Origin of the sequence: Frigoribacterium sp. NBH87 (assembly GCF_014217665.1) — a bacterium.
In the GTDB taxonomy this organism is placed as follows: Bacteria; Actinomycetota; Actinomycetes; order Actinomycetales; family Microbacteriaceae; genus Frigoribacterium; species Frigoribacterium endophyticum.
Genome location: NZ_CP043650.1, coordinates 2,156,985 through 2,214,655 on the forward strand (window position 1 = coordinate 2,156,985; position 57,671 = coordinate 2,214,655).

At 73.3% G+C, this 57,671-nt stretch carries 50 protein-coding genes (1 of these 50 only partly in view); 32 read left to right on the forward strand and 18 right to left on the reverse strand.

Annotated elements, in window-relative coordinates; all coding sequences use genetic code 11:
* The 3 genes in view from F1C15_RS10075 to purB are tightly spaced (at most 50 nt apart) and all read left to right on the forward strand, a layout consistent with a single transcriptional unit that may run on beyond the window.
* A protein-coding gene (locus F1C15_RS10075; RefSeq protein ID WP_056058658.1) for a phage holin family protein crosses the window boundary here: on the forward strand, positions 1-50 show its 3' end. It extends 358 nt beyond the left edge of the window; only the last 50 of its 408 coding nucleotides appear in the window; its start codon lies off the left edge, out of view; the stop codon is at positions 48-50.
* Between the two features lie 50 nt (positions 51-100).
* The gene (locus F1C15_RS10080; RefSeq protein ID WP_185234261.1) at positions 101-553 is read left to right on the forward strand and encodes a low molecular weight protein-tyrosine-phosphatase; all 453 of its coding nucleotides are present in this window, start codon (positions 101-103) and stop codon (positions 551-553) included.
* Positions 550-1,932, forward strand: a complete 1,383-nt coding sequence (purB, locus tag F1C15_RS10085) for an adenylosuccinate lyase (RefSeq protein ID WP_185230956.1) — start codon at positions 550-552, stop codon at positions 1,930-1,932. Before F1C15_RS10080 ends, purB begins: the two co-directional genes overlap by 4 nt.
* A 58-nt stretch (positions 1,933-1,990) precedes the next feature.
* On the opposite strand, the gene F1C15_RS10090 is transcribed toward purB, so the two are convergent.
* From F1C15_RS10090 to F1C15_RS10100, 3 genes are read right to left on the reverse strand one after another with little or no spacing between them, the layout of a single operon-like run.
* Positions 1,991-2,236 (reverse strand): hypothetical protein, encoded by a 246-nt coding sequence (locus tag F1C15_RS10090; RefSeq protein ID WP_056058669.1) that lies wholly within the window; start codon positions 2,234-2,236, stop codon positions 1,991-1,993.
* Positions 2,233-2,991 (reverse strand): DUF308 domain-containing protein, encoded by a 759-nt coding sequence (locus tag F1C15_RS10095; RefSeq protein WP_255465163.1) that lies wholly within the window; start codon positions 2,989-2,991, stop codon positions 2,233-2,235. Before F1C15_RS10095 ends, F1C15_RS10090 begins: the two co-directional genes overlap by 4 nt.
* A 55-nt stretch (positions 2,992-3,046) precedes the next feature.
* Positions 3,047-3,775 (reverse strand): hypothetical protein, encoded by a 729-nt coding sequence (locus F1C15_RS10100; RefSeq protein WP_185230958.1) that lies wholly within the window; start codon positions 3,773-3,775, stop codon positions 3,047-3,049.
* Positions 3,776-3,991: 216 nt separating this feature from the next.
* On the opposite strand from F1C15_RS10100, the gene F1C15_RS10105 reads away from it, so the two are divergent.
* A complete protein-coding gene (locus tag F1C15_RS10105; protein WP_056058675.1) occupies positions 3,992-5,086 on the forward strand; it encodes an acyl-CoA desaturase in 1,095 nt (364 codons plus the stop codon).
* 108 nt (positions 5,087-5,194) lie between these two features.
* On the opposite strand, the gene idi is transcribed toward F1C15_RS10105, so the two are convergent.
* Positions 5,195-5,707, reverse strand: a complete 513-nt coding sequence (idi, locus tag F1C15_RS10110) for an isopentenyl-diphosphate Delta-isomerase (RefSeq protein WP_255465166.1) — start codon at positions 5,705-5,707, stop codon at positions 5,195-5,197.
* An 85-nt stretch (positions 5,708-5,792) separates the two neighbouring features.
* Between idi and F1C15_RS10115 the strand changes: the two genes are divergently transcribed.
* The 12 genes from F1C15_RS10115 (at position 5,793) to F1C15_RS10170 (ending at position 15,935) form a co-directional block, all read left to right on the forward strand.
* Positions 5,793-6,863 carry a polyprenyl synthetase family protein gene (locus F1C15_RS10115; protein WP_235491308.1) on the forward strand — a complete coding sequence of 357 codons (1,071 nt, stop codon included), beginning with the start codon at positions 5,793-5,795 and terminating at the stop codon, positions 6,861-6,863.
* Entirely contained in the window at positions 6,860-7,774 is a 915-nt protein-coding gene (locus tag F1C15_RS10120) for a phytoene/squalene synthase family protein (RefSeq protein ID WP_185230962.1), read from the forward strand. Before F1C15_RS10115 ends, F1C15_RS10120 begins: the two co-directional genes overlap by 4 nt.
* Positions 7,771-9,483: a phytoene desaturase family protein gene (gene crtI, locus F1C15_RS10125; protein ID WP_255465168.1), complete on the forward strand. Its 1,713-nt coding sequence runs from the start codon at positions 7,771-7,773 to the stop codon at positions 9,481-9,483. The genes F1C15_RS10120 and crtI overlap by 4 nt, the downstream gene beginning before the upstream one ends.
* Positions 9,483-9,824, forward strand: coding sequence for a lycopene cyclase domain-containing protein (locus tag F1C15_RS10130; RefSeq protein ID WP_167261538.1), 342 nt, complete (start codon positions 9,483-9,485; stop codon positions 9,822-9,824). The genes crtI and F1C15_RS10130 overlap by 1 nt, the downstream gene beginning before the upstream one ends.
* Positions 9,821-10,240: a lycopene cyclase domain-containing protein gene (locus F1C15_RS10135; protein ID WP_185230963.1), complete on the forward strand. Its 420-nt coding sequence runs from the start codon at positions 9,821-9,823 to the stop codon at positions 10,238-10,240. The genes F1C15_RS10130 and F1C15_RS10135 overlap by 4 nt, the downstream gene beginning before the upstream one ends.
* Positions 10,237-11,148, forward strand: coding sequence for a prenyltransferase (locus F1C15_RS10140; RefSeq protein WP_185230965.1), 912 nt, complete (start codon positions 10,237-10,239; stop codon positions 11,146-11,148). The genes F1C15_RS10135 and F1C15_RS10140 overlap by 4 nt, the downstream gene beginning before the upstream one ends.
* 156 nt (positions 11,149-11,304) lie before the next feature.
* Positions 11,305-12,720 (forward strand): glycosyltransferase 87 family protein, encoded by a 1,416-nt coding sequence (locus F1C15_RS10145; protein ID WP_185230967.1) that lies wholly within the window; start codon positions 11,305-11,307, stop codon positions 12,718-12,720.
* A gap of 96 nt (positions 12,721-12,816) precedes the next feature.
* Positions 12,817-13,221 (forward strand): hypothetical protein, encoded by a 405-nt coding sequence (locus tag F1C15_RS10150; RefSeq protein ID WP_056058699.1) that lies wholly within the window; start codon positions 12,817-12,819, stop codon positions 13,219-13,221.
* Positions 13,214-13,624: a phage holin family protein gene (locus F1C15_RS10155; protein WP_185230969.1), complete on the forward strand. Its 411-nt coding sequence runs from the start codon at positions 13,214-13,216 to the stop codon at positions 13,622-13,624. The genes F1C15_RS10150 and F1C15_RS10155 overlap by 8 nt, the downstream gene beginning before the upstream one ends.
* Positions 13,621-13,929, forward strand: coding sequence for a DUF3618 domain-containing protein (locus F1C15_RS10160; protein ID WP_185230971.1), 309 nt, complete (start codon positions 13,621-13,623; stop codon positions 13,927-13,929). Before F1C15_RS10155 ends, F1C15_RS10160 begins: the two co-directional genes overlap by 4 nt.
* A 159-nt stretch (positions 13,930-14,088) precedes the next feature.
* The gene (locus F1C15_RS10165) at positions 14,089-15,264 is read left to right on the forward strand and encodes a YihY/virulence factor BrkB family protein (protein WP_219731540.1); all 1,176 of its coding nucleotides are present in this window, start codon (positions 14,089-14,091) and stop codon (positions 15,262-15,264) included.
* 191 nt (positions 15,265-15,455) lie between these two features.
* On the forward strand, positions 15,456-15,935 hold the full coding sequence (locus F1C15_RS10170; protein ID WP_185230973.1) for a DedA family protein: 480 nt from the start codon (positions 15,456-15,458) through the stop codon (positions 15,933-15,935).
* A gap of 52 nt (positions 15,936-15,987) precedes the next feature.
* On the opposite strand, the gene F1C15_RS10175 is transcribed toward F1C15_RS10170, so the two are convergent.
* Both F1C15_RS10175 and acs read right to left on the reverse strand, forming a co-directional pair.
* A complete protein-coding gene (locus F1C15_RS10175; RefSeq protein WP_167261551.1) occupies positions 15,988-16,785 on the reverse strand; it encodes an isocitrate lyase/phosphoenolpyruvate mutase family protein in 798 nt (265 codons plus the stop codon).
* A gap of 165 nt (positions 16,786-16,950) precedes the next feature.
* Positions 16,951-19,008, reverse strand: a complete 2,058-nt coding sequence (gene acs / locus F1C15_RS10180; RefSeq protein WP_185230975.1) for an acetate--CoA ligase — start codon at positions 19,006-19,008, stop codon at positions 16,951-16,953.
* A 406-nt stretch (positions 19,009-19,414) separates the two neighbouring features.
* On the opposite strand from acs, the gene F1C15_RS10185 reads away from it, so the two are divergent.
* Positions 19,415-20,182, forward strand: coding sequence for a transglycosylase family protein (locus F1C15_RS10185; protein WP_185230977.1), 768 nt, complete (start codon positions 19,415-19,417; stop codon positions 20,180-20,182).
* Between the two features lie 196 nt (positions 20,183-20,378).
* Positions 20,379-21,506, forward strand: coding sequence for a LacI family DNA-binding transcriptional regulator (locus F1C15_RS10190; protein ID WP_185230979.1), 1,128 nt, complete (start codon positions 20,379-20,381; stop codon positions 21,504-21,506).
* Between the two features lie 421 nt (positions 21,507-21,927).
* Here F1C15_RS10190 and F1C15_RS10195 read toward each other — a convergent pair whose 3' ends face one another.
* Entirely contained in the window at positions 21,928-23,286 is a 1,359-nt protein-coding gene (locus tag F1C15_RS10195; RefSeq protein WP_185230981.1) for a globin domain-containing protein, read from the reverse strand.
* 347 nt (positions 23,287-23,633) lie between these two features.
* Here F1C15_RS10195 and F1C15_RS10200 point away from each other — a divergent pair, with 347 nt between their 5' ends.
* The 7 genes from F1C15_RS10200 (at position 23,634) to F1C15_RS10230 (ending at position 32,658) form a co-directional block, all read left to right on the forward strand.
* Entirely contained in the window at positions 23,634-25,301 is a 1,668-nt protein-coding gene (locus F1C15_RS10200; RefSeq protein WP_185234267.1) for an ABC transporter substrate-binding protein, read from the forward strand.
* The gene (locus F1C15_RS10205) at positions 25,298-26,278 is read left to right on the forward strand and encodes an ABC transporter permease (protein WP_056058720.1); all 981 of its coding nucleotides are present in this window, start codon (positions 25,298-25,300) and stop codon (positions 26,276-26,278) included. Before F1C15_RS10200 ends, F1C15_RS10205 begins: the two co-directional genes overlap by 4 nt.
* Positions 26,275-27,231 (forward strand): ABC transporter permease, encoded by a 957-nt coding sequence (locus F1C15_RS10210; protein ID WP_056058724.1) that lies wholly within the window; start codon positions 26,275-26,277, stop codon positions 27,229-27,231. The genes F1C15_RS10205 and F1C15_RS10210 overlap by 4 nt, the downstream gene beginning before the upstream one ends.
* A complete protein-coding gene (locus tag F1C15_RS10215) occupies positions 27,228-29,024 on the forward strand; it encodes an ABC transporter ATP-binding protein (protein ID WP_185230983.1) in 1,797 nt (598 codons plus the stop codon). Before F1C15_RS10210 ends, F1C15_RS10215 begins: the two co-directional genes overlap by 4 nt.
* A 135-nt stretch (positions 29,025-29,159) precedes the next feature.
* Positions 29,160-30,350 (forward strand): glycoside hydrolase family 1 protein, encoded by a 1,191-nt coding sequence (locus tag F1C15_RS10220; protein ID WP_185230985.1) that lies wholly within the window; start codon positions 29,160-29,162, stop codon positions 30,348-30,350.
* 236 nt (positions 30,351-30,586) lie between these two features.
* A complete protein-coding gene (locus F1C15_RS10225) occupies positions 30,587-31,570 on the forward strand; it encodes a thioredoxin domain-containing protein (protein WP_185230987.1) in 984 nt (327 codons plus the stop codon).
* On the forward strand, positions 31,567-32,658 hold the full coding sequence (locus tag F1C15_RS10230) for an LCP family protein (RefSeq protein WP_185230989.1): 1,092 nt from the start codon (positions 31,567-31,569) through the stop codon (positions 32,656-32,658). Before F1C15_RS10225 ends, F1C15_RS10230 begins: the two co-directional genes overlap by 4 nt.
* A 108-nt stretch (positions 32,659-32,766) precedes the next feature.
* On the opposite strand, the gene F1C15_RS10235 is transcribed toward F1C15_RS10230, so the two are convergent.
* Both F1C15_RS10235 and F1C15_RS10240 read right to left on the reverse strand, forming a co-directional pair.
* A complete protein-coding gene (locus F1C15_RS10235) occupies positions 32,767-35,502 on the reverse strand; it encodes a hypothetical protein (RefSeq protein WP_185230991.1) in 2,736 nt (911 codons plus the stop codon).
* 93 nt (positions 35,503-35,595) lie between these two features.
* On the reverse strand, positions 35,596-36,984 hold the full coding sequence (locus F1C15_RS10240) for an MFS transporter (protein ID WP_185230993.1): 1,389 nt from the start codon (positions 36,982-36,984) through the stop codon (positions 35,596-35,598).
* Between the two features lie 215 nt (positions 36,985-37,199).
* On the opposite strand from F1C15_RS10240, the gene dnaK reads away from it, so the two are divergent.
* From dnaK to F1C15_RS10265, 5 genes are all read left to right on the forward strand, one after another.
* The gene (dnaK, locus tag F1C15_RS10245) at positions 37,200-39,077 is read left to right on the forward strand and encodes a molecular chaperone DnaK (protein WP_185230995.1); all 1,878 of its coding nucleotides are present in this window, start codon (positions 37,200-37,202) and stop codon (positions 39,075-39,077) included.
* A gap of 8 nt (positions 39,078-39,085) precedes the next feature.
* Entirely contained in the window at positions 39,086-39,766 is a 681-nt protein-coding gene (locus F1C15_RS10250) for a nucleotide exchange factor GrpE (protein ID WP_243861930.1), read from the forward strand.
* A 141-nt stretch (positions 39,767-39,907) separates the two neighbouring features.
* Positions 39,908-40,915, forward strand: coding sequence for a DnaJ C-terminal domain-containing protein (locus tag F1C15_RS10255; protein WP_185230997.1), 1,008 nt, complete (start codon positions 39,908-39,910; stop codon positions 40,913-40,915).
* A 97-nt stretch (positions 40,916-41,012) separates the two neighbouring features.
* Positions 41,013-41,450 carry a heat shock protein transcriptional repressor HspR gene (locus F1C15_RS10260; protein WP_056056026.1) on the forward strand — a complete coding sequence of 146 codons (438 nt, stop codon included), beginning with the start codon at positions 41,013-41,015 and terminating at the stop codon, positions 41,448-41,450.
* A 294-nt stretch (positions 41,451-41,744) separates the two neighbouring features.
* Entirely contained in the window at positions 41,745-42,881 is a 1,137-nt protein-coding gene (locus tag F1C15_RS10265) for a methyltransferase (RefSeq protein ID WP_185230999.1), read from the forward strand.
* 187 nt (positions 42,882-43,068) lie between these two features.
* Here F1C15_RS10265 and F1C15_RS10270 read toward each other — a convergent pair whose 3' ends face one another.
* The 3 genes from F1C15_RS10270 to F1C15_RS10280 form a co-directional block, all read right to left on the reverse strand.
* The gene (locus F1C15_RS10270) at positions 43,069-43,557 is read right to left on the reverse strand and encodes a pilus assembly protein CpaE (RefSeq protein WP_185231001.1); all 489 of its coding nucleotides are present in this window, start codon (positions 43,555-43,557) and stop codon (positions 43,069-43,071) included.
* A 98-nt stretch (positions 43,558-43,655) separates the two neighbouring features.
* The gene (locus F1C15_RS10275) at positions 43,656-45,131 is read right to left on the reverse strand and encodes a hypothetical protein (protein ID WP_185231003.1); all 1,476 of its coding nucleotides are present in this window, start codon (positions 45,129-45,131) and stop codon (positions 43,656-43,658) included.
* 253 nt (positions 45,132-45,384) lie between these two features.
* Positions 45,385-47,373: a hypothetical protein gene (locus F1C15_RS10280; protein WP_185231005.1), complete on the reverse strand. Its 1,989-nt coding sequence runs from the start codon at positions 47,371-47,373 to the stop codon at positions 45,385-45,387.
* Positions 47,374-47,419: 46 nt separating this feature from the next.
* Here F1C15_RS10280 and F1C15_RS10285 point away from each other — a divergent pair, with 46 nt between their 5' ends.
* Positions 47,420-47,566 (forward strand): hypothetical protein, encoded by a 147-nt coding sequence (locus F1C15_RS10285; protein ID WP_185231007.1) that lies wholly within the window; start codon positions 47,420-47,422, stop codon positions 47,564-47,566.
* Between the two features lie 767 nt (positions 47,567-48,333).
* Here the strand turns inward: F1C15_RS10285 and F1C15_RS10290 are convergent.
* Positions 48,334-49,878, reverse strand: a complete 1,545-nt coding sequence (locus F1C15_RS10290; protein ID WP_185231009.1) for a hypothetical protein — start codon at positions 49,876-49,878, stop codon at positions 48,334-48,336.
* Positions 49,879-50,094: 216 nt separating this feature from the next.
* Between F1C15_RS10290 and F1C15_RS10295 the strand changes: the two genes are divergently transcribed.
* Positions 50,095-52,284, forward strand: a complete 2,190-nt coding sequence (locus tag F1C15_RS10295; protein WP_185231011.1) for an ATP-dependent Clp protease ATP-binding subunit — start codon at positions 50,095-50,097, stop codon at positions 52,282-52,284.
* 124 nt (positions 52,285-52,408) lie between these two features.
* On the opposite strand, the gene F1C15_RS10300 is transcribed toward F1C15_RS10295, so the two are convergent.
* From F1C15_RS10300 to F1C15_RS10320, 5 genes are all read right to left on the reverse strand, one after another.
* Positions 52,409-53,035: a phosphoribosylanthranilate isomerase gene (locus F1C15_RS10300; RefSeq protein WP_185231012.1), complete on the reverse strand. Its 627-nt coding sequence runs from the start codon at positions 53,033-53,035 to the stop codon at positions 52,409-52,411.
* 81 nt (positions 53,036-53,116) lie between these two features.
* Entirely contained in the window at positions 53,117-55,021 is a 1,905-nt protein-coding gene (locus F1C15_RS10305; protein WP_185231014.1) for a hypothetical protein, read from the reverse strand.
* Positions 55,022-55,129: 108 nt separating this feature from the next.
* Complete coding sequence (locus tag F1C15_RS16295) at positions 55,130-55,573, reverse strand: DUF3060 domain-containing protein (RefSeq protein WP_056056040.1); 444 nt, start codon at positions 55,571-55,573, stop codon at positions 55,130-55,132.
* 106 nt (positions 55,574-55,679) lie between these two features.
* Positions 55,680-56,981, reverse strand: a complete 1,302-nt coding sequence (locus tag F1C15_RS10315) for an ABC transporter permease (protein ID WP_185231016.1) — start codon at positions 56,979-56,981, stop codon at positions 55,680-55,682.
* Positions 56,978-57,670, reverse strand: a complete 693-nt coding sequence (locus F1C15_RS10320; RefSeq protein WP_219731541.1) for an ABC transporter ATP-binding protein — start codon at positions 57,668-57,670, stop codon at positions 56,978-56,980. Before F1C15_RS10320 ends, F1C15_RS10315 begins: the two co-directional genes overlap by 4 nt.
* Between the last annotated feature and the right edge of the window lies 1 nt (position 57,671).

A 57,671-nucleotide genomic window follows, 5' to 3' on the forward strand; every position in this document is an offset into this window, starting at 1 on the left:
TCGGCATCGTCGTGCGGCCCGTCGTCGAGCCGCGCGACCGCCGGCGGTGAACCGCTTCCGCGTCTGCTTCGTCTGCACCGGGAACATCTGCCGGTCGCCCATGGCGGAGATCGTGCTGCGCGAGGTCGCGCGCCGGGCTGGGCTGGGCGACGCCCTCGAGGTGACCTCGGCCGGCACGGGCGACTGGCACGTCGGGGAGGGGGCCGACCCGCGCACCGTGGGTGCCCTCGCGGCCCGCGGCTACGATGGTCAGCGGCACCGGGCGAGGCAGTTCGAGACCGCCGACTTCGCGCGCTACGACCTCGTGGTCGCGTTGGATCGCGGTCACGAGCGGGTGCTGCGGTCGTGGGCGACGAACGAGGCCGACCGGTCGAAGGTGCAGCTGCTGCTGTCGTTCGACCGGGCGAGCGGAGGCGAGCCCGTCGGCACCGACGTGCCCGACCCCTACTACTCCGACCCCGCGATGTTCGACAGCGTGCTCGCGACGGTCGAGCGTGCCTGCACCGCCCTCTTCCGCCAGATCGAACCCGCACTCCGCAAGGGACCCTCATGACGTTGCCCCCTCAGCCCCTCAGCCCCCTCGACGGCCGGTACCGCGCCTCCGTCGGCCTGCTCGGCGACCACCTCAGCGAGGCCGGCCTCAACCGGGCGCGGGTGCACGTCGAGGTCGAGTGGCTGATCGCCCAGACCGACCGCCGCGCGTTCGGGTCGTCTCCGCTCGACGAGGGGCAGAAGGCCGCGCTGCGCGCCGTCGTCACCGACTTCGGGCAGGAGGCCATCGACGAGCTCGCGGGCCTCGAGGCCACCACCCGTCACGACGTCAAGGCCGTCGAGTACTGGGTGCGCGCCCGTCTCGCCGACCTCGGCCTCGAGGGCATCGCCGAGCTGACGCACTTCGCGTGCACCAGCGAGGACATCAACAACCTCTCGTACGCCCTCACCGTGAAGCAGGCGGTGACCGAGGTCTGGCTCCCCGCGTTCGACGCCGTGCAGGAGGCGCTCGCCGGCTGGGCGACGGAGGCCCGCGACGTGCCCATGCTGGCCCACACCCACGGCCAGCCCGCGACCCCGACGACCGTCGGCAAGGAGTTCGCGGTCTTCGTGCACCGCCTCCGGCGCCTCCGCGCGCAGATCGAGGGCACCGAGTACCTCGGCAAGTTCAGCGGCGCCACCGGCACCTTCTCCGCCCACGTCGTGGCCGACCCGTCGGCCGACTGGCCCGAGGTCTCGCGCGAGTTCGTCGAGGAGCGCCTCGGCCTCACCTGGAACCCGCTCACCACCCAGATCGAGTCGCACGACTGGCAGGCCGAGCTCTACTCGCGGGTCGCGCACGTCAACCGCGTGCTGCACAACCTCGCGACCGACGTGTGGACCTACATCTCGATGGGGTACTTCACGCAGATCCCGATCGCGGGCTCGACCGGCTCGTCGACGATGCCGCACAAGATCAACCCGATCCGCTTCGAGAACGCCGAGGCCAACCTCGAGCTCTCCTGCGCCCTGCTCGACTCGCTGGCCGCGACCCTCGTCACCTCACGCCAGCAGCGCGACCTCACCGACTCGTCGACGCAGCGCAACATCGGCGTGGCCTTCGGGCACTCGATGCTCGCGCTCGACAACCTGCGCCGCGGGCTCGGGGAGATCGCCGTCGGCACCGCCGCGCTCGAGGCCGACCTCGAGGGCAACTGGGAGGTGCTCGGCGAGGCGATCCAGACGGTCGTCCGCGCCGAGGTCGTCGCCGGCCGCTCGTCGATCGCCGACCCCTACGCGATGCTCAAGGAGCTCACCCGCGGCCGCCGGGTCGGCCAGGCCGAGCTCGTGGCCTTCGTCGAGGGGCTCGACATCGGCGCCGAGGCGAAGGCGCGCCTCGTGGCGCTCACCCCCGCTGGCTACACCGGCATCGCGTCGCAGCTCGTCGACCGCCTGGCCTAGCCGCCGGGCCGCGGCCCCCGAGCTCGGGGGCCGCGGCCCGGCGCCGCGCTGTGCGGGCTCAGTGGCCGCGCGACCCGCCGCTCTCGTCGATCTCGTGCTGCTCGTCGTCGTTCGGCTTGGCCGCGAGGGCGAGCATCGCGATGACGACGAGCGCGACGATGAAGCCGATGCAGAGGAAGATCAGCGCGAGGTCGAGCTCGCGGGTCGTCATGAGCACGACGACCCCGACGAACACCGCGAAGACGGCGCTGAGGCCGAGGAACTCGGCGGGGCGGACGCGGTCGCGCCAGCTGGGCTGTGTCATGGGTGCTGTACTCCGTCTGCACTGGTCTGGGGGGCGGCGTCGGTCGCCGCGTCGGCGCCCGTCTGCCACTTGAGCGAGAGGCCAGCGATGACGAGGTAGACCCCGACCACCGCTCCCCACGCGCCGAGCAGGCCCACGAGCACGGTCGACGACGTGAGCACGCCCTCGATCTGCTCCACGCCGCCGAGCTGCTCGGCGTAGTCGGGCGGAACGACGAGGAAGGCGAGGGCCAGCAGGAGCGTCATCGCGCCGACGGTGGTCCAGTCGCGGGCCAGGGGGGTGCGTCGACGGCGACGCAGCCCGGTGACGAGCTCGAGCGCGCCCGTGACGAGCGCGAAGGTGGTGACGAGGGCGACGAGCACCGGCAGGCCGCCGCCCGAGAACGCGAGGGCCAGGGCGCCCACGACGAGGCCGACGAGGCCCTGCACGAGGCCGAGGGTGCGGCTCGACGGGTCGTCGAGCCGGCGGAGCGACCCGAGGGCGAGCACGAGGCCGCCGACGACGCCCGCGACGCCGAGGGCGAGCAGGCCCACGCGCGGCGAGTGGTCGGGCGAGAACGTGATGGCGACGCCGAGGGCGATCGCCGGGACGGCCCGCAGGATCGGCACGGGCCAGTAGCGGGGCGCCGAGACGGCGAGGTCGACGCGGCCGACGGGCCGGTCACGGCCGCGCGCACCGGCCTCGTGGACGGTGGTCGCGGGGTCGCTCGGCCGGGGCTCGGTCGGCCCGGGGGAGGGCGCGGCAGCAGCAGGCACGGAAGACCTTCTTCGACGGGGGCGGGCCCGGCGACGCCGAGCAGACGGCCCGAGTTTACCGCCCCTCGCTGACAGCCCACCTCCGGGCGGCGCCCACGGCCGGAGCCGGGGCGGAGCGGACGCGGCCCGCCAGGTGGTCGGCCAGGCCTCCGACCCGGCCGGGCCGCCGCACCTGGAGCATCCCGGTCGAGACGAGGCTCAGCGAGACGAGCCGCCCGGCGAGCAGGCGCAGGCAGTCGTCGGCGCCGTCCGGCCCCGGTTCGTCGATCGCGACGCCCTGCGGCAGGGCGCTGAGGCGCACGGCGGCGACGGAGGCGGCCCGCCAGCCCCGGGACGGGTCGCGACGCAGGTCGCTGAGGAGCTCCAGCACGAGGGGCACGTCGGAGCGCCCGCGGACGAGGAGGCGGTGGTGGAGCTGCGGCGACCCCGCGCCTCCCGCAGTCCCCCGCCGGGCCTCGACGAGGGTGACGAGACCGTGCCGCACCGGCCCGTCGTGCTCGGCGGAGAGCCCGTCGACGCGGGCGCCGGGCGGCACGGCCACGGGGTGCGCGCCGGGGAGGCGCGGCGCCCACCCGTCGAGGCCCCACCCGCCGAGCCCCCGCACCTCGAGCGTCGTGGCCCCGTCGCACGGCCCGCCGCAGGGCGCCGCGACGAGCTCCCGGATGCCCGCCCCGACCCCCGCCGCGCCCGCCTCGTCGAGCCCGGGCAGGGCCAGGGGCGCGGGCGGGCAGCCGTGCACGAGGCCGACGAGCGGGGCGGGGGAGTCAGGGAGCGAGGCCGTCATCCGTCCATGGTGACATGCCGGATGTCAGTATCACCAGGGGCGAGGGCCCCGGGAGGCGAGGATCACCTGGGCGGTCGTGGCCAGGACCACCCGGAGGGGACAGGAGGACACGCGGCGATCTCCCTACCGATGCCCAGCCCCGGCCCCTACGGTCGTCACATCCGAGGGCGCATGCTCACCACCACTGGCTGGGAAGTCCACCATCGCGGGAGCTGCATGACCTCCATCGCCCCCTCGGCTCCGGCCGGGTTCCGTCCGACCGTGCCCGGATCGGCCAGCAAGCCGACCAGCACCTACTCGACGCTCCTGGCGTCGGTGCGCGAAGCAGGGCTGCTCCGCCGTCGGACCGGGTTCTACGTCACCGTCTTCGTCGTGCTCGTCGTCTGCCTGCTCGGCGCGGCGACCGGCTTCGTCCTGCTCGGCTCGAGCTGGTTCCAGCTGCTCATCGCGGCCGCGCTCGGCGTCATCCTCACCCAGTTCGCCTTCCTCACGCACGAGGCCGCGCACCGCCAGGTGTTCGACTCGGGCACGCGCAACGACAAGGTGGGCCGCGTGCTCGCCGCCGGCGTCGTCGGCATGAGCTACGCGTGGTGGATGTCGAAGCACACGCGCCACCACGCCAACCCGAACACCAAGGGCAAGGACCCGGACATCGCGTTCGACACGGTCTCCTTCCTGGAGGAGGACGCGGCGAAACAGACCGGCCTCATGCGCCAGCTGACGCGTCGCCAGGGCTGGTTCTTCTTCCCCCTGCTGCTCGGCGAGGGCGTCAACCTCCACGTGCACTCGATCAAGGTGCTCCTCACGAAGGAGAAGGTCGAGGGCCGCGCCCTCGAGGTGTCGCTGATCGCCGGGCGCATGATCGCCTACTTCGCCGTCGTCTTCGCGTTCCTGCCCGTCGGCATGGCGTTCGCCTTCATCGGCGTGCAGATGGCCGTCTTCGGCCTCTACATGGGCTCGTCGTTCGCCCCGAACCACAAGGGCATGCCGATCATCCCCGAGGGCGCGAAGGTCGACTTCCTCAGCAAGCAGGTGCTCACCTCGCGCAACATCACCGGTCGCTTCTCGACCGCGTTCATGGGCGGCCTGAACTTCCAGATCGAGCACCACCTCTTCCCGAGCATGGCCCGCCCGCACCTGCGCGCCGCGAGCCTGCTCGTCAAGGAGCACTGCGCGAAGCACGACATCCCCTACGCCGAGACCACGGCGATCAAGTCGTACGGGATCGTCATCCGCTACCTCAACCGCGTCGGCCTCGCCGCCCGCGACCCCTTCGACTGCCCCGCCGCGGCGACGCTCCGCCCGCGCTGAGCCAGCCCGCACACGACGACGGCGCCGTCACCTCGCAGGAGGTGGCGGCGCCGTCGTCGTGCTGCCCGGGGCAGGCCCCGGCAGGGCAGGAGGCGCAGGTCGGCCCGGTCAGGCCGCCGTCGCCGGCCAGGCGGCCAGCTGCCACCCCAGCCACGGGCTGAAGGCGAAGGGAGCCGCCTCGACGGCCCCGCGGAGCGCCTCGGGGTCGAGCCAGGCCCACTCGGCGACCTCGTCGGGCGAGGGGTCGGGCACGCCGACCGCGCGGGCGGTGAACACCGGGCAGATCTCGTTCTCGACGATGCCGGAGGCGTCGGTCGCGACGTACCGGAACTCCGGCAGGATCACGCTGACGTCGGCCACCTCGATGCCGAGCTCCTGCGACGCGCGGCGGTAGACGGCCTCCTCCGGGGTCTCGCCCGGCGCGGGGTGGCCGCAGAACGAGTTGGTCCAGACGCCGGGCCAGGTCTTCTTCGACAGGGCCCGGCGGGTGACGAGCACGCGGCCCCGCTCATCGACGACGTGGCAGCTGAAGGCGAGGTGCAGCGGCGTCGTCGTCGTGTGCACGGTGGCCTTCGGCGTGCTGCCGACGGGCTCGCCGGCCTCGTCGAGGAGGACCACCATCTCCTGATCAGACCCTGCAGGAGGGCTGTCGAGAGGCTGAGCATGAGCGCGTTCGCCGAGTTCCATGGGAGGTAGTCTGCCCTCTGTGGACGCTCAACAGCTGCGCGGCGGCGCGCGCGCCCGACACGAGCGTGTCGAGGTCGTCCTCGACGACTTCTTCCGGCTGGCCGAGCGCCGGGCCGCGCTCGTGGGCCGTCGCTACGTCGAGCTCTGGTCGGTGCTCGAGCGCAACACGGTCGGCGGCAAGCGCTTCCGGCCCCGCATGGTCTTCACCGCCTACGACGCCCTCGGCGGCACCGACGACGAGGCCGTCGCCGGCGTCGCGGCCTCCTTCGAGCTGCTGCACACGGCCCTGATCGTCCACGACGACGTCATCGACCGCGACTTCTCGCGCCGCGGCATCCCCAACGTCTCCGGCAGCTACCGCGACACCGCCACGACGGCGGGCATCCCCACCCCCGCCGCCGAGCACCGCGGCATGTCGGCCGCCGTCATCGCGGGCGACCTCGCGCTCGCCGGGGCCAGCCGGCTGCTGCTCGACGTCCGGTGCGAGGGCGGCGTGCGGGCGCGCCTCCTCGACATCCTCGACGAGGCGATCTTCGTCAGCGCGGGCGGCGAGATGGTCGACGTCGAGCTGTCGCTCTCGCCCGAGGTGCCGACGGTCGCCGAGATCCTCGACATGGAGCGCGCCAAGACCGCGGTCTACTCCTTCGAGGCCCCGCTGCAGGCCGGCGCCGTGCTCGCCGGCGCCCCCGACGCCGTCGTCGACGCGGTCGGCGAGTTCGGCCGCGAGGTCGGCGTCGCCTACCAGGTGGTCGACGACCTGCTCGGCGTCTTCGGCCTCGAGGCCGACACCGGCAAGACGACCCTCGGCGACCTCCGCGAGGGCAAGCGCACCGTCATCGTCGCCCACGCGGCCACGACCGACGAGTGGTTCGCCATCCGCCCGTTCATCGGCAAGGCCGACCTCACCGAGGCCGAGGCGGAGCACGTGCGCTCCCGGCTCGAGGCGTGCGGCGCCCGCGCGTTCGCCGAGTCCCTCGTCGAGCAGCACGCCCGCCGCGCGCTCGCCGTGCTCGACGGCCCGGCCGTGGGCGACGCGCTCCGCGAGGCACTGACCCCCGTCGTCGCGACCGTCCTGGAGCGCGTGCGGTGACCGGCCTCTCGCTCTACGACGCGGTCGCCGACCAGACCGCGGCCGGCGTGATCCGCCGGTACTCGACCTCCTTCGGGCTGGCCTCGCGCCTCCTCGGGTCCGACGTGCGGCAGCACGTCGAGAACGTCTACGCGCTCGTCCGCGTGGCCGACGAGATCGTCGACGGCCCCGCCGCCGAGGCCGGGCTGGACGTCGAGGCCGCGGGCCGGTGCCTCGACGACTACGAGGCCACGACCGAGCGGGCGCTCGCGGAGGGCTTCAGCTCCGACCTCGTCGTGCACGCCTTCGCGCGCACCGCCCGGGCCACGGGCTTCGGCACCGAGCTCACGCGGCCCTTCTTCGCCTCGATGCGGGCCGACCTCAGCGCCCGCGAGCACGACGACGAGTCGTTCCGTCGGTACATCTACGGCTCGGCCGAGGTCGTCGGCCTGATGTGCCTCCGCGCCTTCCTCGTCGGGCACGGCTACCCCGCCAGCACGCGCGCCGCCCTCGACGAGGGCGCCTGCCGTCTCGGTGCCGCCTTCCAGAAGGTCAACTTCCTCCGCGACCTCGCGGCGGACTTCGAGCACCTGGGCCGCAGCTACTTCCCCGGCGTCGACGTCGACACCTTCGACGAGGCGACCAAGCGGCGGCTCGTCGACGACATCGACGACGACCTGCGGGTCGCCGGCGAGATCATCCCCGTGCTGCCCGCGTCGTCGCGGCGCGCGGTGGCGCTGGCCCACGGCCTGTTCGCCGAGCTGAACCGACGGCTCGAGGCGACCCCCGCCTCCTCGCTGATCCGGGCGCGCGTCCGCGTGCCGAACCCGGTGAAGCTGCGCATCGCGGCCGGCGCCGCGGTCGGCCGCGTCGTGGCCGTGCCGCCCGCCCGCACCCCGAGCACCACCCCGACCGACGGAGCCCCTTCGTGAGCACACCCTGGCTGAAGTCCACCACCGGCGCGACGACGGTCGAGCGGCACGGCCGCCGGGTGGTCGTGATCGGCGGCGGCATCAGCGGCCTCGCCTCGGCGGCGCTGCTCGCCCGCGAGGGCCACGACGTCACGGTGCTCGAGAAGAACGACGCCGTCGGCGGCCGCGCGGGCAGCTGGGCGAGCGACGGCTTCCGCTTCGACCTCGGCCCGAGCTGGTACCTCATGCCCGAGGTCTTCGACCACTTCTTCAGGCTGATGGGCACGAGCGCCGACGAGCAGCTCGACCTCGTCGCGCTCGACCCCGGCTACCGCGTCTTCTTCGAGCCGGGCGCCGAGCCCGGCGACGACGACCCGGCCCCGATCGACGTGCCGCTCGGCCTCGAGCGCAACGTCGCGCTGTTCGAGAGCGTCGAGCCCGGCAGCGGCGAGCGGATGCGCCGCTACCTCCGCTCGGCCCGCGACACGTACGAGATGGCGAAGCAGCGGTTCCTCTACACGAGCTTCGAGAGCGTGTCGCCGCTGCTCCGCGGCGACGTCGTCGTGCGGCTGCCGAAGCTCGCGCGGCTCCTCCTGCAGGACCTGGACACCTTCGCGTCGAAGACGGTCAGCGAGCCGCGCCTCAAGCAGATCCTCGACTACCCCGCGGTCTTCCTCGGCTCGTCGCCGTTCCGCACGCCGAGCATGTACCACCTGATGAGCACCCTCGACCTCGACGACGGCGTGCTGTACCCGCAGGGCGGGCTGACGACGGTCATCGAGCGCATCGCCGCGGTCGCCCGCGACGCCGGCGTCACCATCGTCACCGGCGCCTCCGTCACGCGCATCACGACCGCCGTGGAGGCCGACCCCGCACCTCGCCGCGGTCGCCCGCGGGTGCCGACGGCGCGGGCCACGGGCGTCGAGTACACCGACGCGGGAGGCGCGGAGCACGCCCTCGAGGCCGACACCGTCGTCAGCGCGGCCGACCTGCACCACACCGAGACGCGCCTCCTGCCCCGCTCGCTGCGCACCTACGACGAGAAGTACTGGCACGGCCGCGACCCCGGCCCGAGCGCCCTGCTCGTCTACCTCGGCGTCGAGGGCGAGCTGCCCGAGCTCGAGCACCACTCGCTGTTCTTCGCCCGCGACTGGCACGAGAACTTCGAGCGGATCTTCGGCGACGACAAGCGGATCCCCGAGCCGCCGTCGCTCTACGTCTGCAAGCCGAGCACGATCGACCCGTCGACGGCGCCCGAGGGCCAGACCAACCTCTTCGTGCTCGTGCCGCTGCCCGCCGACCCCGCGCTCGGCCGCGGCGACGTCGACGGCGACGGCGACCCGATGGTCGAGCGCCTCGCCGACCAGGTGATCGACCAGATCAGCCGCTGGGCGGGCGTGCCCGACCTCGCGTCGCGCGTCGTGCTGCGGCGCACCCGCGGGCCGCGCGACTTCGTCGACGACGTCAACGCCTGGCAGGGCAGCATGCTCGGCCCGGCGCACACGCTCGACCAGAGCGCGATGTTCCGCGCCGGCAACACCTCCGAGCACGTGCGGAACCTGTTCTACGTCGGCGGCTCGTCGCGCCCCGGCATCGGCCTGCCGATGTGCCTGATCAGCGCCGAGGTGCTGCTCAAGAACATGCGCGGCGACACGAGCACCGAGCCGCTGCCCGAGCCCGCCGCCGAGGCCGGGGCCCCCGCCGCGCCGGCCACCGCCGGAACGGCCTGATGGGCGCCGCCTACCTCGTCGCGCTGCTGATCTCGCTCGCCGGCATGGCGGCGCTCGACCGCCGCTTCACGCTGTTCTTCTGGCGCGACGGCTGGCGCGCGGCGGTGACGCTGCTCGTCGGCGTCGCCTTCTTCCTGGTCTGGGACGTCGTCGGCATCGACCTCGGCATCTTCTTCCGCGGCGAGACGTCGTTCATGACGGGCGTGCAGCTGGCGCCCGAGCTGCCGCTCGAGGAGGTCTTCTTCCTCGTGCTGCTCTGCTGGCTGACGATGAACCTGCACTCCGGGGCGCGCCTCGCGCTCGGGGTGCTCGCCGCCCGCCGCGAGGGGGCGCGCGCGTGACGTACTGGGCGGTGAACGCCGTCTTCCTCGGGCTCGTGGCCGTGACCGCGGCCGCGGCGCTGCTGCTGCACCGGCTCCGGGCACGGGGGCGCGCCTCCTCGGGGGCCCGCGACCGCGCCGAGGTCGTCCGCGCCGCCGGGCTCACGACCGTCGTGCTGCTCGTGATGACCGCCGTCTTCGACAACGTCATGATCGGCGTCGGCCTGGTCGGCTACGACGAGTCCCGCATCAGCGGCGCGAAGCTCGGCGTCGCCCCGCTCGAGGACTTCGCCTACTCCGTCGCGGCGCTCGTGCTGCTGCCGAGCGTCTGGACGCTGCTCGGCGGTCGCCGCCCGGCCCGCGAGCCGTCGCTCGAGCGACCGGCCCGACGGGCGCGGCCGGCCCGGCCCGCGGGTCGACCGGGGGAGCCACGGTGATCGCCACCCTGCGCGCCCTGGCCTGGTCGTCACGCCCCCTCAGCTGGATCAACACCGCGTTCCCGTTCGCCGCGGCCTACCTGCTGAGCGCCGCGAGCAGCAGCACGCCCGACGGCGGCACGAGCTACGACGTCACCGCGGTGCCGTGGCTCGTCGCGATCGTCGGCACCCTCTACTTCCTCGTGCCGTACAACCTCGCGATGTACGGCATCAACGACGTCTTCGACTACGAGAGCGACCTGCGCAACCCCCGCAAGGGCGGCGTCGAGGGGGCGCTGCTCGACCCCAGCATGCACCGGCCCACGCTGGTCGCCGCGGTCGTCACGAACGTGCCCTTCCTCGTCTTCCTGGTCGCCGTCGGCAGCCCCCTGAGCTGGCTCGTGCTGGCGGTCAGCGTCTTCGCCGTCGTCGCCTACTCGGCCCCGCGCCTGCGCTTCAAGGAGCGCCCGGTCGTCGACTCGGTCACCTCGAGCACGCACTTCGTGAGCCCCGCCGTCTACGGCCTCGTGCTCGCCGGGGCCGACGTCACGCCCGCGCTGTGGGCCCTGCTCGGCGCGTTCTTCCTCTGGGGCACGGCCAGCCACGCCTTCGGGGCCGTGCAGGACGTCATCGCCGACCGCGAGGGCGGCATCGCGTCGATCGCGACGGTCTTCGGCGCCCGGACCACGGTGCGGCTCTCGGTCGTCGCGTACCTGCTCGCGGCGCTGCTGATGACCTTCACCGACACCCCGGGGCCTTTCGCCGCGCTCCTCCCGGTCGCCTACGCGATCAGCTGCGCGCCGTGGTGGAACGTCGCCGACGCCGACGCGGAGGGGGTCAACCGGGGGTGGAAGCGGTTCCTGACGCTGAACTTCGTGTCGGGGTTCGTGGTGACCATGCTGCTGATCTGGTGGGTCGCGCTCGGCTGACCCGCGACTCCCCGGGGCCTCGGCCGACCGGCGGCGTCGCCGACCCGCGGGGCCGGACGGCCGATCGGCGGAGGGCCGCTCCGTCGCGCGGATGAGATCGGCCCGATGTGGCCCCGAGTTCACCCGGGCGAAAGGTCCTGGCCGTATCTTCGGCCCGTGAGCACGCAGACCTCCCGCACCCCCGAGCGCCCGCGGCCCGCTCGCGCCCTCCGCGACCTGGCCGGCCGGCTGGCGTCCCGGCGGCGGTGGGTGCGTCAGCACCCGCACGGGCTGTGGTGGACGTTCGCGGCCCTGCACGCCGCGCTCTTCCTGGCCCTGACGCCCCTCATGCTCTCCGGCGGCGTGAGCGGCGACCTACCGCTGTACCGCACCTGGGCCACCGACGCCCTGAGCTCGGGGTCGTGGCCGGTGCTCGACTTCACCTGGGTCTACCCGGCGGGGGCCCTGCTGCCCATCGTGCTGCCGAACGTGCTCGGCGAGTCGATGTACCAGTTCGTCTGGCTGGTGATGCTGACGCTGCTGAACGGCGTCTCGCTCTGGGTGCTGACCGACCGGGGCCGCCGTACCGTCGAGACCCCGGCCGCCTGGTGGTGGCTGCTCGTGCTCTTCCTGCTCAGCCCGGTGGCCTTCCTCCGCCTCGAGGGGTTCAGCGCGCCCATGGTGCTCACGGCCCTGGTGCTGCTGGCCCGGCGCCCCCGCGTCGCGGGCCTGCTGCTCGCCGGCGCCACCTGGATCAAGGTCTGGCCGGCGGCCGTGATCGCGGCGGTCATGGTCGCCTCGCGGCGCCGCTCGACGGTCGTGCGCTCCGCCCTCCTGGTGACGGCGGGCGTCGCCGCGGCCGTCGCCCTCGGCGGCGGCCTGAGCCGGATCGACACGTTCATCAGCACCCAGTCGAGCCGCGGCCTCCAGCTCGAGGCGCCGCTCTCGACCCCGTGGGTGTGGATGGCCATGCTCCGCGTGCCGGGGGCGTCCGTCTACCAGAACGTCGCCCTCGCGACCCGGGAGGTCATGGGGCCGGGCGACACCTGGGCGATCAACGGCAGCACTGAGCTCATGCTCGGGGTGGTGCTGGCGCTGCTCGCCCTGCTCGCCGTCGCCGCGTTCGGGTTGCCGGGGGCCCGCCGCTCGACCTCGGGCGACGAGGTCCAGCTCGTGCTGCTCGGCGCCCTGACCCTGACGACGACCTTCGTCGTGTTCAACAAGGTCGGCTCGCCGCAGTACATGCTCTGGATCGCCCCGGTGGTGGCCGTCGGCCTCGCGCAGCGCCCCGACCTGTTCCGTGTGCCGGCCCGCCTGACCGCGTGGGCGGCCGGCCTCACGACCCTCGTCTTCCCGGTGATGTACCGCGAGCTGATCGACCTGCAGCCCGCCGCCGTGCTGGCGCTCGCGGCGCGCAACGCCATCGTCGTCGCGCTGTTCGGCTGGTGCGTCGTCCGGCTGATGGAGGCGGCGCTCGCCGCGGCGGGGCTGCCGGGCTGGACCCTCCGGCGCGCCCTCGGCCTGCTCGCGCCCGACCGGGGCGTCGCCGCGGGCGTCGCGACCGAGGCCCGGGTGCTCGACCACGAGCGGTAGGAGTCGCGGATCTGGTCGGCCCGGGCGCGAACGTGCCAGCGTGGTCCCCAGACATCTCGACACCCGCCGTGAGCGGGTCTGACCCAAGGAGCACTCATGAAGGGCAAGATCCTCTTCGTCGCCGGAGCGGCAGTCGGCTACGTCCTCGGCGCCCGCGCGGGCCGTGGCGCGTACGTCAAGATCAAGTCGCAGGCCGAGAGCCTGTGGGAGAACCCGAACGTGCAGAAGACCGTCCAGCAGGCGGAGGGCTTCGTCAAGGAGAACGCTCCCGTGGTCGGCAAGAAGATCCAGGAGGTCGCGGGCGACGCGGCCGCCAAGGCCAAGTCGGTCGCCTCGAAGTCGGGCGACTCCGACGTCGCGGACAAGGTCGGCGCGCTCGCCGACAAGGCCGAGTCCAAGGCCTCGGACGCCGCCGACGCGGTCAAGGACGCCGGTCGTGGCGCCAAGGGCAAGGGCGAGCCCGGCTCGGGCCCGCTCCCGGGCGTGAACGCCGGTGAGTGACCTCAAGGCACCTGACCAGAGCACCAAGCGGTCGCTCGGGTCGCTCCTCGGCAGCTTGCCCGATCTCATCTCGCGGTTGATCCGCGGCGAGATCGCGCTCGCCAAGAAGGAGCTCGCCACCAAGCTCAAGGAGGCCGGCGTCGGCGCGGGCCTGCTGGTCGGGGCCGCGCTGTTCGGCTTCTTCCTGCTGGCCGTGCTCATCACCGCGGGCATCCTCGGCCTCGCGACGGTCGTCGCCCCGTGGCTCGCCGCGTTGATCGTGGCCGGCGTGCTGCTGGTCGTCACGGCCGTCCTCGCCCTGCTCGGCGTCAAGGCGCTGAAGAAGGGCGTTCCGCCCGTGCCGGAGAAGACCGTCGAGAACGTCAAGGCGGACGTCGCCGCGCTGAAGGGCACCGGCTCGTGAGCCGGGACGACTCCGGCGACCGCCATGACGACCGCGCCGGTGACGGCGACGGTGCGGGCTCCGACGAGTCCGCCCCGAGCATCCCCGAGCTCGAGCTCGACGTGGCGCGCACCCGCGAGGAGTTCGCCCGCACCCTCGACGCGATCGAGGACAAGCTGAGCGTGCCGGCGCACGCCCGCCGCCTCCGCGACAGCGTCTCCCGACGCTGGCACGACGACCCCCGGCCCGTGGTGGCCGCGGGCGTCGCCGGGGTCGTCGGACTCGCCTCGGTCGTGGCCGGCGTCGTGCGGATCGCTCGACGCTAGGGCCCCGGGTGCGGGAGTCGCGGCGCTGACCGGCGCCGCGACTCCCGCATCTCCCTCTCCTTCCCCCACCCCACCTCCAGCCCCCCGCCTGACGGCTGCCCCGTCGCGCTGGTGGGCACCCCTCACCCCAGGGCGTCCCCCAGAACGAAGGACAACACCATGGCGCAGAGCAGCACCGAGCGCGAGCAGCAGGCTCCCGACCCCGACGACGCGCGCAAGCCCGACAGCCCGGACGACCTGCACAAGCCCTCCTGGGGCTACGTGCTCAAGAAGACCCTCCGCGAGTTCACCTCCGACCAGTGCACCGACCTGGCGGCGGCCCTCACCTACTACGCCGTGCTCGCCCTCTTCCCGGCGCTGCTCGCGATCGTGTCGGTGCTCGGCCTCTTCGGCCAGGCTGAGCAGACCACGGACACCGTTCTCCAGCTGCTCACCCAGCTCGGCGGCGGCTCGGTCGCCGAGACGCTGCGCGACCCGATCCGCGAGGTGACCATGTCGCCCGCGGCGGGGATCACCTTCGTCGTCGGCGTGCTCGGTGCCCTCTGGTCGGCGTCCGGCTACGTCGGGGCCTTCGGCCGTGCCATGAACCGGGTGTACGAGATCGACGAGGGCCGACCGATCTGGAAGCTGCGCCCCACGAACCTCGCGATCACGGCCGTCACGGTCGTGCTCGTCGTCGTCGCGGGCCTCATCCTCGTGCTGAGCGGCGACGTGGCCCAGGCCGTGGGCGACGTGATCGGCCTCGGCTCGACGGCGGTCTTCGTCTGGGGCATCGTCAAGTGGCCGGTGCTGCTCGTCATCATCGTGGTGGTCGTCGCGGTGCTCTTCTACTTCTCGCCCAACGTGAAGCAGCCGAAGTTCCGCTGGATCAGCATGGGCTCGCTGCTCGCCATCGCCATCTGGATGATCGCCAGCGTCGGCTTCGGCTTCTACGTGAGCAACTTCTCGAACTACAACAAGACGTACGGCTCGCTCGGTGCCGTCATCGTCTTCCTGCTCTGGCTCTGGATCACGAACAACGCCCTGCTGTTCGGCGCCGAGTTCGACGCCGAGATCGAGCGCGGCCGTGAGCTCCAGGCCGGCATGGAGGCGGAGAAGGACATCCTGCTGCCGCCGCGCGACACGAAGCAGAGCGACAAGAAGAGGGCCCAGGAGGCGCAGGACGAGCTCGACGGGATGCGCCTGCGGCAGGCCGCGGCCGCGTCGATCGCCGAGCAGGAGGCGCGGGAGCGTCGCGAGGGCCGCGAGCGCCCCGCGGACGACGACCGGCCCGACGCCGACGCCGACGACCTGCCCGACGGCAAGGAGCGCCGCGAGCGGCGCGACCGGAGCTGAGGCGTCGGCACCGGCGTGACCGGTGCCCGATCTCTCGTGACCGAGGGCCTCTGCGCGACAGCTGTCGCGCAGGGGCCCTCGGTCGTCGTCCGTCCCGGGCGCCTCCCGGGCGGGTCGACTTAGCATCGACGTGACCTGGACCGACCAGGCGCGAACTGACCTGACCTGACCGCGTCACCCGAGGGGGCACCGTGCTCGAGCGCCTGGCCGGCCTGCCGTTCGGCGGGCTCGTGGCGGCGCTGTTCGCGATCGTCGTCTGCCGGGCCCAGGCGACCTACTGGTTGGCGCGGGGCGCGCGACGGGGAGCCGCCTCGACGAGGTGGGGCCGCTGGGTCGACGGGCCGGGCGTCGCGCGGGCGTCGCGGGTGCTGGCTCGGTGGGGGCCTCCCGCGGTCACGCTGAGCTTCCTGACCGTGGGGCTGCAGACCGTGATGAACGCGGCCGCGGGGGCGTCGAGGATGCGGTGGCCCGTGTACCTCGTCGCGATGCTGCCCGGGTGCGCGGCGTGGGCGCTGATCTACGCCACCGTCGGGTTCGCGGTGCTCTGGGCGGTCGTCGGCTCGGTGGCGGGGTCGCCGGCCGGTGTGGTCGTGCTGGTGCTGCTCGGGGGCGTGGCAGCGGTCGCGGTCGCGGTGCTCGCGGTGCGACGGCGTCGGGCCCGGGAGGGCTGATCCACTCCGGAGTGGATCAGCCCTCCCGGGCGTCACCCGGTCTGGGCGCGGCTCAGAACGAGAAGCCGAGCTCCGCCGGGTACTCCTCGCGGGCGGTGAGGCGGGTCGCTGCGTCGCGGAGGTGCGACAGCGTCAGGCCCATCGACATCGGCCCGAAGCTCACGCGCGAGACGCCGAGCTCGGCGAGGCGGGCGAGCGGCACCGACGTCGGCCCCGAGATCACGCTGATCTTCCCGTGGATCTCGTCGAGGGCGCGCTTCACGAGGTCTTCCGTGCCGAGGCCGAGCACGAAGGCGCAGTCGGCTCCCGCGTCGAGGTAGGCGTTGGCGCGCGTGACCGCGTCGTCGAAGCTGTCCGGGTCGCCGGCCAGGGCGTCGACCCGGGCGTTGACGACGATCGGCACGCCCGCGCGGTCACCGGCGCGGCGGGCCGCGGCGACCTTCGAGACCTGGGTGTCGATGTCGTAGAGCGGGGCCTTGGCCTGGCCGATGCTGTCTTCGAGGTTGAGGCCGGCGGCGCCCTCCTCGATGAGGCGGAACACGTTGTCGAAGGTGCCGGAGGCGTCGGTCGCGTAGGCCTTCTCGAAGTCGACCGAGACGGGCAGGTCGACCGAGCGGACGATGATGCGGGCGGCGGCGAGCATCTCGTCGACGTCGAGCCCCTCGCCGTCCTCGACGCCGTGCGCCTCGGAGATCGAGTGGGAGGCGGTGGCCAGGGCCTTCACGCCCGGTGCGCCGGCCACGACGCGGGCGGTGATGCTGTCCCAGACGTTCGTGACGATCAGCGGGTCGCCCGGCACGTGCAGCGAGCGGAGGAGGTCGGCCTTCTCGGCCGTGGTGGAGATGGACATGCCCCCCAGCCAAGCAGCCCCGGCTGGGCGGCACCAGCCCCCGGCCGGGCGGTCTCGCCGCCCGGCCGCGCCCACGAACCACGTCGTCGCACGCGAACCACGCCGCGGCCTGGTTCGCGTGCGACTTCGTGGTTCGCGACGACGACGGCGGCCGCGGCCGGGCGGTCAGGAGGCGCGCAGCACCTCCGCGCGGACGGCCGCGACGCGGTCGGGCACCGTCGAGTCCTGCAGGCTCGTCGTGTCGCCGAGCGGCCGGCCGTCGACGATGTCGCCGAGCAGCCGGCGCATGATCTTGCCGGAGCGGGTCTTGGGCAGGTCCGGCACGACGACGACGGTCGCGGGCTTCGCGATCGGGCCGATCTGCTCTGCGACGTGGGCCCGCAGCGCGGCGGAGAGCGACCCCGAGAGCGGGGCCCAGACCTGCGGTTCGTCGGCGGAGCCGGCGTCGCGCACCGCGCCTCCCTCGGGCCGTGCCGCGGGCACGACGAACGCGGCGATCGCCTGGCCGGTGCGCTCGTCGGCGACCCCGACGACGGCGGCCTCCGCGACGAGGGGGTGGGCGACGAGCGACGATTCGACCTCGATCGTCGACAGCCGGTGGCCCGACACGTTGATGACGTCGTCGACGCGGCCGAGCACCCAGATGTCGCCGTCGGCGTCGTACTTGGCCCCGTCGCCGCTCGCGAACCAGCCCTGCTCGCGGAACTGCGTCCAGTAGCTGTCGCGGTACCGCTCGGGGTCGCCCCAGACCGTGCGGGCCAGCGACGGCGGCGCCTGCTGCACGACGAGGTAGCCGCCCGAGCCGTTCGGCACGCGCTGCCCGTGCTCGTCGACGACCGCGGTCGCGACGCCCGGCAGCGCCCGCAGCGACGACCCCGGCTTGAGCGTGTCGACGCCCGGCAGCGGGGCCATCACGGCCGCGCCGGTCTCGGACTGCCACCACGTGTCGACGATCGGGCACTCGCCCCGGCCGAGCTGCTCGTGGAACCAGACCCACGCCTCCGGGTTGATGGCCTCGCCGACGGTGCCGAGGAGGCGCAGGGTGCTGAGGTCCCACGTGTCGGGCAGGCCGTCGGGGAACCACGACGACAGCGTCCGCACGAGCGTCGGGGCCGTGTAGTAGGTGGTCACGCCGTAGCGCTCGATGATCTCGAGGTGCCGGCCGGGGTGCGGGGTGTCGGGGGTGCCCTCGTAGATCACCTGCGTGAGCCCGTTCGACAGCGGGCCGTAGATCTCGTAGGTGTGCGCGGTGACCCAGGCGAGGTCGGCCGTGCACCAGTGCACGTCGTCGGGCTTCGCGTCGAAGACGGCCCAGTGGGTCCAGCTCGCGGCGGTGAGGTAGCCGCCGCTCGTGTGCACGAGGCCCTTCGGCTTCCCCGTCGTGCCGCTCGTGTACATGATGAAGAGCGGGGTCTCGGCGTCGAACGCCTCCGGCTCGTCGGTGTCGGGCTGCGCGTCGACGAGGTCGTGCCACCACAGGTCGCGGCCCTCCGTCCACGGCACGTCGGGGGTCTGGTCGCCCGTGCGCCGCACGACGAGCACGTGCTCGACCTGGTTCTCGCCGCTCACCGCGTGGTCGGCGGCGGCCTTGACCGGCACCGCGCCTCCCCGACGGAACTGCCCGTCGGTGGTCACGAGCAGCTTCGCCCCCGTGTCCTCGACGCGGAACTTCAGCGCCTCGCCCGAGAACCCGCCGAAGACGAGCGAGTGGATCGCCCCGATCCGGGCGATCGCGAGCGTGACGACGATCGTCTCGGCGATCACGGGGAGGTAGACGACGACGCGGTCGCCCTTCCCGACGCCGAGGCTGCGGAGCCCGTTCGCGGCCTTCACGACCTCGCGCTGCAGCTGCGTGTAGGTGACGTCGCGGCGGTCGCCGGGCTCGCCCTCGACGTGCAGGGCGACCTTCTCCCCGCGGCCGGCCGCGACGTGCCGGTCGACGCAGTTGACGGCGACGTTGAGGCGGCCGCCGGCGAACCAGGTCGCCTCGGGCACGGTGAGGCTCCCGTCGGGCAGCTCCTCGACCGGGCGCCAGGTGTGGGCGGTGTGCCAGGGGGTCTCCCAGTCGAGGCGGTGCGCCTGCTCCTCCCAGAAGGCGACCTGGTCGGCCGCGGCGCGCGCGTGCTCGGCGCTCGTGACGTTCGCCGTCGCCGCGAGGGCCGCCGGGGCGGGGAAGGTGCGTCGCTCGTCGAGCAGGTTCGAGATCGTGTCGCCGGTGGCCATGCGACGAGCGTACGGAGGCGCGGTGACCGCCACCGGGGAGCCCGTCACGTCGCGTAACGGGCCGGGCCGGCACCGTCGTCGGGGCGGACGCCCAGCGACCTCGGAGGGTCGCGGGGCGATCCCCGGGGAGGCGCGGATCGGCCTGTGGAGAACCGCCCGCGCCCCCGGGGCAGACCGCCCCGTCGGAGTTGGACCCCGTCGCGGGCGTGGCTACCGTGGGCGACCGTCCCGCTCAGGGGCACGTGGTGCGTCGGCCCGATCGGGGCGGCGCAGGCCACACGGCGCCGCTCGTCACCCCCGCTGCCCTGCGAGCGGACGCCGCCGACGGACCTGATCTGACCAGAGGCGGGCAGCGGCGGCCGTGTTCGCGCGGCCGTGCCGGGGTGACCTCGACCGGAGCAACGACATGACACGCACGACCCGCAGCACCCGCGCCTCCCGCACCACCTCGACCTCGCCCGGCGACCCCGCCGCCGTGGCGGGCCCCGCCGCCCGCGCGCCGCGTCGCGTCGGCCGGGCCCGCGCCCTGCTCGGCGGGGCGGCCCTCGTCGCCCTGACCGGGGGCGGCGTCGGCCTCGCCGCCGCGCCCGCCAGCGCCGCCGACGTCTCCACCTGGGACGCGATCGCCGCCTGCGAGAGCGGGGGCGACTGGTCGATCGACACCGGCAACGGCTACTCGGGCGGGCTGCAGTTCAGCCCGAGCACCTGGTCCGCCTACGGCGGCTCGGGCAGCGCCGCCTCCGCCAGCAAGGGCGAGCAGATCGCCGTCGCCGAGCGTGTGCTCGCCTCCCAGGGCTGGGGCGCCTGGCCCTCCTGCTCGGCGAAGCTCGGGCTGAGCGGCACGAGCGGCGCCGCCCCGCACGCCGCGTCGCCCGCCCCCGCACCCGCACCGAGGGCCGCGGCGGCTGCGCCGTCGTCGGGCTCGGCGTCGGGCAGCGGCTCGTCGCGCGCCGCCGCCCCCGCGGCGCCCGCGGCGCCGCCCGCCCCGACGATCGCGGCCGTGCCGACGAGCGGCGAGACCTACACGGTGGCGGCGGGCCAGAGCCTCGACTCCATCGCGACCGAGCGGGCGATCCCCGGCGGCTGGGTGACCCTCGCCGGAGCCAACCTCGACACGGTGCCCGACCCCGACCGCATCGAGGTGGGGCAGGTGCTGCAGCTCCCCGCCGTCTGACGCCGCGCCTCCCGCCCGGGCCCGACGAGACGACTCGTCCCGGGGCCGGGCGGCGGGACAGGCCCCGGGAGGCGTCGCCTCGCCGAGCGAGCGAGCGAGCGAGCGAGCGAGCAGGACGGGCGGAGGCGCGGGCCCGGCCCGGGAGCCGACCCCCGACCTAGGATGGTCCGGTGCCCGCCACCGTCGGAAGGACTCCGTGACCAAGGCCCCGACCGTCTACGACGTGGCCGCCCACGCGGGCGTGTCGATCGCGACGGTCTCGCGGGTGCTGCGGCGGCCGGACGACGTCCGCCCCGAGACCCGCACCCGCGTGCTGGAGTCCGTCCGCAGCCTCGGCTACGTGCCGAGCGGCGCCGCCCGCGGCCTCGCCGGGCGCCGGCACGGCGTGCTGGGCCTCTTCCTGCCCGGGCACGACGGCATCGACGAGCCCGAGCCCGACTGGGCTCGCGTGGTCGACCCCGGCCGGATCCCGCTCGTCGACGACTCGGCGGGCCGGGGCGCCCTCCGCGTCGACGCCCCGACGTCGTCCACCCCCAGCCCGGCGACCCTCTACTTCGACGAGGTGCTGCGCGGGGCCGAGGTCGAGTCGTGGCGCCGCGGCTTCGCCCTCATGGTCGCGGCCGGCCGCGGCTCGAGCCGCGAGGTGATGCTGAACGACATCGCCGGCCGGGTCGACGGCCTCGCCGTCCTGGCACAGACCGTGCCCGACGACCTCCTAGCGCACGTCTCGCGGCGGATCCCCGTGGTCGTGCTCGCCGACTCCCGCCCGGGCGACCAGCTCGACCACGTCAGCGTCGACAACGTCGCGGGCATGCGGGCGCTCACCGCGTTCGTGCTCGAGGGGCACCGGGTGCGCGACGTCGCCTACGTCACCGGGCCCACCGACTCGCCCGACGAGGCCGACCGCCACCGCGGCTTCGACGAGGCCGTCGCGGCCGCGCCGGAGCCCGTGGCCGTCCGGGTCGAGCGGGGCGACTTCTCGCGCGACGGGGGGCGACGGGCGGGGGAGTCGCTGCTCGCGTCGGGCGCACCGCTCCCGCGCGCGGTCGTCTGCGCCAACGACCAGACCGCGCTCGGCCTTCTCGACGTGCTCGCTGAGCACGGGGTGGCGGTGCCCGGGCAGGTGCTCGTCACCGGCTTCGACGGCATCGAGGCCGGGCGCTTCTCGACGCCGCGGCTGACGACGGTGCGCCAGCCGATGGGCGACCTCGGCCGTGTGGCGGTGCGGAGCATCGTGACCCGGCTGACCGACCCCGGCGCACCTCCGCAGCGCGTCACGCTGCCCGTCGAGGTGCTGCTCCGCGAGAGCTGCCCCGCCGTCTGAGCGCCCCGCGCCGCTGCTGCGTCGCGCTGCGCTGCGCCGCGCCGCTGCCGCGCCGCGCCGCGCCGCGCCGCGCCGCTGCCGCGCCGCGCCGCGCCGCTGCTGCGCCGCGCCGCGCCGCTGCTGCGTCGCGCTGCGCTGCGCCGCGCCGCTGCCGCGCCGCGCCGCGCCGCGCCGCGCCGCTGCCGCGCCGCGCCGCGCCGCTGCTGCGCCGCGCCGCGCCGCTGCCGCGCGCCGCTGCCGCGCGCCGCGGCAGCGCCGCCCCCGCACCCCGCGCTGCCCCGCCTCGCGCAGGCTGCACCCTGAACCACCGACTGATCAATGAACCACGTCGTGACGTGGTTCATTGATCAGTCGGTGGTTCGGTGGGACGGTCGGGGCGGAGAACGCCGCCGCCGAGCCGCGCCGCTGCAGCGCCGCCCCGCTACCGCCCCTGCGCCCCGCGCTGCCCGGTGTCGACGCCGGTCACGCTCCCGTCGTCGGGCCCGAAGACGAAGTGGTGCACCCGCGACGCCGGCACCCCGTGCGCGATGAGGGCGTTCCGGGCGATCGCCATGAACGGCACCGGCCCGCAGAGGAACACGCGGTGCTGAGGGGTCAGGTCGACGGTGTCGAGGTCGATCGGGTCGAGGTAGACGCCCGGCCCGTCGAGCGACGCCTCGGCGAGCGCCGTGACGGCGCTCAGGCTGCCCTGGGTGTAGCTCACGCGGAGGCGACCGGCCGGCATGGCCGCGACCAGCGCCTCCAGCTCGGCGCGGTGCGCGTGCCGCTCGGGCGTGCGCTCGAAGTGCAGCACCGTCACCTGCCGCCGGGGGTCGGTGCGCACGAGGTGGTCGAGCATGCCGAGCACGGGGGTGCAGCCGATGCCGGCCGAGACGAAGACCAGGGGGGAGTCGTCGAGCTCGTCGATCGTCAGCGACCCGATCGGCGGCGAGACCGAGACGACGTCGCCGACCGCGACGTGCCGGAGCAGGTGGTTCGAGACCTCGCCGGGCGGCAGGCCGAGCTCGGGCACCCCGCCGAGCACGCGCGCGCTGACCCGCCACTGCTCGTCGGAGCCGCCGCGCAGGCTGTACTGCCGGATCTGCCGTGCCCCGTCGGGCAGCGTCACCTGGATCGACGCGAACTGACCGGCGCGGTAGGTCGGCAGCGCCTCGCTGTCGGCCGAGACGAGGGTGAGGGCGACGACGTCCTCCGCCTCGACGTGACGCTCGGTCACGAGGGCCTCGCGCCAGTCCTCCCCGGGCTCGAGGTCGGCGGCGCGGTAGGTGCGCTCGACCGCGGCGACGAGCTCGTCGCGGGTCTGCCGCCAGAGCGCGAGCCAGGCGTCGACCACGACGCCCGTCCAGTCGTCGCCGAGGGCGGCCGCGAAGGCGTCGCGGAGGTGGCGCTCGAAGACGTCGTGCTCGTCGCGGGTGACGCCGATGGCCGCGTGCCGCTGGGCGAGACGCGACAGGGTCTCGCGGGCGGCGACCCGCACGGCCCAGGGGCTCGGCGCCGGCGAGGCCCACGGCGCGACGGGCACGGCCGGGCCGGTCGCCGAGCCCGCCGGCCCGCTGCCCACCTGCGTCCCCACCACGTCGCGGGCGACGGTGACGATCGTCAGGGCGAGCTCGCGCTGCTGCCGCCCCTGGGCCTGGTCGCCGCGGTTGAACTGGTCGCGGAGCAGGTCGGGCCGGTCGGCGAAGAGCCGGGCGTAGAAGTCGTGGGCGATCGCGGCGGCGCGCGCCTCGACGAGCGGCAGCGTGGAGCGCAGGGCGGTCAGGTGCGACGACGTGATCACGGGGGCTCCCACGGGCGATCGGCACGCCCGGTGCCCCGGCGGCCAGGAGGCGACGACCCCGGGAGGCGCGGTGCGCGTCATCCGCGCACCCACCGATCATGGCGTGGCCGGCCGGCCGCGCGCCTCCCCCTCTCTCGACCTCGAACCACCTCGTCCCGTCCCGCCTCCCGCCCCTCCCGCACCGCCGAGTGGTCGCGAACTGCTGCCCCGCCCGCCCGGGAGCAGCAGATCGCGACCACTCGGCACCGCGGGTCCGGTCCGCGACCGACCGGTCCCGTTGCGTCCGGCAGATGTATGCGCTTACACTGGCGGAGCTCACCTCGACGACGAATGAGAGACCCGTGGCGATGAAGCTCACGTCAAGACCCCGCACGCTCGTGCGCACCGCGGTCGCCGCCCTCGCGGCCACCGCGCTGCTGGCCGGCTGCAGCATCCAGATCCGCAGCCAGCCCGACCCGACGATCGGCGCCGACACGATGCTGATCAACGCCGACAAGGGCAACCCGCAGTTCGAGCGGAACTTCAACCCGTTCCTCACGAACAAGCGCACCGCCTCCACCTGGATCTACGAGCCGCTGCTCGAGATCAACCCGCTCGACGGCGAGATCACGCCGTGGCTCGCGAGCGAGACCACGCTGCCCGACGCCCGCACGGTCGACATGACGATCCGCAGCGGCGTCGAGTGGTCCGACGGCACGCCGATGACGCCGGCCGACGTGGTCTACACGTTCGACCTGATCAAGGCGGCCCCGTCGCTCGACATCAAGGGCGCCTGGCAGCACATCGAGTCGATCGAGACCGAGGGCGACCACGTCGTCTTCCACCTGCAGACCGACGACGTGCCCGCGATGGAGATCATCGGCCAGACGACGATCGTGCCCGAGCACCTCTGGTCGCAGGTCGACGACCCCGCGACGTTCCGCAACCCCGACCCGGTCGGCACCGGCCCCTTCACGCTCGGCAACTACTCGCCCCAGCAGTACTCGATGGACAAGAACGAGACCTACTGGCAGGCGGAGAAGATCGAGATCGGCCACCTCATCCTGCCCGCGACGAACAACCAGCTCGACACCGTCACGCGGGGCTACGACTGGTCGTACTCGTTCATCAGCGACGTCGAGGGCACCTGGGGCGCCGCCAGCCCCGACAACACCTTCTGGTTCCCGCCGGGCGGCGTGATCGGACTCGTGCCGAACCTCACCAAGGCTCCGTTCGACGACGTGAACGTGCGTCGCGGCATCGCCCTGGCGCTCGACCGGGCCCGCATCGCCGAGACCGCCACCGAGGGCTACCTCGAGCCGGCCGGCCAGACCGGGCTCATCCTGCCGAACCAACAGGACGACCTCGACCCGAGCATCCCCAACGGCGGCGTGATCGAGCAGGACCGCGACGCGGCCCTCGCGGCCTTCGCCGCCTCCGGCTACGCGCTGCAGGGCGACCAGCTGGTCGGCCCCGACGGGCAGCAGCTGCGCATCACGATCACCACCGCCAACGGCTACACCGACTGGCTCAGGGCCGTGCAGGAGGTGCGGCGCCAGCTGGGGCTGATCGGCATCGACGTGCAGGTGCAGGCTCCCCAGCCCGCCGGCTACCAGTCGGCCATCGCCAACGGCGAGTTCGACATGGCGATGGGCGGCATGGGCAACGGCAACGTGTACCAGGCGTTCAACAACCTGCTGAACAGCGACTTCGCGACGCCGGTCGGCGAGACCACGGCCAACAACTTCGAGCGGTTCAGCGACCCCGCGGTCGACGAGCTGCTCGCCGAGTGGCGCGCCTCGACCGACCCCGCCGACCAGCAGCGGCTCAGCCACCAGCTGCAGGCCGTCGTCTACGACCAGATGCCCGTGATCGGCCTGTACTACGGCGGTCTCTGGGGCCTCTTCAACGACGCCAAGTTCACCGGCTGGCCGAGTGCCGACGACCCGTACATGGCCCCCCAGAACTACGACCAGGCACCGCTGCTGATCTTCACGAAGCTGAAGCGCGTCGACCAGGAAGGCAGCGACCAGTGAGGTACGTCGCCCAGAAGCTCGGACTCTTCGTGCTCACGCTGTGGGCCGCGGTCACGCTCAACTTCATCCTGCCGAGGCTCATGCCCGGCAGCCCCACCGACGCCGCGATCGCGAAGCTCTCGCAGAACGGCCCCGTCTCCGACGCTACCCGCGCCGCCATCGAGGCCCAGCTCGGCGTCCCGACCGGCAACGTCCTGCAGCAGTACGTCGCGTACCTCGGGCAGGTCGTGCGTCTCGACTTCGGCACGAGCTACACGTTCTTCCCCGAGACGGTCGGCCACCTCGTCGGCCAGGCGCTGCCGTTCACGCTGATCCTCGTCGGGGTCTGCACGGTCATCGCCTTCGTGCTCGGCACCCTGATCGGTGTCGCGGCGGCGTGGAAGCGCGGCACCTGGCTCGACTCGCTGCCCACCCTGTCGGGCAGCTTCATGAGCACCTTCCCGTACTTCTGGACGGCCCTGCTGCTGCTCTTCTTCCTCGGCTACGTGCTGCACTGGTTCCCGACCACGGGCGCCTACGGCGCGACGACGACGCCCGGGTTCACGCCGGCCTTCGTCGGCGACGCGCTGCTGCACGCCGTGCTGCCGGCGATCACGATCCTGCTGACGAGCCTCGGCGGCTGGATCCTCGGCATGCGCAACGCGATGATCTCGACGCTCGGCGACGACTACGTCACCTTCGCCGAGGCGAACGGCCTCAAGGGCCGCACCGTGGCCGTGCGCTACGCCGCCCGCAACGCGATCCTGCCCAACCTGACCGGCTTCGGCCTCGCCCTCGGCGGCGTCGTCGGCGGGTCGATCCTGGTCGAGCAGGTCTTCGGCTACCCCGGCATCGGCTACCTGCTGTTCAACGCCGTCATCGGCCAGGACTACCCGCTGATGCAGGCCCTCTTCCTGATGATCACGGTCAGCGTGCTCGTCGCCAACTTCCTCGTCGACATCTTGTACGGCGTGCTCGACCCAAGGACCCGCCGATGACCTCCACCGTGTCCGTCCACCTGCCCGAGGGCGCGCCTCCCACCGGCCCCGCCGAGCAGAAGGCGCCCAGTCGCTGGCTCACCGTCGGCCGCATGGCCGCGACCATCTGGTCGAACCCCAAGGCGAAGATCGGCGTCGTCATCTTCGGCGTGTTCGTGCTCGTCGCGGTCTTCGCCCCGCTGCTCGCCCCCTACGGCGGCAGCGAGAACGGCTTCGAGCGCAACGCCGACGCCAGCTGGGCCCACTGGATGGGCACCACGGCGGCCGGCGAGGACGTCCTCAGCCAGCTGATCCACGGCGCCCGCATCAGCGTGTTCGTCGGCGTCGTCGCCGGGGTGCTGTCGACGCTGGTCGCCGTCGCGATCGGGCTGAGCTGGGGCTACATGAAGGGCTTCGGCGGCGACGTCGTCGGGTTCATCGTGAACCTCTTCCTCGTGATCCCGGGCCTGCCCCTCATGATCGTCATCGCGGCCTACCTGCAGAACGGCGGCATCGCGGTGATCCTCGCGGTGATCGTCATCACCGGCTGGGCCTGGGGCGCGCGCGTGCTGCGCAGCCAGACGCAGTCGCTGCGCTCGCGCGACTTCGTCACCGCGGCGCGGTTCTCGGGCGAGAGCTCGGGGCGCATCGTGTTCCGCGAGATCCTGCCCAACATGACGTCGCTGATCACGGGCTCGTTCTTCGGCGCCGCGACCAGCGCGATCCTCGCCGAGGCCGGCCTGGAGTTCCTGGGGCTCGGCGACTCGTCGATCGTCAGCTGGGGAACGATCCTCTACTGGGCGCAGAACTCGAACGCCCTGCTCACCGGGCAGTGGATCCTGCTGTTCGCCCCGGGCCTCTGCATCGCCCTGCTGGCGATGAGCCTGACCCTGATCAACTTCGGCGTCGACGCCGTCGGCAACCCCCGGCTCCGCGAAGGCGCGAAGCAGGAGAAGAAGGAGGCGCGCGCATGACCGTCAGGGACCTCGCCAACCAGCCCACCGCCTCCGGACCGTCCTCGGGCTCGTCCGCCTCGGGCGACGTGCTCCTCGACGTCCGCGACCTCAGCGTCGTCTACGAGAGCGCCGGCGCCGAGCCGGTGCAGGCGGTCGACCACGTGTCGTTCCAGCTGCGCCGCGGCGAGTTCGTCGGCCTGGTCGGCGAGTCGGGCTCGGGCAAGTCGACGCTCGGCTACGCGCTGACGCGGCTGCAGAAGCCCCCGGCCCGCACGAACGGCGGCAGCATCTGGTTCGACGGCGCCGACGTGCGCGACCTCGGCACCGAGGCCCTGCGGCGGCAGCGGCAGGGCGGCTTCGCGATGGTGCTGCAGTCGGGCATGAACGCGCTGAACCCGGTGCGGACCATCCGCAACCACTTCGTCGACGTCTTCAAGGCCCACGGCCACGTCCCGCGCGACCGCTGGCACAGCCGGGCCGCCGAGCTGGTCGCCAAGGTCGAGCTCGACCCCGGCGTGCTGGCGCGGTTCCCCGGCGAGCTGTCGGGCGGCATGCGCCAGCGCGTCTCGATCGCGCTGGCCCTCTCGCTCGAGCCGGAGCTGATGGTGTTCGACGAGCCGACGACCGCGCTCGACGTGCTCGTGCAGCACGCCGTGATGGACACGATCATCTCGCTGCAGCAGAGCGAGGGCTTCACGGCCGTGCTGATCAGCCACGACCTCGGCATCGTGCTCGAGGCGACCGAGCGCGTGCTCGTCATGCACGAGGGCCGCATCGTCGAGGACGGCACGAGCGCCGACGTGCTCGCCGCCCCGCAGCACGAGTACACGCGGATGCTGCTCTCGCACTACGCCGACCCCCGCGCCGAGACGGTGTCGCTGCCCGGTTTCGAGGACCGCGCGCTGCGCCGCGCCCGGGGCGAGCGCCGCGTCGACACGACCACGAGCGTGCCGAGCGTCAGCACGCGCAGCACGAAGGTCGCCCAGAGCGCGATCGTCGTGAGCGGAGTCAGCAAGACCTACGCGCCTCCTCGCCGGGGCGACGAGCCCGTGCGGGCCGTCCGCGACGTGTCGTTCACGCTCGAGCCGGGTCGGTCGCTGGCCCTGGTCGGGCAGAGCGGCTCGGGCAAGAGCACGATCGCGAAGCTCGTCACCGGCGTGGAGAAGCCCACGAGCGGCAGCGTCACGTTCGGTGACACCGACGTGACGGCGCTGCGGGGCCGTGCGCTGCGCAGCTTCCGCAGCGACGTGCAGATGGTCTTCCAGGATCCCTACGCCGCGCTGAACCCCCTGCACACCGTCGAGTACACGCTGACGCGCCCCGTCGTGAACTTCACTGGGCTGAGGGGGCAGGAGGCGCGGGGCCGGGTCCTCGAACTGCTCGAGACGGTCGGTCTGACGCCGGTCGAGCAGTTCGCGGCGAAGCTGCCGCACCAGCTCTCCGGCGGGCAGCGGCAGCGCGTCGTCATCGCCCGGGCGCTCGCGAGCGACCCGCAGGTCATCATCGCCGACGAGCCGGTCTCGATGCTCGACGTGTCGCTGCGGGCCGGCGTGCTCGCGCTGCTCGAGGACCTCCGCGAGCAGTGGGGCGTCTCGCTGCTCTACATCACCCACGATCTGCTCAGCGCGCGGCTGATCACCGACGACGTCATGGTGCTGCACGACGGCGCCGTGGTCGAGCGCGGGAACACCGCCGAGGTGCTGCAGCGGCCGACCGACCCGTACACGATCCAGCTGCTCGACGCGGTGCCGAACCCGCGGCGGACCCACGCGGCGGCCGCGGCGGCTGCTGCCGCGGGGCGCTCCTCGTGAGCTGACTCCGCGCCTCCTCGGTCCCCTGCTCTCACCCGGGTGCGGCGGGTCGCCGTCCTCCGCGGCGGGCCAGCGCCCGCCCGCCCGGGCGGACGGCGACCCGCCCCACCCCCACTCCTCGAAAGGAACCACCCTGTGCTGACCTTCCCCGACGGCTTCCTCTGGGGCGCCGCGACCGCCGCCCACCAGATCGAGGGCGGCAACGTCGCCTCGAACTGGTGGCAGCACGAGCACACGCCCGGCACGACGATCGTCGAGCCGAGCGGCGACGCCGCCGACAGCTACCACCGGTTCCGCGACGACATCCGGCTGCTCGCCGAGCTCGGGCTGAACAGCTACCGGTTCAGCATCGAGTGGGCCCGCATCGAGCCCGAGCGCGGGTTCGTCAGCAAGGCCCAGATCGCGCACTACCGCCGCATGGTCGAGACGTGCCACGAGTTCGGCGTCGAGCCGATCGTCACGCTGATGCACTTCACGGTGCCGCGCTGGTTCGAGCGCGACGGCTTCTGGCGGGCTCCCGACGCCGCCGACCTCTTCGCCCGCTACACGGAGCTCGCCCTGCCCGTCGTCAGCGAGGGCGTGCGCTACGTCTGCACGATCAACGAGCCGAACATCGCCGCCATGCTCGCCGGCGGCGAGGACGCGGCGAACCTCGTGGCCTACGGCCTGCCGAATCCTGACCTGCAGGTGGCCGACGCGCTGCTCGCCTCGCACAAGCGCAGTCGCGAGGTGCTGTCGCAGGTCGACGGCCTCAAGTCGGGCTGGACGGTCGCGACGCAGGCGTTCAAGGCCGTCGACGAGCCCGGCGCCGCCGAGGCCACCCGCGAGTACGGCTACGTGCGCGACGACTGGTACAGCGAGATGGCGGCGGGCGACGACTTCGTCGGCGTGCAGGCCTACACGCAGACCTTCGTCGGCCCCGAGGGGCCGCGCCCGGTCGCCGAGGGGCTCGAGACGACGCTCACCGGCTGGGAGTTCTGGCCGCCCGCCGCCGCCGAGGGCATCCGCAGCGCGTGGGAGCTCAGCGGCCACGTGCCGGTCATGGTCACCGAGAACGGCATCGCCACGGCCGACGACACCCGGCGCATCGCGTACACGCAGGGCGCCCTCGAGCACGTCCACGACACGATCGAGGAGGGCGTCGAGGTGCTGGGCTACCAGCACTGGAGCGCGCTCGACAACTACGAGTGGGCCAGCGGCTTCCGCCCCACCTTCGGCCTGATCGCCTGGGACCGCGACACCTTCGAGCGCACCCCCAAGCCCAGCGCCCGCTGGTACGGCGGCGTCGCGCGGGCCAACGGCCTCGAGCGGAGCTCGGCCGACTGAGACCGCGGCGGCGCCTCGTGCCGGGGCGTCGCCGTGCGGCACGGAGCGCGGGAGGCGCGGGTCGGCTGGCCCGTGCCTCCCGCGTCGTCGTCGGGGCACGCGGTGCTCCCGTGCCGCTGGTCGCCTGCGGGGTGCTGCCGTGCGGGGTGCTGACGTGCGGGGTGCTGCCGTGGTGGTTGCTGACGTGAACCATGTGAAATACGATGTGAGGATCGATCCGCTCCTGGAAGGCCCTCATGCCCGGCGAGAACCCGCACCCCGACCCTCTTCCCGACGCCCGACCCGACCCTCGGCGGGGCCCGCAGCCCGACCGCGCTGCCGGCACCGCGACTCCCCGGGGCCCGAGCGCCCGACGCAGCAGCCACGCCGCCCGGCGCGAGGCGCTGCGGGCCAAGGCGCGCGAGGTGCGCCTCCGCGAGCAGCGTCGTGAGCGGGGCGGGACGCTGCTCGTGCGCGCCGGCGTCCTCGCCGGCGGGGTCGCGCTCGTCACCGCCGCGGCCCTGGCCCTCGTGACCGCGGTCGGCCCGGCCCCCGCGACGGCCGTGCCGGCGAACGTCGCCGACGACGGGGTGCGCGTGGGCACGGGCATGCTCGTCGAGCGGAGCGCGCCGCGCCCGGCGGGGGAGGCCCCCTCGGCCGAGCCGGCGCCGGCCGCCCGTGACGTCGCCGACGTCGTGGTCTGGGTCGACTACCACTGCCCCGCCTGCAAGGACTTCGAGCTCGAGAACGCCGCCTACCTCGAGCAGCTCGTCACGACCGGGGCCGCGACCGTCCGCGTGCACCCCGTCGCGATCACCGACGGCTCGTCGCGCGGGGCCCGCTACGCGTCGCGCGCGGCGGGGGCGGCCCTGTGCGTGGCCGACCTGTCGCCCGACCAGTTCTGGCGCGCCTCCGACACGCTCTTCCTCGCCCAGCCGGCCCCCGGCGACCGTGGTCTGACCGACGAGCAGCTCGCCGCCCTCGTCACGGGCCTCGACGGGGTCGACGACGCCGCCGCGCTCGCCGAGTGCGTCGACGAGCGGCGCTTCGTGCCCTGGGTCGGCGCCGCCACGGCCCGCGCCTTCGCGGGGCCGCTGCCGACCGACGACCTCGAGTCGCTCCGCGGCACGCCGACCGTGCTCGTCAACGGCGAGCTGTTCGACGCGTCGCAGCAGACCTTCCCCGAGTTCGTCACCACCGTGCTGGGCGACGCCTACGCGGCCGAGCAGGTGACCCGGTGAGCGGGTCGCGCCGGGCGGCGCAGGCTGCCCGCGCACGCCGCGCGCCCCGTGCACCCCGGGTGCCGCGCACCGGTCGGGCTCCGCGTCCGCCGCGCCGCCCCTGGACCACCGCGCTCGCCGCGGCCGCTGCCGTGCTGGTCGGCGTGCCGACCGTCGTCGCCCTCGTGGTCGCTGGGTTCGCCGCGCACCTGGTCTCGACCTTCGACGACCGGGCGACGACCATCGACCGGGCGTTCCCCTCCGAGCTCGGACGGCCGCCGGTCGACGAGAGCGGCGCCCTGACCGTCCTGCTGCTCGGCACCGACTCGGCCGGCACGTCGCCGACCGACGCCGCTCCGGGCGTCGCGACCCCCGCCTCCCGCACCGACACCGTGATGCTCGTGCGCGTGCCGGCCGACCGCAGCGAGGTGGTGGTGCTGTCCGTGCTGCGCGACTCGTGGGTCGACGTGCCCGGCCACGGCTCCGCCAAGATCAACGCCGCCCACGCCTGGGGCGGGGTGCCGCTGGTCGTCGAGACGGTCGAGGCCCTGCTCGGGGTGCGGGTCGACCACGTCGCGACGGTCGGCTTCGAGGGCTTCGCGGGCATGAGCGAGGCGCTCGGCGGGGTCGACGTCGTCTCCGAGCGCTCGTTCTCGGCCGGCGGCCACGACTTCGACGCGGGCGTGAACCACCTCGCCGGCGACCGGGCGCTCGACTTCGTGCGGGCCCGGGCGCCCTTCGCCGACGCCGACCACCAGCGGGCGCGCAACCAGCAGGCCTTCGTCCGCGGGCTCGTGAGCGGGCTGCTCGACCGGGGCACGCTCAGCGACCCGGTGGCGGTGAGCGGCTTCGTCGGCGTGGCCACCGAGCACCTCGCCGTCGACCCGGGCCTGACGCCGCGGCGGCTCGTCGAGATCGGCTGGGGGCTCCGCGACCTGTCGCCGTCGGGCATCCGCACCGCGACGGTGCCGACCGCGGGCGGAGGAGTCTCCGATGACGGCCAGTCCTACGTCTCGCTCGACCCTGAGGGGGTGCGGTCGCTCGGCGACGCGCTCCGGGCCGACGAGGTCGGTGCGTGGCTCGACGGGCAGGCTGTGTCGGCGCCCTGACGTCCGGGGCCCGACCGGTGCGGGAGGACGGGCGAGGCCCCCTGCAGCTGGTGCTGCGGGGGGGCCTCGTCGTGGTGTTGGTGCTGTGTCGGTGCTGTGTGTTGTGGGTCAGCTTCGGGGTGCGAAGCCGGTGAGGCGGGTCTGCTGCTGGTTCTCGGTGTCGGCGTGGGTGGTGAAGAGGATGGTCCAGGTGTAGGAGCCCATGTTGGTGCGGGTCCAGGTCCAGTCGCCCTCGTCGTTGACCTCGACGGCGGTGCCGAGGCTGAGGCCCTTGGCGTTGGTGACGGTGAGGGTGCTGCCGGGCTCGGCGGTCCCGGTGAACGTGAAGGACTCGTTCGCGGTGTAGCCGGTGCTGACGTCGGCGGGGGTGTCGATCGTCACGGGTGCGATGGTGGAGGCGCGGGGTGCGAACCCGGCGAGGGTCGCGGTCTGCTGTCGGTCGGTCCCGGCGTCGGCGGTGAAGATCATGGTCCAGGTGTAGGAGCCCATGTTGCTGCGGGTCCAGGTCCACTCGCCGTCGCTGTTGGTCTCGACGGCGGTGCCGAGGCTGAGGCCCTTGGCGTTGGTGACGGTGATCTCGGCGCCGGGCTCGGCGGTGCCGCCGAAGGTGAACGCGGTGTCGGGGGTGTAGCCGGTGGCGACGTCGGCGGGGGTGTCGATCGTGACGGGCGCGGTCTGGGCCTGGCGGGGTGCGAACCCGGTCAGGCGGGTCGACTGGGCGCGGTCGGTCCCGGCGTCGGTGGTGAAGTCCATCGTCCAGGTGTAGGAGCCCATGTTGCTGCGGGTCCAGGTCCAGTCGCCGTCGGAGTTGACCTCGACGGCGGTGCCGAGGCTGAGGCCCTTGGCGTTGGTGACGGTGAGGGTGCTGCCGGGCTCGGCGGTGCCGGTGAAGGTGAAGGCCTCGTTGGGGGTGTAGCCGGTGGTGACGTCGGCCGGGGTCGCGATGGTCACGGGTGCGGCGGGTGCGGGGGTCTCCTCGTCGCCGTCCTCCGCGACCACGAACGAGCGGGTCGACACGATCGGGTCGAGGTTCTCCCAGTACGGGGTCTCCGTCACGGTCACGGTCTGTTCTCCGGTGGCCAGCGGCGCCGCGATCTCGGCCGTCCACGTGCCGTCGGGCAGCACGGAGGCGGCGCCGAGGGTCGTCGAGCGGGTCACGTCGCTCGTGATGAGGACGCGCGAGCCGGGGATGCCCTCACCGCTGAAGGTCGTCGTGTCGGCGGCGATCGTCTCGCCCTCGGCGGGCGACGACACGTCGAGGGGGAAGGTCTCGCCCGCGGTGTTGCCCTCCGTCACGACGAGGTCGACGACGGTGCTGGGCGACCTCGTGCCGTCGCCGCGGGTGGTGAAGAGCTCGACCTGCTCACCGGCGTGCTCGGCGGCGACCTGGAGGAAGAACGCGCCGTTCCAGGCGGCCTCGGAGGCGCCGGCGAAGGAGCCGTCGACGAGGGCCGTCGCACCCGGGACGATGTACTCGTCGGGGAAGTAGTTCGTCGTCGCGGCGATGTAGAAGCGGCCCTCGTCGCCGTCGCGGAAGACGTGGTGAACGATGGGCGCCTCGATGGGCGACGCCGCGGGGGCCTCGACGAGCTCGAGCGGGATCTCGAGCGGGGCGCTCTCGACGCCGCCGCGGAGCCCGGTGACGACCACGGTGCTGCCGAGCAGCGCCGGGTCGAGGGTGAACGCGAAGCGCCCCTGCGGGCCGCGGATCGTGTCGACCTCCTCGCCGTCGATCGTCATGCGCGACTCGAAGGCGTTGTTCGCGATGACCCGGACGACGAGCTGTCCCTCGTCGTCGTACGAGATCGACCAGAGCTTCGGCAGGACGGGCTTCTCGCTGGGCAGCAGGTCCGCGACGACGGAGAACGCCGCCCCGGCCCGCTGCGTCGGAGCCGACTGCCAGGTGGGCGTCTCGGTGACGGTCGTCTCGTAGCTGCCGACGGGCAGGGCGGGCGACGTGCAGCTCCAGTCGCCCGACGACGAGACGCGCGTCTCGCAGAGGGTCGCGCTGCTGCGGCTCGTGTCACCGTCGTGCGTCACGACGATCTGCGAGTTCGGGATGGCAGACCCCGTGAACGTCGTCGGACGGTCGGTCACCACGCCGCCGGCGGCCGGCGACTCGATCTCGAGCGGGAAGACCTCGGAGGCGGTGTTGCCCTCGGTCGGGACGAGCTCGATCGTGGCCACGTCGCTCGTGAGGCTCGAGCGCGAGGCCACGACGTCGACGGTCTGGCCGGCGTACGAGGCGGGCATGCGCAGCGAGAACGCGCCGTTCTCGTCCGGGGCGTCGTACACGAGAGCTCCGCGCACGTCGGCACGCACGATGGTGCGGCCGAAGGTCAGGGGGTCGTAGACGATCGTGCCCTCGATGACGAGCTCGCCGCCCTCCTCGTACTGCGAGACGGCGTGGACGACGGGCGTCGCGACGGGAGCCTGCTCGCCCTCGTAGTCGCCGATGTCGAGCGTCACGGTGACGCTCTCGCTCCGGCCGTCGGGGCCGTAGGCCACGAGGGTGGCCTCCTTCCCGAGGTGCTCGAGCTCCACCACGTGGCTGAAGCGGTCCAGGGCGACACGGGCGACTCCGCCGCCTCCGCCGGGGATGTCGAGCGAGACGCTGGTCGCGCCGTAGGCGACTCCGTTCACCGCGATGTGGCGGTCGCCGAGGGGGGTGATCCTGCCGACGAAGGGGGCCGCGATGGCCGAGGTGCCCGTCTCCGGGGCGGCGACGGTCGTGCCGTCGAGGGTCGTGGGGGCGGGTGCGGCGAGGGCCGCGGCGGGGTTGAAGGCGCCGACCGCGAGGGCCGCGAGGCCCACCGTGGTGAGGCCGGTTCTGATCGTGCTCATGTCTTCTTCCGGATGGAGGGAAAGGGAAGACCGATCGGGGCGGCCGTCCGATATCTTACATCCGATATCATGAGCGCGAGACGCGCGGCGGCGTCAGTCGATGGAGCGCTGCACCGCCTTCACCGGCAGCATCAGCAGCAGCCCGGCGAGCAGCACGAGCGCGATGCCGATGATCCCGTACCGGGTGTCGCCCGTCGCCGACACGAACAGCGTGAAGAGCCCCGGCGCGAGGAAGCTCACGGCGCGCCCCGTCGTCGCGTACAGCCCGAAGATCTCGCCCTCGCGCCCGGGCGGCGTCACCCGCGCGAGGAAGGAGCGGCTCGACGACTGGATGGGCCCGACGAAGAGCGCGAGCGCCAGCCCGAGCACCCAGAAGAGGGAGGCGGTGGTCCCGATCGCCAGCACCCCGAACGCCGCGAGCACGAGGCCGGCGAGCGACCCCACGATGATCGCCTTCGCGCCCAGCCGGTCGTCGAGCCAGCCGCCGACGAACGTGCCGACGCCCGCGACGAGGTTCGCCCCCACCGCGAAGTAGATGACCTCGCTCGGCGAGAAGCCGAACACCTGCGCCGCGATGATCGCGCCGAAGGTGAAGACCGCCGCGAGCCCGTCGCGGAACACGGCGCTGGCGAGCAGGAACATCAGCACCTGCCGGTTCGTGCGCCAGAGCTTCGCGATCGTCGCGCCGAGCACCCGGTACGACCCGATCAGCCCCACGCGCGGGCCGGAGTCGCGGGTCGAGACCGGGGGCTCGGGCACGGCCACCAGCACGGGCACCGCGAAGACCGCGAACCAGACGGCGGCGACGACGATCGAGAGACGGACGTCCCACGCGCCTCCCTCGGTGCCGGTCGGGACGCCGAACAGGCCGCCGCGGCCGTCCACGCCGAAGCTCTGCAGGAAGGCGACGAGCAGGAGGACGAGCAGCACGATGCCGCCGACGTAGCCGAGCCCCCAGCCGAAGCCGGAGACCTTGCCGATCGTCTCGCGCGTGGAGACCTGCACGAGCATCGCGTTGTAGCTGACGCTCGCGAACTCGAAGAAGATGTTGCCCGCCGCCAGCAGGGCGGCGCCGGCCACCAGGTAGGCGGGTGCAGGGGCCACGAAGACCATCGCCGCCATGGCGACGACCACGAGCGCGGTGTTGACGCCGAGCCAGAGCTTCCGCTTGCCCGAGCCGTCGCTGCGCTGGCCGAGCACCGGCGCGAGCAGCGCGATCAGCACGCCCGCGATCGTCAGCGCCGTCGAGATCACCGTCGCGTTGTCGGCCTTCGCGAGCACGAGGCCGGGGTTCCGGGCGTCGTCGCCCGCGGCCGCCACGATCGAGGGGTCGACGAATGCGCCGCTCGCGAGGTAGGTGCTGAAGACGAACGAGGTGACGACCGCGTTGAACGCGGCCGAGCCCCAGTCCCAGAGGGCCCACGAGACGACCCGGCGACGGGGGATCGCGGGGGTGGCGGCGAGCGGCGGCGCGGCGGTCATGGGGGTCAACCTAGTGGGCACGGGTGTCCGGCGATCTCGTGGCCGGCGCCGCGCCTCCTCGTCCCCCGTCCCGGCGTCATCTTGAGTCATGCACGCTCAACTCTCAGCTGGCTGGCTTGACCTCGCGACGAGCGTGAGTAAAGTTGAGCCTGGCCGACTCAAGGGTCGGCCCCCTGACTTCCCGCATCACCCCGCACCACGAAGGAGAACAGCACATGGCCCGTGCAGTAGGAATCGACCTCGGAACCACCAACTCGGTCGTCAGCGTCCTCGAGGGCGGCGAGCCCACCGTCATCGCGAACGCCGAGGGCCTCCGCACGACCCCCTCGGTCGTCGCCTTCACGAAGGACGGCGAGGTGCTCGTCGGCGAGACCGCGAAGCGCCAGAACGTCACCAACGTCGACCGCACCATCGCGTCGGTCAAGCGCCACGTCGGCACCGACTGGACGGTCGAGATCGACGACAAGAAGTACACCCCGCAGGAGATCTCGGCGCGCATCCTCGGCAAGCTCAAGCGCGACGCCGAGCAGTACCTCGGTGAGGACGTCACCGACGCGGTCATCACCGTGCCCGCCTACTTCAACGACTCCGAGCGCCAGGCGACGAAGGAGGCCGGCGAGATCGCGGGCCTCAACGTGCTCCGCATCATCAACGAGCCGACCGCCGCGGCCCTCGCCTACGGCCTCGACAAGGGCAAGGAGGACGAGCTCATCCTCGTCTTCGACCTCGGCGGCGGCACCTTCGACGTCTCCCTCCTCGAGGTGGGCAAGGACGACGACTTCTCCACCATCCAGGTGCGCAGCACCTCGGGCGACAACCGCCTCGGCGGCGACGACTGGGACAACCGGATCGTCGAGCACCTCATCGAGAAGTTCAAGAGCCAGAACGGCATCGACCTCTCGACCGACAAGATCGCGAAGCAGCGCCTCAAGGAGGCGGCGGAGCAGGCCAAGAAGGAGCTCTCGTCGAGCACCTCGACCAGCATCCAGCTGCCCTACCTGACGCTCACCGCCGACGGCCCCCTCAACCTCGACGAGACCATCTCCCGCTCGCAGTTCGAGCAGTGGACGAGCGACCTCCTCGAGCGCACCAAGAAGCCCTTCAACGACGTCATCAAGGAGGCGGGCGTGAAGGTCTCCGACATCGCGCACGTCGTGCTCGTCGGCGGCTCCACCCGCATGCCCGCCGTCAGCGAGGTCGTCAAGCAGCTGACCGGCGGCCAGGAGCCCAACAAGGGCGTCAACCCGGACGAGGTCGTCGCCGTCGGCGCGGCCCTCCAGGCCGGCGTGCTGAAGGGCGAGCGCAAGGACGTCCTGCTGATCGACGTCACCCCGCTGAGCCTCGGCATCGAGACCAAGGGCGGCGCGATGACCAAGCTCATCGAGCGCAACACGGCCATCCCGACCAAGCGCAGCGAGACCTTCACCACGGCCGACGACAACCAGCCGTCCGTCGCGATCCAGGTCTTCCAGGGCGAGCGCGAGTTCACCCGCGACAACAAGAACCTCGGCACCTTCGAGCTGACCGGCATCGCGCCGGCCCCCCGCGGCGTCCCGCAGATCGAGGTCACCTTCGACATCGACGCCAACGGCATCGTCCACGTCTCCGCGAAGGACAAGGGCACCGGCAAGGAGCAGTCGATGGTCATCTCCGGCGGCTCGTCGCTGTCGAAGGACGACATCGAGCGCATGGTCCGCGAGGCGGAGGAGCACGCTGCAGAAGACAAGGCGCGTCGCGAGGCCAACGAGGTCCGCAACAACGCCGAGCAGCTCGTCTACTCGATCGAGAAGCTGATCAAGGAGAACGACGAGAAGCTGCCCGCCGACGTCAAGTCCGAGGTCCAGGCCGACGTCGACGCGCTGAAGACCGCCCTCGCCGGCGACGACGACTCGGCGATCAAGCCCGCGTTCGACAAGCTGAACGAGAGCCAGTCGAAGCTCGGCCAGGCGATCTACTCGCAGGGCCAGGCCGACGAGGCCGCCGCCGGTGCCGCCGGTGCCGAGGGCGCACCCGCCGACGGCCAGGCCTCCGGTGACGACGAGGACATCGTCGACGCCGAGGTCGTGGACGACGACGAGAACGACAAGAAGTAGGTCGACCGATGACTGACGAGCAGAACCGCGCTCCCGACGAGGAGCCCGTCCGCCCCGAGGCCAGCGCGGGGGTGCCGTCGGAGGACGGCGGCACCGCCGCGGTCGACGGCGCCGACGACCTGGTCGAGGCCGAGGCCCCCGATGTCGAGGTGCCCGCGGGCGCCGAGGCGCCGGAGGGCGCGGCCGCCGCGGCCGAGCAGATGGCTGCCGAGGGCGCCGCCGGGGCCGAGCCCCTCAGCGCCGACGACGAGGCCATCCTCGACCAGGCCAGCACCGACCTCGTCGCCGACATGCGGCAGGACATGCTGCGGGCCCAGGCCGAGCTGGTCAACTTCCGCAAGCGCGTCGAGCGCGACCGTGAGGCGAACCGCGAGGCCGTCGTCGCCGAGGTCATCCGCTCGCTGCTGCCCGCGCTGGACGACCTCGTCCGCGCCGAGAAGCACGGCGACCTCGCCGAGGGTCCGATGACGGTCATCGCTCAGAAGATCCGCGGCGGCCTCGACAAGTTCGGGCTGACGCAGGTCGGCGCGGCGGGCGAGGTCTTCGACCCGACGATGCACGACGCGCTCGTGCAGCTTCCGAACCCCGACGTGACGGTGAACACCGTCGCCGACGTGATCGAGCCGGGCTACAAGATCGGCGACCGGGTCATCCGGGCCGCCAAGGTGGCCGTCCACACCCCGCAGTAGCCCTGCACCTCCACGGCGCGAGCCGTGACCGCGACGCGAGTCGCGACGGGCGGTGGGCTCCTCGACGAGGGGCCCACCGCCTCCCCCGTTCTTTCCTCCGGTGGCCGTGCCACCGGACACACGCAAGAGAGGAGGTGCCCGATGGCGAGTCAGGACTGGTTCGACAAGGACTTCTACGCGATCCTCGGCGTCTCCAAGGACGTCACCCCGGCCGAGCTGAAGAAGGTCTACCGGAAGCTGGCGCGGAAGTACCACCCCGACAGCAACCCCGGCGACGCCGCGGCCGAGGCCAAGTTCAAGGAGATCAGCGAGGCGAACTCGGTGCTCTCCGACCCGGAGCAGCGCAAGGAGTACGACCAGGTCAGGGCCATGGGCTCGGGCGCGCGCTTCACCGCGGGCAGCGGCGGCCCCGGAGGCGGTGGCGGCGGCTTCGAGGACGTCTTCGGCGGCATGTTCGGAGGCGGCGGCCAGCGCCCGCAGTTCCGTCAGGGCGGAGGCGGTGGCGGCGGCTTCGAGGACATCTTCGGCGGCATGTTCGGTGGCAGCGGCGGCGGCTTCGGCCAGACCAGCGGCGGGTACCGCGGCTTCGGCGGCCCGCAGAAGGGCCGCGACATGACGGCCACGACGACGCTCGACTTCCAGACCGCCGTCGTCGGCGAGACCATCTCGCTGCAGGCGTCGAACGGCAAGCCGATGAAGGTGCGCATCCCCGCCGGCGTGCACGACGGCCAGAAGATCCGGCTCCGCGGCCGCGGGGAGTCCAGCCCCGACGGCGGCGAGCCCGGCGACATGGTGCTCACCATCGCCGTGCGCCCGCACCCGGTGTTCGAGCTCGACGGTGCGAACCTGCGCCTCGACGTGCCCGTGACGTTCACGGAGGCCGCGCTCGGCGCGACGATCGAGGTGCCGACGCTCGGCGGCGAGCCGGTGCGGCTCCGCGTCGCGCCGGGCACGCCGTCCGGTCGGGTGCTGCGCGTCAAGGGGCGCGGCGTCTCGACGAAGACCGGCACGGGCGACCTGCTGGCGACGGTGCAGGTGGCCGTGCCGAGCCACCTCAGCGACGCGGCGCGCGAGGCCGTCGAGGCCCTGGCGGCGGCGTTGCCGGCCGAGAACCCGCGCGACGACCTGATCGCGCGGGCCCGGGGCTAGCCTCGGCAGCACCAGGGCCGGGCAGCAGGGCCAGCACCGGCAACAGGCCCGGCACCGGCAGGCCCGGCACCAGCACCACGAGCAGGAGGGGACGACGATGGCGAGACAGGACGCGGGGCAGTGGCCCCTCGACGAGCACTCGCCCGTCTTCGCGATCGCGATGGCGGCCGAGCTCGCGGGCATGCACGCCCAGACGCTGCGCCAGTACGACCGGCTCGGCCTCGTCGTGCCGCAGCGCACCGCGGGCAAGTCGCGGCGCTACTCGATGCGCGACGTCGTGCAGCTGCGCGAGATCGCGCGGCTCGGCGGCGAGGGAGTCTCGCTCGAGGGCGTCAAGCGCATCCTCGAGCTCGAGAACCAGGTGACGGCGCTGCAGTCGCGGGTGCGCGAGCTGGAGCGGGCGCTGGCCGACGAGCTGGTCAACCGGCCCGGGGCGCGCGTGTTCGCGGCGGGCGAGAGCGGCGTCGTGCCGCTGCGGCACGGCACCCGGCCCACGCGGCAGACCTCGGTCGTCGTCTGGCGGCCCCTTCAGTAGAGCCCCCCAACGTCGAGTGGTCACGAACTGCTGCTCTCGCGTCAGCGAGCAGCACTTCGTGACCACTCGGTGCCTGAGGCGGGTGCGGCGGGTTCCCGTCACTCCCGGCGGGTCGGCGCCGTCCCGCCCGCGAGGACGTCGACCCGCCGCACCCTCGTTGCCCGTGCGCCGTCTCCGCCACCCCGACATCGAGTGGTCACGAACTACTGCCCACGCGTCAGCGAGCAGCACTTCGTGACCACTCGGCGCCACGGTCGGGGACGACGGGCCGGGGCGGGCCGGTAGCCTCGTCCGGTGATCGACTTCGAGCAGCTCCGCCGGTGGCCCGACGTCGAGGCCCCCGAGCTGGTCGCGCACGACGCGACCGACCGCCTCCTGCTCGACACCGCCCGGGAGGCGCTGGTCGCCCACCCGGAGCACGTCACCATCATCGGCGACCGCTACGGAGCGCTCACCCTCGGCGCCGCCGAGTTGGTCGGCCCGCACGAGCTCCGCGTGCACCAGGACGCCCTCTCGGGCGAGCTCGCCCTCGCGGCGAACGCGGAGCGCCTCGGCAGCAGTGCCTCGTGGCGCTCCCTGCCGCTCGACCCCTCGCTCGTGGAGGGCGCCCGCGTGGTGCTCCTGCAGCTGCCGCGCGGCCTCGACGCGCTCGACGAGATCGCCGAGCTGGTCGCGGCCCACGCGCACCCCGAGGTGCAGCTCGTCGCCGGAGGCCGCGTCAAGCACATGACCCCGGCGATGAACGACGTGCTGCGCCGTCACTTCGGCACCGTCTCCGCCGGTCTCGCCCGGCAGAAGTCGCGTCTCCTGACCGCCTCCGGTCCGCGCTCCGACGCCGGAGCCACCGCCTCCTCGGCTGGCACCGCCTCGACGTGGCCTCGCTCCGAGCGGCACGGCGACCTCGTGGTCGTCGCGCACGGCGCGGCCTTCGCCGGCTCATCGATCGACGTCGGCACCCGAGCGCTGCTGGAGGCGCTGGCCCTCGGTGCGCCCGAGGCGTCGCACGTGGTCGACCTCGGGTGCGGAACGGGGGTGCTCGCCGCCTCCTGGGCGCTCGCGCACCCCGAGGCGCACGTCGTCGCGACCGACCAGTCGGCGGCCGCCGTGGCCTCGGCCCGCGCGACGGCCGACGCGTCCGGCGTCGGTGACCGGGTGGAGTCGCGGCGTGACGACGCAGGAGCCTCCCTGCCCGCAGGGTCCGCCGGCCTGGTGCTGCTCAACCCGCCGTTCCACGTCGGGGCGACCGTGCACGCCGGCCTCGCGCACAAGCTCTTCGCGGCGGCCGCGCGCCTGCTCGAGCCGGGCGGGGAGCTCTGGTGCGTCTGGAACTCGCACCTCGGCTACCGCAGCGCGCTCGAGCGCACCGTCGGGCCGACGCGTCAGGTCTCGCGCGGGCCGAAGTTCACCGTGACGGTGTCGACCCGCCGCTGACCCCGCCTCTTCTCCTCGTACTTCTCTCGTCAGTTGCCACTTTGGGGGCCTCTGAACGCCCGTGAACCCCTCACAGTGGCAACTGACGCGAGGTGGCAGTGATCGAGGTGACGCTTCCTGGGCCCTGCTCGGGGCGGAGGGCCCAGCAAGAGTCACCTCAATGGCACCGAGGTGATCCGCGCGGGGATCAGTTCGTCGCGTGCCCGTCGGCCCCGTCGGGGCCGTCGAGGCGGAGCGCCGCGTCGACGTAGGCGAGGAGCGCGTGGGCGTAGGCCGTCTCGGGGTCGGCGGCGACGTGCACGGAGTCGGGCCCGGTGGCCGCAGCGCCGTCGAGGGCGGCGGTGACGCGGTAGGCGAGGGGCTCGCCGTCGACGAGCACGCGCGTGAGCGAGACGAAGGTGCTGCCGAGCAGCTCGCGGAGCTGGTCTTCGCGCGGCAGCCACAGGGCGTCGTCGGCGGCGACGGAGTCGAGGGCCCACTCGGTCGTGCCGTTGAAGCCGAGCACGGTGCCCGTGGGGTGCTCGTGGGCCTCGATGGTCATGTCGCTGAGGGTGAAGACGTCGCCGACGCCCTCGTCGCTGTCGACGAGGCGCTCGACGACGAAGCGGTCGCCGGGGGAGGGGCGCCAGCGCAGCCCGGCGTCTCGGAGGCGGCGGGCGAGGTCGACGTCGATCATGCGCTCATCCTGCCCCGCCCGTCTGGCAGCGAGCGACGAACCGCCCGGGCCGCGGTGCCCGCCGCCTGACCCGCTCGCGGTGAGCTGGCGGCCCGATCTCAGGGTCTCACCGGCAGCCCGCCCACGGTCTGCGTGACGACGAGGTCGTTGTCGCCCAGGTCGAGGCCCTCGACGGTGGTGCTCCAGGTGCCGTCGCTCTCCGCGACGGTGGTGGTGTCGTCACCGACCGCGACCGTCGCGCCGGGCGTCGCCGTGCCCCTGACGGCGGCCACCCTGCCCTGCGCGTCGACCGACACCACCTCGGCGGTGAGCGCCGCCGCGGCGATGGGCGTGTCGACCGTGCCGGTGACGTCGTAGAGCTTCGCGTTCAGGGCGCCGGTCATCGTGAACCCGAGGGCGGGCGTGCCGACGGGAGCGTCGAGGGGCGTCGAGACGCGAGGGGCCCAGCGCAGGTCGCCGCCGGCGTCGAGGGCCGAGCCGCTGCCGGGGAAGGTGTACGAGTAGGTCGAGCCGTCTGCCGAGCGGTGCCCCGAGACGAGGTCCCACGACGCGGACGCGGGGGCGTCCTGCCAGGGGGTGGCGGAGCCCGCCCGGTACTCCGCCTCCAGGGTGTCCTGCCCAGGGGCGAAGGTGGTGCCGGCCGGTGCCGTGACCGTGACGGTGCCCGGGGCCGACTGCGTCCGCTCGGTGAACTCGACCGCCACGGTGACCGCCGTGTCGTCGCCTCGGAGGAGGGCCTGAGGGGTCGCGTCCACCTGTCGGACCAGCCCGGGGACGACCTGGGGGTCGATGGTCACCGTGACCCGGACCGAGCTGCCGATCGTCGTCGTCCCGATCTTCTGGACGACGGTGAGGGTGTTCGCCCCTACGGCCAGCCCGGAGACGGTCATGCTCCAGGCGCCGGTGGTGGTGCTGGCGGTGGCGTACCTGCTGCCGATCTCGACCCGGGCTCCCTTCGTCGCGACGCCCGTGATCACCGCCGACCTGCCGACGTGGTCGGTCGAGGCGACCCGCGCGGTCAGCGGGGTCGTCACCGGCCTGGTCACGGTGTACGAGGTGTTCCAGTTCGTCTTCGTCCAGCCCCAGCCGTTGCCCCAGGAGTGGACGTAGAGGGTGCGGGTCGTGCCCTCGGCCCACCACGACGGCCAGGTGCTCGTGCCGGAGGGGATCTCACTGCCGGGTGACGAGAGGGGCTGCGAGCTGGTCGACACGAGCAGGCGACAGTTCGACACGTTGCACTGCGGAGTGCCCCGCACGGTCAGCCCGACGTGGTCGCTCTGCAGTGAGACGCCAGTAGGCGGGGAGACCGTGAGGAAGAGGCGGGCGCCGTCGGTCGAGCTGGGGGGCGTCGGCGGAGCGGCCTCCGGCGAGGGAAGAGCCGCGGTGTCCTCCGTCGGGCCGCTCGGCGCGGCGTCGGGCTCGTGCGTCACGACCGTCGCCGCGGAGGCGGTGGTGACGCCGTCGTCGGCCGGTGACGCCTGGGCGGTCGACGAGCCAGGGGCCAGGGCGAGGCTGCCGATGACCAGGGTGATCGCCAGCCCGGTCGCGAGTGCCTCTGTCGTACGTCGTCTCACGGGTCGCCTTCTTCCGGGGCAGGACCGAGGGCATCTCGGTCGGTGGTGGTGACATGCGCATGTCGCATGACAGCGGTGCGGTCGAGATGACGATAACGCATGTGAGGAGATCTCTGGCGCCCCTGTGGACGAGCGCGGATCCGAGGGGGGGCGAGACGACGGACCGCCCCGGTCTCCGCGCCCGCTGCTGCGGGGCGGTGTCCGGGGCGGTCGCCTGGTGCTGTGGTGCTGTGGTGCTGGTGTCGCCGGTCGACTACTCGCGGATGGCGGAGGGGTCGATGGAGGCGACGCGGCCGATGGTGCTGCCGGTGGCGCGGAAGTCACCGATGGAGCTGGTGCCCTCGTAGGTGTAGTCGAGCTGGCGGTTGCCGGCCGACGCGGTGCGCGAGGTGAACACCTCGACGAGGTAGCGCAGCTGCTGCTCGGCCGGGATGGCTCGGGCGGGCAGCTGGAAGGTGATCTTCGTGCCGTTCTCGCTGATGACGCCGCCGGTCAGGTCGAGCGACGCGTCGCTCTCCCAGCCGCCGGCGGTGCCGCTGCGGCGCTCGCCGAGGACGGTGAGGCCGTCCTGGAAGATCGTGTCCTTCGGGGCGGTGAAGGTCACGGTGCCGGTGGCGTCGTCGCGGGCCTCGTTGTTCTGGACGACGATCGGGATGATCGACGTCGTGTTGCGCGGCAGGTTGACGCGGGTCTGCTGCACGCCGACGAGCGTGCCGCCCTCGACCGAGGTGAACTCGACCGTGGCCTCGTCGTGGACGGTGCCGCCGATCTCCTGGCTGACGGTGACCTCGAGGTCGCCGGTGCCCGTGAAGGGCGCGGTGATCTCGTAGCTGCCGTCAGGGCGGATCGTCTCGGTGACGTCACCGATCGTGACCTGCTGACCGGGCGTGCCGCTGCCGGTGACGACGACGGTCTGGGCGATGTCGTTGCGCTGCGCGACCGTGGCCGTCAGGGGCAGGGGCGCCTTGGCGACCGTCGACGCGTCGGGAGCCGACGAGGTGTAGCTGGTCGGCGGCGTGAACACCGTGGTGATCGTGCCGTCGGAGGTCGGCTTGCCCGTCGAGACGACCGGGAAGGTGATGTCGCCGGCGGCGGCGTACTCGCGGTTCTCGGTCGTGGCGTTGGTGACCTTGACCTCGACGGTCTGGCGACCCTCGGAGTCGGTGGCGACGACGTGCTCGGTGGTCCAGCCGTCGACGGTCTCGGTGGCGGGCAGGTCGCCCGCCTCGAAGCCCTCGGGCAGTGTGGTGGTCCAGGAGAGCGACTCGCCCGGGCGGACGGTGGCACCGGTGGGGCTGGTGCCCGTCTGGGTGGTGATCGTGACGGTGCCCTCGGTGCCCTCAGTGAACCAGCCGTCGGCCTCCGACGTCACGATGACGTCGTTCGCGCCGAGGCTGGTGGTGAGCGCCGGGACGACCGCGTCGAGGGTGACGGGGTCGCCGTAGTCCTCGCCGGCGATGCTCTGCTGCACGACGAGCTGGTTCGAGCCGACCTGCAGGCCCTCGACGGTCATGCTCCAGTTGCCGTCGTCCTGGACGACGGCTTCCTGGTCACCGATGGTGATGGTGGCGCCGGGGGTGGCGGTGCCCGAGACGACGGCGGTCTTGGCGATCGGGTCGACCGACACGACGCTGGCGACCGTGGGCTGCTCGTTGACCTCGATGGTGGTGGGGGTGCTGCCGACGGCCCGGAAGGGGTTGCCGGTGCTGGAGCCCTCGTAGACGTAGCCCAAGGACGAGGCGCCACCCGCCGCGACCATGGGGGTGTCGATGTTGAACTCATAGCGCCACTGCTGTCCCGCGGCGTGGTTGCTTCCCGAAGGGCCGATGTCGAAGGTCATCTCAGTGCGGTCGGCGCTCAGGACCCCGCCTGTGAGGTTGATGTTCGCAGCCGGGCTCCACTCGCCGGTCGTGCTGGGGCGCCAGGCCCCGGCCACGGTGGTCTGACCGGCCGAGAAAGTGGTGCCGGCGGGAGCCTTGACCGTGGTCGTCCCCGAGACGGAGCTCCGTGCCTCGTTCAGCTGCACGACGAAGGGAACAGAGCTGGTCTCACCGCGCACCAGCTCGACACCGGGCTGAGGCACCGGCACGACCGTGCCGCCCTCGACGATCGTCACGGTCAGAGGAACGGAGTTGCCGACCTGCACGTTGTCGATCTTCTGGATGACCGTCAACGAGTTGACCCCTGCAGCGAGGTCGGTGACGGTGAGGGAGAACGCTCCCGTCGTCGCGTGTGCCGTCACCCACTCATCGCCGACCTCGACACGAGCCCCAGGTCGAGCCGTCCCCGTGATCACCGCGGATCCAGCGAAGTGGTCCGTCGACGTGACTCGAGCGGCCAGCGAAGCGATCTCCTGGAGCAACTCGGGTCTGAACTGCGCCGCCGAGTACGTGGGGCCGGTGATCGCGCTCGTGTTTCGGTTGCCGCTGGTGTAGACGCGAGCAGTGAGATGGGAGGTAGCACCCATGCCGGGGTCGCTAGCAACGAGGGCGTTTCCTGACCACGAGAACTGCTGCTTCGTGTTCGTTTCTCGGCAGGAGCTCATGGACACGTTCGCCCCATTGGTCTGGGTGGTCATGCACAGATCTTTCGCCCACCCATCCAGTCCCTTGACGACTCCGGTGGTGCCGCGGGCCGGGAGCTCGAACGTGTTGCCGCGTCGTACGGCGTCGTCATAGTCGACCGCGTAAGTCCCGTCGAGACTGCCCGTATAAACGCTGTGCATGAATCGGTAGTCGCCCTCGAGCGAGGTCCAGACGAGTTTGCCACGGAGTTTCTCCGACTGGGTGGTCACTTTCCGTGCGCTCGCGCCGCTGCCGAGATCAGGGGAAACTGCTGCTTCTGCAGCAGACGACGGCGCATCGATCAGGTCGGGCTGCGCCCCTCCATCAGAGTTCGTCGAGGTGGTGAGGGGTGCCGCAGGAGTGCTCCTGGTCATGCTCCCGGAGATCGGGGCACTTGGTGCCGCAGCGGCCCCGAAGCTCAGGCCGGTGACGACCGTGGCTACCGCGAGCCCGGCCGCCCCGGCGGCTATCAGTTTCTTCTTCATGTAGTGAGTTCTTCCTGGTCGGGCGGCACCGACAGAGCTGGCCGCGATCCTGATATGTTACGCACCTCACTCGACATGTCCAAAGTGGCGGGCGAAGCGGGAGGGGTGACCAGGTGAGGGGCCAGGGTGAAGGCTCGGCGTCGCCGGAGGGCCTCACGCGCGCGGCGCGAACCCCCGCAGCGGCGCGACGAGCTCGTCGCTCGTGCCGCGCTCCTGCACGAAGTCGATCGACCAGGTGAACGCCTGCAGGGTGCCGATCCGCCACGACCAGGTGCCGTCGGGGGCGACCACCGCACGGCCGAGCTGCAGGCCCTTCGTGTTGAGCACGTCGATCAGGGCGCCGGGCTTGCCGGTGCCGGCGAACGTGTACGCCGTGTACACGGGGTAGCCCGCGGCGATCTGCGACGCCGACGGCGTCGTCAGCCGCGGAGCGTCGACGGCGGGGGCGAAGCCGCGCACCATCGTCGACGACGGGCGGTAGGTGCCCTCGTCCTGCACGAACGCCATCGACCAGAGGTACGACCCCATGTCGGCGCGCGTCCACGACCAGGTGCCCTCGGGGCCGACCCGCGCCTCCCCCAGGCGGAAGCCGCTGAGGTTCGTCACGCCGACGAGCGCCCCGGGGCGACCGGTGCCACGGAAGGTGAACGGGGCGTCGGGCACGTAGCCCCGGGCCAGCTGCGCCGCGTCGGGCGTCGTCACCGCGATCTGCGGGCCCTGCGCCGGCACGAAGCCGAGCAGCCGCGTCTCGCGCTCGCGGGGCGTGCCCGCGTCCTGCACGAAGACGAGGCTCCACTCGTACGTGCCCATGTTCGGCCGCGTCCACGACCAGGTGCCGTCGGGGAGGATCGTCGTGCTCCCCAGGGGCAACCCCTTGGTGTTGAGGACGGTGAGGGGAGCCCGCGGCCGCCCCGTGCCCCGGAAGGTGTAGGGCGCGTCCGCGGTGTAGCCGTCGGCGACGCGGGCCGGGACGGTCAGCACGGGAGCGGCCGAGGGTGCGGGCTCCGTCACGGTGTAGGTCGCTCCCTGCACCTCGAACGCGCCTCCGGCCCCTCCCGCCCCGACGGCCGACCAGGTCAGCTCCGAGTCGTCGGGCTCGGCGTCGAGAGGGGTCGCCACTGCCAGGTCGAAGCGCAGCTCGTCGCCGTCGGCGTGGCCCGCTGCGAAGCCGCTCGTGTCGAGCGTGAAGGAGGCGCGGGTCGCGCCGTCGCCGACGCTCCCGCCCCGCAGGTCGAGGCTCGCGTCGCGCCGCCACGTCTCGTCGCCGCCCGGCCGCCACCACCCCGCCGCCGTGTCGGCGGCCACGAAGGTCGAGCCGGCCGGGGCCTCGAGGGTCACCGTGCCCACGAGGGAGGGTCGCGCCGCGTCGACGCTGAGGGCGATCGGGGCGACAGCGGTCGTGCCCGCGTCGAGCCGCACGGGGTCGAGCAGCACCGGCGACAGCCCGCCCTCAGCGATCGTCGCGTAGGGGAGGACCATCGGAGCGGGGTCGGCCGCCGAGGCTCCGGAGGGAGAGGCGGGGGAGGTCGACGGGGCCGTCGTCGGTGCGGCGGCCGACGGCGTCGGCGTCGCGGTCGGCGTCACCGACGGGTCGGGAGTCGGCGTCGCGCCGGCGGACGTCAGCGGGGCCGCGACGAGGCCGAGGGCGAGGGCTCCGCCGAGGGCGGCGGAGCGGAGGGGGCGGGGGAGTCTGGTCATCGACGTCGTTCCTCGGAGTGGGGCTGTGGGGGACGAGACGACCCTGGCGCAGATGCCGACCCGAGTCAATGAGAGATGTGAAATGTGGGCAGTGTCGTCGACGAAGCGAGGCTGTGAGGGAGCTTGCGCGACGACCCAGCGTGCGTAGACTTGAGTCGGTTCAACTCAAGTTCGGGCAGCGCGCCCGACCGAGACGTTCTGAGAGAGGCACCACCCATGGCGAACATGCAGGGCGCTCCGGCTTCCGACGAGAAGCAGAAGTCGGCGCTCGACCAGTACGGCGTCGACCTGACCGCGATCGCCCGGAGCGGCAAGCTGGACCCGGTCATCGGTCGCGACAGCGAGATCCGCCGCGTCAGCCAGGTGCTGACGCGCCGCACCAAGAACAACCCCGTGCTGATCGGCGAGCCCGGCGTCGGCAAGACCGCCGTCGTCGAGGGGCTCGCCCAGCGCATCGTCGCGGGCGACGTCTCCGACAGCCTGAAGGACAAGCGGCTGGTCAGCCTCGACCTCGCCGCCCTCGTCGCCGGCGCGAAGTACCGCGGCGAGTTCGAGGAGCGGCTCAAGGCCGTGCTGAAGGAGATCGCCGAGAGCGACGGCCAGGTGATCACCTTCATCGACGAGCTGCACACCCTGATGGGAGCGGGCGGCGGCGACGGCAGCGTCGCGGCGGCCAACATGCTCAAGCCGATGCTCGCCCGTGGCGAGCTGCGCATGATCGGGGCGACGACCCTCGACGAGTACCGCCAGTACATCGAGAAGGACGCCGCGCTCGAGCGCCGCTTCCAGCAGGTCTACGTCGGCGAGCCCAGCGTCGAAGACACCGTCGCCATCCTCCGCGGCCTCAAGGAGCGCTACGAGGCGCACCACGGCGTCACGATCACCGACGGTGCCCTCGTGGCGGCCGCCTCCCTCTCGGCTCGCTACATCCCCTCCCGTCAACTGCCCGACAAGGCGATCGACCTGGTCGACGAGGCTGGCTCGCGCCTCAAGATGGAGATCGACTCGTCACCCGTCGAGTTCGACCAGCTCTACCGCGGCCTCGTGCGCCTCCAGGTCGAGGAGCTCGCGCTCGCGAAGGAGAAGGACGACGCCTCGCGCGCCCGCCTCGCCGCCCTGCGCGAGCAGATCACCGAGCAGAAGGCCCGCTACGACGCGCTGAACGCCCGCTGGCAGGCCGAGAAGGCCGCGCTGCAGGGCGTCGGCACGCTCCGCAGCGACCTCAACGAGGCCCGCATCGACCTCGACCGAGCCATGCGCGAGGGGCGCTACGCCGACGCGTCCAAGATCAACTACGAGACCATCCCCGACATCGAGAAGCGCCTCGCCGAGGCCGAGTCGTTCGAGGAGTCGGGCGAGCGGCTCGTCAACGACAGCGTCACCGACGCCGACATCGCCGAGGTCGTCGCAGCGTGGACCGGCATCCCGGTGGGGCGCCTCCTCAGCGGCGAGACTGAGAAGCTGCTGCACCTCGAGAGCGAGCTCGGTCGCCGCATCATCGGCCAGCGCGCGGCCGTCCAGGCCGTCTCCGAGGCGGTGCGCCGCACGCGTGCCGGCATCAGCGACCCCGACCGGCCGACCGGCTCCTTCCTCTTCCTCGGCCCGACCGGCGTCGGCAAGACCGAGCTCGCTAAGGCGCTCGCCGACTTCCTCTTCGACGACGAGAAGGCCCTCGTGCGCATCGACATGAGCGAGTACGGCGAGAAGCACAGCGTCTCGCGGCTCGTCGGCGCCCCTCCCGGCTACGTCGGGTACGAGGCGGGCGGCCAGCTGACGGAGGCGGTGCGACGTCGGCCGTACAGCGTCGTGCTCATGGACGAGGTCGAGAAGGCCCACCCCGAGGTGTTCGACGTGCTGCTGCAGGTGCTCGACGACGGGCGCCTCACCGACGGCCAGGGCCGCACCGTGGACTTCCGCAACACGATCCTCGTGCTCACGTCGAACCTCGGCTCGCAGGTGATCACCGACCCCCGCCTCAGCGACCCCGAGAAGGAGGAGCTCGTGCAGGGCCTCGTGCGGCAGGCGTTCAAGCCCGAGTTCGTCAACCGGCTCGACGACATCGTCGTGTTCTCGACGCTGACGGCCGACGACCTCGGCCAGATCGTGTCGCTGTACGTCGACCGCCTCGGCCGACGCCTGACCGACCGTCGGCTGCAGCTCGCCGTCACGCCCGACGCGCGGGCCTGGCTCGCCGAGCGCGGCTTCGATCCGATCTACGGCGCCCGGCCGCTGCGCCGCCTGATGCAGCAGCAGATCGACGACCAGCTCGCGATGGCCCTGATCGGCGGACGGATCGTCGACGGCGACACGGTGCTCGTCGACGTCGAGCCGGGCGCCGAGTCGCTCAGCGTGTCGCGGTCGGCGGTCGGCGAGCCGACCGCCGAGTCGCTCGACGACCTGCCCTAGCGGGCGGCTGCCGCCGGGTGGGCGGGCGAGTGCGACCTTCTCGGGCGGGCGTGGCCGCCCGGCCGCGTCGAACTCGCCCGTTGAGCCGTGCGCGGGGCCGCTCGCGGCGTGCGCGGGGGGCCCGCTACGCGGTGTCGCCGGAGCGTGCCGCCGCCACGAACTCGCGGATCAGCGCGACGCTCTTCACCCCGCGCGACGACTCCACCCCCGAGCTGACGTCGACCCCGGCGGGTCGCAGCTCCGCGACGCGGGCAGCGACGTTCTCGGGATCGAGCCCTCCGGCGAGCAGCCACTCGCGGTGGGGCGGGGCGTCGAGCAGCGGCTGGCCGTCGAAGACGGCGCCGGCACCGGGGGTGACCGCGTCGATCAGCAGCAGGTCTTCTCGGAAGGCGACTCGCGCCTCCTCGGGCTCGGCCGCGTAGGTCGCGACGTCGACCGCCCGCACCACCCGGAGCCCCGCAGCGTGCGCGGCCGCGACGTCGGCCGGCGACTCGTCGCCGTGCAGCTGCACCGTGGAGAGGGCGGAGGCGCGGGCCAGCTCGATCACCCGCTCGACGCCCTGGCCCCGGAACACGCCGACCGCCTCGACGTGCTCCGGCACCCGGGCCGCCAGCTCGCGGACGGTCGCGGCGTCGACGGTGCGGGGGCTGCCCTCGGCCAGCACGAAGCCGACCGCGTCGGCCCCCGCCTCGACGGCGGCGTCGACCGTCTCGGGGGTGGAGAGACCGCAGATCTTGACCCAGGTGCGCATGCCCCCAGTCTGCCCTCCGCTCGGCGACGACTCCGTGGTCACCTGTCAGCTGGTCCCGCGGCTGCCCTGCCGCTCGCCCGGTCAGGCGCGCGGAGCGAACGCGTCCACGGTCGCCGACTCCGACCCGGGGCGACCCTCGTCGCGGATGAACGTCAGGTACCAGACGGTGTAGCCCATGTTCGTCCTCGTCCACGACCAGGTGCCGGCCGAGGTGACCTCCGCCTCGCCGAGTCGGAGGCCGTTCCGGTTGCGCACCGTGATCGTCGACAGCGGCGTCGCCGTGCCGCGGAACGTGTACGGCTGCGCCGGCACGTACCCCTGCAGGAGCTCGGCCTGCGTGGGGTTCGTCACGGTGACGGTGCCCGTCTGCGGCCCGAAGTCGCGCACCTCGGCCGACTGCTCGGCGGGCAGCCCCGCGTCGGCGACGAACCGGAGCGCCCAGACGGTCGTGCCCATGTTCGTGCGGGTCCAGCTCCAGGTGCCGCCCGCCGTCGCCTGCACGCTGCCGAGTCGCAGCCCCCGGAAGTTCCGCACCTCGATCGTCGCCCGTGGACGGCTCGTGCCCGTGAACGTGTAGGGCGCTCCGACGACGTAGCCGACCCGGGGGTCGGCGGGCTGCGTCACGACGACGGGCACGACGGGCGCGGGGGCCGGCGCCGCCGGACCGAAGCCCGTCAGCCGCCACTCCGACTGCCGGGGCTCGCCGAGGTCCTGGTAGAAGACCATGCTCCAGACGTAGCTGCCCATCAGGGTCCGCGTCCACTCCCAGGAGCCGCCCGGTCGGACCTCGGCGGTGCCCAGGCGCAGGCCCTTGCTGTTCTCGATGGTCACCGGGGCGCCGGGTCGCCCGGTGCCGCGGAAGGTGAAGGGGCGGCCGAGCTCGTAGCCGGCCGCGATGCCGGCGGCGTCGGGCGTGGTGAGCGTGATCGGCGCCGAGGAGGCGTCGTCGACCATGCGCACCGGCGCCGTGCCCGTCGCTTGGAACGCCCCCTGGCCCGAGGTGCCCCGGTAGCGGTAGCCGAGCGCGAGGTCGGCGCCGTCGGCCGCGTCGGCGGGCGTCGCCACCGGCACGGTGTAGCGGTACTGCTCGCCGCCCCCGTGCGGGCCGGAGGCGCGGGTGCCGACGAGCGTGCGGCCCGCGTCGCTGATCGCCACGGCCTGCAGGCTCATCTGCGGGGCCGGCCGCCAGTCGCCCGAGCTGCCCGGCCGCCAGGTCGTCTCGACCGTCGCGTCGACGGGGAAGGTGGTGCCCGCGGGGGCCGTGAGGCGCACGCTCACCTCGTAGCCGGTGCGCGGCTCGGAGTTGGCGACGACGAACGACACGTCGGTGCTCCGGCCCCGGACGAGGTCGGTGCTCGCCACGGTGACGGGGGTGACCGTTCCGAAGTCGGGCCCGTCGTCGACGACGGTGATCGGGGCGGCGGCGTCGAGCGCGTACGCGTAGCTCACGCCCGTGCTGCGGAACGAGAAGCCGATCTCGCGGTCGCCCAGCGCCGAGCCCTCGGCCACGAGCACCGGAGCCCACTTGAGCGCGAGGCCGACGGGGATCGCGCCCGCGTCGCCCGGGAAGCGGTAGGCGTAGCTCCGGCCGTCGGCCGAGCGCGCCCCCTCGACGAGGTCCCACCCGGTGGGCACGGGCTCCCAGCCCGCCCGGCCCTCGAGGCGCTGCTGGGCGGGCAGCCGGGCCTGGCCGGGCGCGAAGGTCGTGCCCGCCGGCGCGGTGAAGGTCAGGGCGCCGGCCGCGTCACCGCCGCCCGCGTGCCCGAAGCGGACGCCGACCTCGACCGGCGTCGGCTGCTGCACGGGGACGCGAGGCCGCCCGAGGTCGATGCGCGTCAGCTCCGCGATCGTGATGGACAGGGTCGGGTCGGCCGCCGCGGGCTCGGCCGCGGACGCCGGGGCGGCGGCCGGGACGGCGAGCGCGCCGGCCGCCAGCGTGAGGGCCGCGAGCGTCGCCGTGGCGGCGCGTCGGAAGGTCGTGATCATGCCGTGGTGCCTCTCGTCTCGCGCCCCCGGTCGGGAGCGACGACACGAAATGTAACATTGATACGGACCGTTCTGACAACGCCTGTGAGCAGAACGCGCGAGGTGCCGCTACCGGGCGACGACCGAGTTGCCCGTGCCGTTCTCCGCCTCCTCGCCGAGGATCTCCGGCGCGTCGCCGCCGTGCTCGATCGTGTTGTCGTTCCCGGTCAGGTCGAGGCGCCCGACGCTCTCGACGCGGATCGTCGAGCCGTTGCCCATCACCCCGAGGTCGCCGACGGGGCCGAGGTCGGCGGTGCCGCCGTCGCCGAGCACGAACACCGTGCCGCAGCCGTCGGGCAGGCTCAGCTCGGTGGTCTCGTCGGTGAACTGCATGTAGGCGATGCCGTCGACGCACTCGTTGTCGGGCTGGCCCTCGGCGGTGGGCGACGACTCGGCGGTCGTGGCCGCGCCGCTGGGGTCGTCGGTCGACACGGTCGTCGTGGTGCACGCCGTGACGGCCAGCAGGACGGCGGCGGCGGTGGCGAGGGCGGCGGGAAGGGTCTTGACGGGCATGGGGGCCTCCGGTCTGTGGTCGTTCTGGGCGGGGCGGGTCGCCGCCGGGGCGACCCGCCCCGCGAGGGTACACGTCATATATGACATTCCCCTGACGGGCCCCCGGTCACGCGGCGGCGAGCGCCGACGTCGGCGGGATGCGCGCCGCGCGCGACGCGGGCCACCAGCCGCTGACGCCCCCGATGACGACGGTCGCGAGGAGCCCGCCGACCACGGCCCAGGCCGGCACGACGACCGGCCAGCCCTGCACGAGGCCGAACCCGGCCGTGACGGCGACCCCGAGGGCGACGCCGACCGCACCTCCCAGGCCCGACAGCAGCAGCGACTCGACCAGGAACTGGTCGCGCACGTGCCGCCGCCGAGCCCCCAGGGCGCGGCGCACGCCGATCTCGGCGCGCCGCTCGAGCACGGTGATGACCATCGTGTTCGCGACCCCGATGCCGCCGACGAGCAGCGCGACGCCGCCGATGCCGAGCAGCAGGCCGGTGAACGACTCCTCCGTCGCCTGCTGCGCCGCGAGGGCGTCCGAGGGGCGGCCCACGTCGACGGACGCCGGGTCCTCGGGCGAGATCGACGCGGCGAGCAGGTCGCGGACGGCACCGACGCGGGCCGGGTCGGCCCGGGCGAACACCTGCGTCGGGTGCCCGTCGAAGCCGAACTCCGCCGCGGCCGAGCCGCTCGGCACGAAGGCCGACGCGTCGAGCTGGGGCGCGAGCGGCAGCGGGTCGAGCACGCCGACGACGGCGACCCAGCGGCCGCCGATCCAGACCCGGGTCTCGGGCGCGACGTCGGTCACCCCGAGGGTCGCGGCGGCGGTGGCGCCGAGCACGACCTGGGGCAGCTCGCTCGCCGCGTCGCCGAACCACCGGCCCGACGCGAGGTCGGCGTGCAGCACCCCGCGGAGGTCGCCGAGGGCGACGTCGAGCGAGATCCCGCCGGAGGCGGCGGCCGGCACCCGGTCGGTCCGGTACACCTTCTGGTCGTCGACGCGCCCGACGCCGGCGACGCCCTCGACGTCGCCCCGTCGGTCGAGCGCCGAGAGGGCCGTCTCGGGCAGCGGCGCCGTCTCGCCGCGGGCGTCCGTGCCCGGTGCGGCCACGAGCAGGTTCGTGCCGAGGCCGTCGAGCACCCGGTCGAGGGCCGCCTGGCTCGACGACGAGATGCCGACGACGGCGATCATCGCGGCGATGCCGATCGCGATGCCGAGGGCCGACAGCACGACCCGCGTGGGCCGGGTGCGCAGCCCGAAGACGCCGAGGCCCAGCAGGTCGCGGGCCGAGACGTGCCCGGGCCGGGCGCGGGCCGGGCGAGGGGCCCGGGCCGGGCGCGCGCTGCGGCCCGGTCGCGGACCGGGGGCCGTGCGGGAGTCGCGCTCCGGCCCCGCTCCCGGGGCCGCCGCCCCCCTCACGAGGCGACCTCGGCGTCGACGAGGCCGTCGCGCATCGCGACCCGGCGCGGCAGCGCCGCCGCCAGCTCGCGGTCGTGGGTGATGACGACCACGGTCGTCCCCGCCGCGTTGAGCTCGCGGAGCAGCGTGACGACCGCGGCGCCGGAGACGGAGTCGAGCGCGCCGGTCGGCTCGTCGGCCAGCAGCAGCGTCGGGTCGCCGACGACCGCGCGGGCGATCGCCACGCGCTGCTTCTCGCCGCCCGAGAGCTCGTGCGGCCGGTGGTCGAGGCGGTGCCCGAGCCCGACGCGGGCCAGGGCCTCCCGGGCGCGCTCGCGACGCTGCCGTCGCGGCACGCCCGCGTAGAGCAGGCCGTCCGCGACGTTCTCCGTCGCCGTGGCCCCGGCCGCGAGGTGGAAGTGCTGGAAGACGAAGCCCACGTGCTCGGCCCGGAGGCGCGACACGGCGTCGTCGGTCATCTCGGACACCTCGTGGCCGGCGATCCGCACCGAGCCGGAGCTCGGCCGGTCGAGCGTGCCCATCACGTTGAGCATCGTCGACTTGCCCGAGCCGCTCGGGCCGACCACGGCGACGAGCTCGCCGCGCCGCACGACGAGGTCGACCCCGCCGAGTGCGGTCGTGTCGCCGTAGGTGCGCGTCACGGCGCGCAGCTCGAGCACGGGCGCCCCGCTCTCGGTCGACGCGCTCACG

Bases quoted from the DNA above. Each gene is read 5' to 3' on its own strand.
- F1C15_RS10080 (WP_185234261.1), top strand. From the start codon at position 101: ATGGCGGAGATCGTGCTGCGCGAGGTCGCGCGCCGGGCTGGGCTGGGC.
- purB (WP_185230956.1), top strand. From the start codon at position 550: ATGACGTTGCCCCCTCAGCCCCTCAGCCCCCTCGACGGCCGGTACCGC.
- F1C15_RS10090 (WP_056058669.1), bottom strand. From the start codon at position 2,236: ATGACACAGCCCAGCTGGCGCGACCGCGTCCGCCCCGCCGAGTTCCTC.
- F1C15_RS10100 (WP_185230958.1), bottom strand. From the start codon at position 3,775: ATGACGGCCTCGCTCCCTGACTCCCCCGCCCCGCTCGTCGGCCTCGTG.
- F1C15_RS10105 (WP_056058675.1), top strand. From the start codon at position 3,992: ATGACCTCCATCGCCCCCTCGGCTCCGGCCGGGTTCCGTCCGACCGTG.
- idi (WP_255465166.1), bottom strand. From the start codon at position 5,707: ATGGTGGTCCTCCTCGACGAGGCCGGCGAGCCCGTCGGCAGCACGCCG.
- F1C15_RS10130 (WP_167261538.1), top strand. From the start codon at position 9,483: ATGGGCGCCGCCTACCTCGTCGCGCTGCTGATCTCGCTCGCCGGCATG.
- F1C15_RS10150 (WP_056058699.1), top strand. From the start codon at position 12,817: ATGAAGGGCAAGATCCTCTTCGTCGCCGGAGCGGCAGTCGGCTACGTC.
- F1C15_RS10165 (WP_219731540.1), top strand. From the start codon at position 14,089: ATGGCGCAGAGCAGCACCGAGCGCGAGCAGCAGGCTCCCGACCCCGAC.
- F1C15_RS10175 (WP_167261551.1), bottom strand. From the start codon at position 16,785: ATGTCCATCTCCACCACGGCCGAGAAGGCCGACCTCCTCCGCTCGCTG.
- acs (WP_185230975.1), bottom strand. From the start codon at position 19,008: ATGGCCACCGGCGACACGATCTCGAACCTGCTCGACGAGCGACGCACC.
- F1C15_RS10185 (WP_185230977.1), top strand. From the start codon at position 19,415: ATGACACGCACGACCCGCAGCACCCGCGCCTCCCGCACCACCTCGACC.
- F1C15_RS10200 (WP_185234267.1), top strand. From the start codon at position 23,634: ATGAAGCTCACGTCAAGACCCCGCACGCTCGTGCGCACCGCGGTCGCC.
- F1C15_RS10210 (WP_056058724.1), top strand. From the start codon at position 26,275: ATGACCTCCACCGTGTCCGTCCACCTGCCCGAGGGCGCGCCTCCCACC.
- F1C15_RS10215 (WP_185230983.1), top strand. From the start codon at position 27,228: ATGACCGTCAGGGACCTCGCCAACCAGCCCACCGCCTCCGGACCGTCC.
- F1C15_RS10225 (WP_185230987.1), top strand. From the start codon at position 30,587: ATGCCCGGCGAGAACCCGCACCCCGACCCTCTTCCCGACGCCCGACCC.
- F1C15_RS10235 (WP_185230991.1), bottom strand. From the start codon at position 35,502: ATGAGCACGATCAGAACCGGCCTCACCACGGTGGGCCTCGCGGCCCTC.
- F1C15_RS10240 (WP_185230993.1), bottom strand. From the start codon at position 36,984: ATGACCGCCGCGCCGCCGCTCGCCGCCACCCCCGCGATCCCCCGTCGC.
- dnaK (WP_185230995.1), top strand. From the start codon at position 37,200: ATGGCCCGTGCAGTAGGAATCGACCTCGGAACCACCAACTCGGTCGTC.
- F1C15_RS10250 (WP_243861930.1), top strand. From the start codon at position 39,086: ATGACTGACGAGCAGAACCGCGCTCCCGACGAGGAGCCCGTCCGCCCC.
- F1C15_RS10255 (WP_185230997.1), top strand. From the start codon at position 39,908: ATGGCGAGTCAGGACTGGTTCGACAAGGACTTCTACGCGATCCTCGGC.
- F1C15_RS10260 (WP_056056026.1), top strand. From the start codon at position 41,013: ATGGCGAGACAGGACGCGGGGCAGTGGCCCCTCGACGAGCACTCGCCC.
- F1C15_RS10270 (WP_185231001.1), bottom strand. From the start codon at position 43,557: ATGATCGACGTCGACCTCGCCCGCCGCCTCCGAGACGCCGGGCTGCGC.
- F1C15_RS10290 (WP_185231009.1), bottom strand. From the start codon at position 49,878: ATGACCAGACTCCCCCGCCCCCTCCGCTCCGCCGCCCTCGGCGGAGCC.
- F1C15_RS10295 (WP_185231011.1), top strand. From the start codon at position 50,095: ATGGCGAACATGCAGGGCGCTCCGGCTTCCGACGAGAAGCAGAAGTCG.
- F1C15_RS10300 (WP_185231012.1), bottom strand. From the start codon at position 53,035: ATGCGCACCTGGGTCAAGATCTGCGGTCTCTCCACCCCCGAGACGGTC.
- F1C15_RS10305 (WP_185231014.1), bottom strand. From the start codon at position 55,021: ATGATCACGACCTTCCGACGCGCCGCCACGGCGACGCTCGCGGCCCTC.
- F1C15_RS16295 (WP_056056040.1), bottom strand. From the start codon at position 55,573: ATGCCCGTCAAGACCCTTCCCGCCGCCCTCGCCACCGCCGCCGCCGTC.